The 56232-nt window shown below is 47.3% G+C and carries 56 protein-coding genes, 2 tRNA genes and 3 pseudogenes (1 of these 61 only partly in view); 30 read left to right on the forward strand and 31 right to left on the reverse strand.

What is annotated here, in order from left to right:
• Both NDI34_RS05065 and NDI34_RS05070 read left to right on the forward strand, forming a co-directional pair.
• Positions 1-96 (forward strand): annotated as a pseudogene (locus tag NDI34_RS05065) (IS5/IS1182 family transposase); the annotation flags it as partial.
• Between the two features lie 14 nt (positions 97-110).
• Positions 111-592: pseudogene (locus NDI34_RS05070) on the forward strand (amidohydrolase family protein); the annotation flags it as partial.
• Positions 593-683: 91 nt separating this feature from the next.
• On the opposite strand, the gene tsaE reads toward NDI34_RS05070, so the two are convergent.
• A complete protein-coding gene (tsaE, locus tag NDI34_RS05075) occupies positions 684-1136 on the reverse strand; it encodes a tRNA (adenosine(37)-N6)-threonylcarbamoyltransferase complex ATPase subunit type 1 TsaE (protein ID WP_190438177.1) in 453 nt (150 codons plus the stop codon).
• Positions 1137-1282: 146 nt separating this feature from the next.
• The gene (locus tag NDI34_RS05080) at positions 1283-2674 is read right to left on the reverse strand and encodes a gluconeogenesis factor YvcK family protein (RefSeq protein WP_190984906.1); all 1392 of its coding nucleotides are present in this window, start codon (positions 2672-2674) and stop codon (positions 1283-1285) included.
• Between the two features lie 378 nt (positions 2675-3052).
• Here NDI34_RS05080 and ruvC point away from each other — a divergent pair, with 378 nt between their 5' ends.
• Both ruvC and NDI34_RS05090 read left to right on the forward strand, forming a co-directional pair.
• Positions 3053-3583 carry a crossover junction endodeoxyribonuclease RuvC gene (gene ruvC / locus NDI34_RS05085; RefSeq protein ID WP_190414048.1) on the forward strand — a complete coding sequence of 177 codons (531 nt, stop codon included), beginning with the start codon at positions 3053-3055 and terminating at the stop codon, positions 3581-3583.
• Positions 3584-3874: 291 nt separating this feature from the next.
• Positions 3875-4579 (forward strand): SH3 domain-containing protein, encoded by a 705-nt coding sequence (locus NDI34_RS05090; RefSeq protein ID WP_190425888.1) that lies wholly within the window; start codon positions 3875-3877, stop codon positions 4577-4579.
• A 215-nt stretch (positions 4580-4794) separates the two neighbouring features.
• On the opposite strand, the gene NDI34_RS05095 is transcribed toward NDI34_RS05090, so the two are convergent.
• The 4 genes from NDI34_RS05095 to mgtE all read right to left on the reverse strand — a co-directional run bounded on the left by NDI34_RS05095 (position 4795) and on the right by mgtE (position 8366).
• On the reverse strand, positions 4795-5109 hold the full coding sequence (locus tag NDI34_RS05095; RefSeq protein ID WP_190414044.1) for a hypothetical protein: 315 nt from the start codon (positions 5107-5109) through the stop codon (positions 4795-4797).
• A 167-nt stretch (positions 5110-5276) separates the two neighbouring features.
• The gene (locus NDI34_RS05100; protein WP_190414042.1) at positions 5277-5771 is read right to left on the reverse strand and encodes a molybdenum cofactor biosynthesis protein MoaE; all 495 of its coding nucleotides are present in this window, start codon (positions 5769-5771) and stop codon (positions 5277-5279) included.
• 150 nt (positions 5772-5921) lie between these two features.
• The gene (locus tag NDI34_RS05105) at positions 5922-6968 is read right to left on the reverse strand and encodes an aspartate carbamoyltransferase catalytic subunit (RefSeq protein ID WP_348232053.1); all 1047 of its coding nucleotides are present in this window, start codon (positions 6966-6968) and stop codon (positions 5922-5924) included.
• Positions 6969-7016: 48 nt separating this feature from the next.
• A complete protein-coding gene (gene mgtE, locus NDI34_RS05110; protein ID WP_348232054.1) occupies positions 7017-8366 on the reverse strand; it encodes a magnesium transporter in 1350 nt (449 codons plus the stop codon).
• Positions 8367-8583: 217 nt separating this feature from the next.
• Between mgtE and NDI34_RS05115 the strand changes: the two genes are divergently transcribed.
• A complete protein-coding gene (locus tag NDI34_RS05115; protein WP_348232055.1) occupies positions 8584-9156 on the forward strand; it encodes a sporulation/spore germination protein in 573 nt (190 codons plus the stop codon).
• Positions 9157-9164: 8 nt separating this feature from the next.
• Here the strand turns inward: NDI34_RS05115 and NDI34_RS05120 are convergent, their stop codons facing one another.
• Positions 9165-9761, reverse strand: a complete 597-nt coding sequence (locus NDI34_RS05120; RefSeq protein ID WP_348232056.1) for a DNA-3-methyladenine glycosylase — start codon at positions 9759-9761, stop codon at positions 9165-9167.
• Between the two features lie 292 nt (positions 9762-10053).
• Between NDI34_RS05120 and NDI34_RS05125 the strand changes: the two genes are divergently transcribed.
• Complete coding sequence (locus NDI34_RS05125) at positions 10054-11712, forward strand: MBL fold metallo-hydrolase (protein ID WP_348232099.1); 1659 nt, start codon at positions 10054-10056, stop codon at positions 11710-11712.
• Between the two features lie 78 nt (positions 11713-11790).
• On the opposite strand, the gene NDI34_RS05130 is transcribed toward NDI34_RS05125, so the two are convergent.
• Positions 11791-12102 (reverse strand): DUF6679 family protein, encoded by a 312-nt coding sequence (locus NDI34_RS05130; RefSeq protein WP_190414032.1) that lies wholly within the window; start codon positions 12100-12102, stop codon positions 11791-11793.
• A 727-nt stretch (positions 12103-12829) separates the two neighbouring features.
• Positions 12830-13072: a hypothetical protein gene (locus NDI34_RS05135; protein WP_190414030.1), complete on the reverse strand. Its 243-nt coding sequence runs from the start codon at positions 13070-13072 to the stop codon at positions 12830-12832.
• A gap of 350 nt (positions 13073-13422) precedes the next feature.
• Between NDI34_RS05135 and NDI34_RS05140 the strand changes: the two genes are divergently transcribed.
• From NDI34_RS05140 to fba, 3 genes are all read left to right on the forward strand, one after another.
• The gene (locus NDI34_RS05140; protein WP_190438050.1) at positions 13423-14292 is read left to right on the forward strand and encodes an aldose epimerase; all 870 of its coding nucleotides are present in this window, start codon (positions 13423-13425) and stop codon (positions 14290-14292) included.
• Positions 14293-14375: 83 nt separating this feature from the next.
• A tRNA-Lys gene (locus NDI34_RS05145) sits at positions 14376-14447 on the forward strand.
• Positions 14448-14807: 360 nt separating this feature from the next.
• Positions 14808-15887, forward strand: a complete 1080-nt coding sequence (gene fba / locus NDI34_RS05150; protein WP_190414027.1) for a class II fructose-bisphosphate aldolase — start codon at positions 14808-14810, stop codon at positions 15885-15887.
• A 515-nt stretch (positions 15888-16402) separates the two neighbouring features.
• On the opposite strand, the gene NDI34_RS05155 is transcribed toward fba, so the two are convergent.
• Positions 16403-17215: a carbon-nitrogen hydrolase family protein gene (locus tag NDI34_RS05155; protein WP_190414025.1), complete on the reverse strand. Its 813-nt coding sequence runs from the start codon at positions 17213-17215 to the stop codon at positions 16403-16405.
• A 259-nt stretch (positions 17216-17474) separates the two neighbouring features.
• Here NDI34_RS05155 and NDI34_RS05160 point away from each other — a divergent pair, with 259 nt between their 5' ends.
• Entirely contained in the window at positions 17475-17687 is a 213-nt protein-coding gene (locus NDI34_RS05160; protein WP_190438182.1) for a hypothetical protein, read from the forward strand.
• Between the two features lie 361 nt (positions 17688-18048).
• Positions 18049-18642 (forward strand): MarC family protein, encoded by a 594-nt coding sequence (locus tag NDI34_RS05165; protein ID WP_190414150.1) that lies wholly within the window; start codon positions 18049-18051, stop codon positions 18640-18642.
• A 125-nt stretch (positions 18643-18767) separates the two neighbouring features.
• On the opposite strand, the gene NDI34_RS05170 is transcribed toward NDI34_RS05165, so the two are convergent.
• Together NDI34_RS05170 and NDI34_RS05175 are read right to left on the reverse strand one after the other, a co-directional pair.
• A complete protein-coding gene (locus NDI34_RS05170; RefSeq protein WP_348232057.1) occupies positions 18768-21737 on the reverse strand; it encodes a pentapeptide repeat-containing protein in 2970 nt (989 codons plus the stop codon).
• A 7-nt stretch (positions 21738-21744) separates the two neighbouring features.
• A complete protein-coding gene (locus tag NDI34_RS05175) occupies positions 21745-21936 on the reverse strand; it encodes a hypothetical protein (RefSeq protein ID WP_348232058.1) in 192 nt (63 codons plus the stop codon).
• A 107-nt stretch (positions 21937-22043) separates the two neighbouring features.
• Between NDI34_RS05175 and rplU the strand changes: the two genes are divergently transcribed.
• From rplU to NDI34_RS05195, 4 genes are all read left to right on the forward strand, one after another.
• Positions 22044-22487: a 50S ribosomal protein L21 gene (rplU, locus tag NDI34_RS05180; protein WP_190438053.1), complete on the forward strand. Its 444-nt coding sequence runs from the start codon at positions 22044-22046 to the stop codon at positions 22485-22487.
• Positions 22488-22538: 51 nt separating this feature from the next.
• Complete coding sequence (rpmA, locus tag NDI34_RS05185) at positions 22539-22844, forward strand: 50S ribosomal protein L27 (RefSeq protein WP_190414018.1); 306 nt, start codon at positions 22539-22541, stop codon at positions 22842-22844.
• 236 nt (positions 22845-23080) lie between these two features.
• The gene (gene hemB / locus NDI34_RS05190) at positions 23081-24058 is read left to right on the forward strand and encodes a porphobilinogen synthase (RefSeq protein ID WP_190414016.1); all 978 of its coding nucleotides are present in this window, start codon (positions 23081-23083) and stop codon (positions 24056-24058) included.
• Positions 24059-24328: 270 nt separating this feature from the next.
• Complete coding sequence (locus tag NDI34_RS05195) at positions 24329-24790, forward strand: GNAT family N-acetyltransferase (protein WP_348232100.1); 462 nt, start codon at positions 24329-24331, stop codon at positions 24788-24790.
• Here NDI34_RS05195 and NDI34_RS05200 read toward each other — a convergent pair.
• The 6 genes from NDI34_RS05200 to NDI34_RS05225 form a co-directional block, all read right to left on the reverse strand.
• Positions 24774-25616: a sensor histidine kinase gene (locus NDI34_RS05200; protein ID WP_348232059.1), complete on the reverse strand. Its 843-nt coding sequence runs from the start codon at positions 25614-25616 to the stop codon at positions 24774-24776. The genes NDI34_RS05195 and NDI34_RS05200 overlap by 17 nt on opposite strands.
• Positions 25617-25653: 37 nt before the next feature.
• Entirely contained in the window at positions 25654-26241 is a 588-nt protein-coding gene (locus NDI34_RS05205) for an L-threonylcarbamoyladenylate synthase (RefSeq protein ID WP_348232060.1), read from the reverse strand.
• A gap of 43 nt (positions 26242-26284) precedes the next feature.
• Positions 26285-27187 (reverse strand): peptide chain release factor N(5)-glutamine methyltransferase, encoded by a 903-nt coding sequence (gene prmC, locus NDI34_RS05210; RefSeq protein ID WP_348232061.1) that lies wholly within the window; start codon positions 27185-27187, stop codon positions 26285-26287.
• A gap of 106 nt (positions 27188-27293) precedes the next feature.
• The gene (locus NDI34_RS05215; protein WP_190414006.1) at positions 27294-28067 is read right to left on the reverse strand and encodes a Tic22 family protein; all 774 of its coding nucleotides are present in this window, start codon (positions 28065-28067) and stop codon (positions 27294-27296) included.
• A gap of 510 nt (positions 28068-28577) precedes the next feature.
• Positions 28578-28651: transfer RNA gene (locus NDI34_RS05220), tRNA-Pro, on the reverse strand.
• 125 nt (positions 28652-28776) lie between these two features.
• On the reverse strand, positions 28777-29304 hold the full coding sequence (locus tag NDI34_RS05225) for a GNAT family N-acetyltransferase (protein ID WP_190414148.1): 528 nt from the start codon (positions 29302-29304) through the stop codon (positions 28777-28779).
• A 931-nt stretch (positions 29305-30235) separates the two neighbouring features.
• On the opposite strand from NDI34_RS05225, the gene NDI34_RS05230 reads away from it, so the two are divergent.
• A complete protein-coding gene (locus tag NDI34_RS05230; protein WP_190414000.1) occupies positions 30236-30961 on the forward strand; it encodes a hypothetical protein in 726 nt (241 codons plus the stop codon).
• Between the two features lie 12 nt (positions 30962-30973).
• On the opposite strand, the gene NDI34_RS05235 is transcribed toward NDI34_RS05230, so the two are convergent.
• A complete protein-coding gene (locus tag NDI34_RS05235) occupies positions 30974-31132 on the reverse strand; it encodes a hypothetical protein (RefSeq protein ID WP_190676868.1) in 159 nt (52 codons plus the stop codon).
• On the opposite strand from NDI34_RS05235, the gene NDI34_RS05240 reads away from it, so the two are divergent.
• Together NDI34_RS05240 and NDI34_RS05245 are read left to right on the forward strand one after the other, a co-directional pair.
• On the forward strand, positions 31126-32094 hold the full coding sequence (locus NDI34_RS05240) for an alpha/beta hydrolase (RefSeq protein ID WP_348232062.1): 969 nt from the start codon (positions 31126-31128) through the stop codon (positions 32092-32094). The two genes, NDI34_RS05235 and NDI34_RS05240, sit on opposite strands and share 7 nt — an antisense overlap.
• A gap of 202 nt (positions 32095-32296) precedes the next feature.
• Positions 32297-32668, forward strand: a complete 372-nt coding sequence (locus NDI34_RS05245) for a hypothetical protein (RefSeq protein ID WP_190413995.1) — start codon at positions 32297-32299, stop codon at positions 32666-32668.
• 98 nt (positions 32669-32766) lie between these two features.
• On the opposite strand, the gene tsaD is transcribed toward NDI34_RS05245, so the two are convergent.
• Positions 32767-33819 (reverse strand): tRNA (adenosine(37)-N6)-threonylcarbamoyltransferase complex transferase subunit TsaD, encoded by a 1053-nt coding sequence (tsaD, locus tag NDI34_RS05250; RefSeq protein ID WP_348232063.1) that lies wholly within the window; start codon positions 33817-33819, stop codon positions 32767-32769.
• 102 nt (positions 33820-33921) lie between these two features.
• On the opposite strand from tsaD, the gene NDI34_RS05255 reads away from it, so the two are divergent.
• The 4 genes from NDI34_RS05255 (at position 33922) to purH (ending at position 37081) form a co-directional block, all read left to right on the forward strand.
• Positions 33922-34419: a Photosystem I reaction center subunit III gene (locus NDI34_RS05255; protein ID WP_190413990.1), complete on the forward strand. Its 498-nt coding sequence runs from the start codon at positions 33922-33924 to the stop codon at positions 34417-34419.
• A 36-nt stretch (positions 34420-34455) separates the two neighbouring features.
• On the forward strand, positions 34456-34584 hold the full coding sequence (locus NDI34_RS05260) for a photosystem I reaction center subunit IX (protein WP_190413988.1): 129 nt from the start codon (positions 34456-34458) through the stop codon (positions 34582-34584).
• A gap of 114 nt (positions 34585-34698) precedes the next feature.
• Positions 34699-35223, forward strand: a complete 525-nt coding sequence (locus NDI34_RS05265; RefSeq protein ID WP_190413986.1) for a photosystem I reaction center subunit XI — start codon at positions 34699-34701, stop codon at positions 35221-35223.
• Positions 35224-35521: 298 nt separating this feature from the next.
• On the forward strand, positions 35522-37081 hold the full coding sequence (gene purH / locus NDI34_RS05270) for a bifunctional phosphoribosylaminoimidazolecarboxamide formyltransferase/IMP cyclohydrolase (RefSeq protein WP_348232064.1): 1560 nt from the start codon (positions 35522-35524) through the stop codon (positions 37079-37081).
• Between the two features lie 77 nt (positions 37082-37158).
• On the opposite strand, the gene NDI34_RS05275 is transcribed toward purH, so the two are convergent.
• On the reverse strand, positions 37159-39114 hold the full coding sequence (locus NDI34_RS05275; RefSeq protein WP_348232065.1) for a sugar phosphate nucleotidyltransferase: 1956 nt from the start codon (positions 39112-39114) through the stop codon (positions 37159-37161).
• A 242-nt stretch (positions 39115-39356) separates the two neighbouring features.
• Between NDI34_RS05275 and NDI34_RS05280 the strand changes: the two genes are divergently transcribed.
• The gene (locus tag NDI34_RS05280) at positions 39357-40277 is read left to right on the forward strand and encodes a 2OG-Fe(II) oxygenase (protein WP_348232066.1); all 921 of its coding nucleotides are present in this window, start codon (positions 39357-39359) and stop codon (positions 40275-40277) included.
• A 219-nt stretch (positions 40278-40496) separates the two neighbouring features.
• On the opposite strand, the gene NDI34_RS05285 is transcribed toward NDI34_RS05280, so the two are convergent.
• Entirely contained in the window at positions 40497-42317 is a 1821-nt protein-coding gene (locus NDI34_RS05285) for an HTTM domain-containing protein (protein ID WP_348232067.1), read from the reverse strand.
• 197 nt (positions 42318-42514) lie between these two features.
• Positions 42515-43486 carry a PEP-CTERM sorting domain-containing protein gene (locus NDI34_RS05290; protein WP_348232068.1) on the reverse strand — a complete coding sequence of 324 codons (972 nt, stop codon included), beginning with the start codon at positions 43484-43486 and terminating at the stop codon, positions 42515-42517.
• 707 nt (positions 43487-44193) lie between these two features.
• On the opposite strand from NDI34_RS05290, the gene NDI34_RS05295 reads away from it, so the two are divergent.
• Complete coding sequence (locus tag NDI34_RS05295) at positions 44194-44364, forward strand: hypothetical protein (protein ID WP_348232069.1); 171 nt, start codon at positions 44194-44196, stop codon at positions 44362-44364.
• A 137-nt stretch (positions 44365-44501) separates the two neighbouring features.
• On the opposite strand, the gene NDI34_RS05300 is transcribed toward NDI34_RS05295, so the two are convergent.
• Together NDI34_RS05300 and NDI34_RS05305 are read right to left on the reverse strand one after the other, a co-directional pair.
• The gene (locus tag NDI34_RS05300) at positions 44502-45980 is read right to left on the reverse strand and encodes an ankyrin repeat domain-containing protein (RefSeq protein WP_190536589.1); all 1479 of its coding nucleotides are present in this window, start codon (positions 45978-45980) and stop codon (positions 44502-44504) included.
• Positions 45981-46052: 72 nt separating this feature from the next.
• Positions 46053-46812, reverse strand: a pseudogene (locus NDI34_RS05305) (ZIP family zinc transporter).
• 152 nt (positions 46813-46964) lie between these two features.
• Between NDI34_RS05305 and NDI34_RS05310 the strand changes: the two are divergent.
• A complete protein-coding gene (locus NDI34_RS05310; RefSeq protein ID WP_190438099.1) occupies positions 46965-47435 on the forward strand; it encodes a DUF4079 domain-containing protein in 471 nt (156 codons plus the stop codon).
• Between the two features lie 53 nt (positions 47436-47488).
• Here NDI34_RS05310 and NDI34_RS05315 read toward each other — a convergent pair whose 3' ends face one another.
• The gene (locus tag NDI34_RS05315; protein ID WP_348232070.1) at positions 47489-48196 is read right to left on the reverse strand and encodes a DUF1997 domain-containing protein; all 708 of its coding nucleotides are present in this window, start codon (positions 48194-48196) and stop codon (positions 47489-47491) included.
• Positions 48197-48417: 221 nt separating this feature from the next.
• Here NDI34_RS05315 and NDI34_RS05320 point away from each other — a divergent pair, with 221 nt between their 5' ends.
• Positions 48418-49080 (forward strand): NAD(P)H-binding protein, encoded by a 663-nt coding sequence (locus tag NDI34_RS05320; protein ID WP_190986780.1) that lies wholly within the window; start codon positions 48418-48420, stop codon positions 49078-49080.
• A gap of 2 nt (positions 49081-49082) precedes the next feature.
• The gene (locus NDI34_RS05325; RefSeq protein WP_242029157.1) at positions 49083-49787 is read left to right on the forward strand and encodes a glycoside hydrolase family protein; all 705 of its coding nucleotides are present in this window, start codon (positions 49083-49085) and stop codon (positions 49785-49787) included.
• 118 nt (positions 49788-49905) lie between these two features.
• Here NDI34_RS05325 and NDI34_RS05330 read toward each other — a convergent pair whose 3' ends face one another.
• From NDI34_RS05330 to menH, 3 genes are all read right to left on the reverse strand, one after another.
• Positions 49906-50112 (reverse strand): hypothetical protein, encoded by a 207-nt coding sequence (locus NDI34_RS05330; protein WP_190413967.1) that lies wholly within the window; start codon positions 50110-50112, stop codon positions 49906-49908.
• Positions 50113-50404: 292 nt separating this feature from the next.
• Positions 50405-50791, reverse strand: a complete 387-nt coding sequence (locus NDI34_RS05335; RefSeq protein WP_190413965.1) for a VOC family protein — start codon at positions 50789-50791, stop codon at positions 50405-50407.
• Between the two features lie 322 nt (positions 50792-51113).
• Positions 51114-51923, reverse strand: a complete 810-nt coding sequence (menH, locus tag NDI34_RS05340) for a 2-succinyl-6-hydroxy-2,4-cyclohexadiene-1-carboxylate synthase (RefSeq protein ID WP_190986779.1) — start codon at positions 51921-51923, stop codon at positions 51114-51116.
• Positions 51924-51964: 41 nt separating this feature from the next.
• On the opposite strand from menH, the gene NDI34_RS05345 reads away from it, so the two are divergent.
• Both NDI34_RS05345 and NDI34_RS05350 read left to right on the forward strand, forming a co-directional pair.
• Entirely contained in the window at positions 51965-52144 is a 180-nt protein-coding gene (locus NDI34_RS05345; RefSeq protein ID WP_190683392.1) for a hypothetical protein, read from the forward strand.
• A 1146-nt stretch (positions 52145-53290) separates the two neighbouring features.
• Entirely contained in the window at positions 53291-53533 is a 243-nt protein-coding gene (locus NDI34_RS05350) for a hypothetical protein (protein WP_190413959.1), read from the forward strand.
• 85 nt (positions 53534-53618) lie between these two features.
• Here NDI34_RS05350 and NDI34_RS05355 read toward each other — a convergent pair whose 3' ends face one another.
• Positions 53619-53984: a metal-sensitive transcriptional regulator gene (locus NDI34_RS05355; RefSeq protein ID WP_190413957.1), complete on the reverse strand. Its 366-nt coding sequence runs from the start codon at positions 53982-53984 to the stop codon at positions 53619-53621.
• 270 nt (positions 53985-54254) lie between these two features.
• Between NDI34_RS05355 and NDI34_RS05360 the strand changes: the two genes are divergently transcribed.
• On the forward strand, positions 54255-55478 hold the full coding sequence (locus NDI34_RS05360) for an HhoA/HhoB/HtrA family serine endopeptidase (protein ID WP_348232071.1): 1224 nt from the start codon (positions 54255-54257) through the stop codon (positions 55476-55478).
• Between the two features lie 244 nt (positions 55479-55722).
• Here the strand turns inward: NDI34_RS05360 and NDI34_RS05365 are convergent, their stop codons facing one another.
• Positions 55723-56232 carry the end of a DNA-directed RNA polymerase subunit beta' gene (locus NDI34_RS05365; RefSeq protein WP_190413953.1) on the reverse strand. 3564 nt of this gene lie beyond the right edge of the window, so 510 of the gene's 4074 nt are visible here — the last part of the coding sequence; the start codon falls outside the window, past its right edge — the gene reads right to left on this strand; it ends in the stop codon at positions 55723-55725.

A 56232-nucleotide genomic window follows, 5' to 3' on the forward strand; every position in this document is an offset into this window, starting at 1 on the left:
TTTTCAGGACGTTATCGCAATCGCAGGCAGAGATTTGGTTTGCGCTTAAACCTAATTGCTGGCTTGCTGAACTACGAACTGGCACATGCCTCCTGATTCATGCAGGAGGTCTATTACGTCAAGATAAACCGAGCTGAGTGAAAGCAGAAGTGACGCCGCAACACTTGCTGCTGAACACCAGTGCTTATGAGAAAATTGGCACTCTGGCGCAGATGAATCCGCCATTGCGATCGCCCCACGACAACGAAGTTCTTTGGCAAGCGCTACTCGATGCTGACTTCAGCCATGCAGGGACGCTGTAGTGTTTCCCAAGTTGCCAACTGGATGTCTGCGGCTGTCGCTAAGGCGTATCAGATTCCCAAAAAAAGTGCGATCGCTCCCGGTTATGATGCCGATTGAGTTCTGGTAGATTTGGACAATTATCGTCCAGTATTGCGCGAAGAATTGCTAACCAAATGCGGCTGGAGTCCCTTTGAAGGCTTGAATTTGACGGGATGGCCTGTTCATCACCATTGTTGGCGGTCAGGTTGTTTATGAGCGGGGGAAGCTGAATCTAGAAGTGCGGGGTGAAGCCTTGACATTTAACGAATAATTAAACGCTCTCGGTACGCCAAGGTAAGCGCAAAGGTACGCAAAGGAAAGACGCGATAAATCAGTGTCTAAACGAGAGCGAACCTTTGTGTTTAAAATTTTATTGACTTAAAATCAAACTCACCCGCTGGAATCAGGTTGGCTTGGCGACCATTATTCGCACAGTAGGTTAGATGGACGCTTAAAAAGCTGGGCGGCTGATATGGCAACCGTTCTGCCCACTCTATCGCCACAATTCCCAGGGGCACCTCGAATCCTTCCCAGTAGGTTTCTAAATTCAACGCTTCGACTTCTTCTGGCTGCAAGCGGTATAAATCCAGATGATACAGGGGGAGGCGTCCTTGTGCGTACTCGTTAATCAGAGTGAAGGTGGGACTCACAATCGGCTCGGTAATGCCCAAACCCTCGCCAATGCCTTGCACCAGCGTGGTTTTGCCAGCGCCCAAGTCGCCTTCTAATAAAAGTACATTACCGGCGGGGAGGGATTGACCGAGTGCAATCCCTAGCGATCGCGTCGCCGCCGCATCGGCAAGAGAAATGACAATTAACTCCAAATTACTCAAAACTCAAAATTTAAAACGCTTAAAAGTACACTACCAGCGCGGAGGGATTGACTGAGAGCAATCCTAAGCGATCGCGTCGCCCCGGCATCGGCAAGAAAAATGACAATTGACTCCAAATTACTCAAAACTCAAAACTCTACTGCCTGGGCGCGACTATACCACCTCAGCAACACCCGTGCCAGCCGCTCAGGATTGTGGCGTACATAACCCGTCTCTGGGTCTTCATCCATCACGTTGGTTAAAACAATGCGACGCCCCAGCAGCCCAATGGCTTCTCGATCTAGAAAAACCGGATGGGAACTTTCTTGAGCATAGCGAATCAGGGCATTCGCACTTGGAACTTTCCGCTGCACCAAGACGGCGTTAAATAGCGGTCGTCCGCAGGCGGCGTCAATGGCGCGAATGTGGTCTGCAACCGTGTAACCTTGGGTTTCTCCCGGTTGGGTCATGATGTTACAGACGTAGATGCGGGGAACCTGCTTTTGGGCGATCGCTTCGGCAATCTCTGGCACCAATAAATTGGGAATCACGCTTGTATAAAGGCTTCCAGGGCCGATGATAATGTAATCGGCTTCCTCAATTGCCTGTAAAGCTTTAGGCAAAGCGGGGGGGTTGCTAGGAATGCAACCAATTTTCTTAATCTGACCATTGGCTTCTGTAATGCTCGATTCCCCCTCAATGGTGCGTCCATCCTCTAACTCAGCCCAGAGGCGAACATCGCACAACGTTGCCGGTAGCACCCGCCCTCGCACAGCTAAAACTTGAGAACTGGCAGCGATCGCTTGCTCCAAATCTCCGGTAATATCGCTCATTGCCGTCAGGAATAGGTTGCCAAAACTATGACCGTTCAGACCATCCCCAGCCTTAAAGCGATATTGAAACAATTCGGTCAATAACTTTTCTTGGTCTGCCAATGCCGCGATACAGTTGCGAATGTCTCCCGGCGGTAGGACGCCTATTTCTCGCCGCAGACGACCAGAGGAGCCGCCATCATCTGCCACCGTTACAATCGCCGTAATGTGGGCGGTGTATTCCTTCAATCCTCTGAGCAAAGTAGAAAGCCCGGTGCCACCGCCGATTGCCACGATTTTTGGCCCCCGGTTAAGTTTGCGATGCGCCAACAGCACATCAATCAGTTCTTCATCCTGGGAAGGCTTCAGTACCTCGGTAATCGCTCCCATCGAGCGGGTTTGTCCTAAAAAAATAAAAAATAAACCCAAGCCAATCGCGATTGGACCGGACACATAATTGGGAATAATCGTGGTAATCGCTTCCAGAATGTTCCCAATGAACTGAATCAATAAGAAAATTGGGGTCAGTTTCACCCAAATCGCCAAACCTAGGCTGGTTAGCAGCACGCCTCCCACACTGATCAGCAACCAGCGTTTTACCAATAGTCCGGGCGCTAACCACTTAAACCAGCTATTGACTCGTTGGGGCGTCCTAGGCTTAAAACTCCAGACCATATGCGAATCTTGTTTGAGCGTGCGTAAGGCTTGTTTGAAAATAACGTTTGACATTGCGGATTCCTAGGGGACACAAAGGCAAGACTCGACTTTAACGTTGCTTGGCGAATCCACTCAAGTAGGCGCGATTGATGAATCGTCTCTACGGATTGATTGGACTAGCACGGGGAAGGCAGAAGTTGCTACCCACTGAGCAACACTAAGGCTGTGCCCATCAGAATACATTTTCACTAAGCCACTCAGATGTGACATACGAAACTAAGAAACAGAGGAGGGGATTTTTCAACTCAGCTTATGATAGGTTGCGATGGTTTGCTGCTTGGATCAGGAATCAAGATGTTACGACTCAGTGATTAGACCCGCTTGTTGCTTCTAAGCGTTCAATTAACCGATTGCAGTTCCCCCTTGAGTGAATCCCCAAAGCTAGGCTAGATGGAAAAGCGTATTTTAGGATTAGACCCCGGACTTGCCAGATTAGGATTTGGGACAATTGTCTGCCAAAAGGTAGATTATGCCGCAGCGGCAGGTGGCGATCGCGCGAAGCGCCAAGTAGAAACTGCGTCTGAGGTGGTAAGTTTACTAGATTTTGGCGTGATTCAGACCTCGGCAAAGACGGAGATGGGGGAGCGACTCCGCACGATTTACGACGATTTGCACACGCTGATGGAGCAGTGTCAACCCCATCTGGTGGCAATCGAGAAATTGTTTTTTTATCGGATGGGAAACACGATTGTGGTGGCTCAAGCACGGGGGGTGCTGATGTTGGTGTTGGCACAGCACGGGGTTCCGTTTGTTGAGTTTACGCCTGCCCAAATTAAACAAGCGCTGACTGGCATGGGAAATGCGGATAAGTCCGAAGTGCAGCAAGCCGTGGCGCGGGAGTTAAATTTGGGCTACATTCCCAAGCCGGATGATGCCGCCGATGCCCTTGCTGTAGCGTTAACGGCGTGGTTTCAGGAGTAAAGGCGATCGCTTTCTGGAGACTGAGTGCGGTGAAGCCCAAAGAGCGATCGCTCTTACTCTTGACATTTCTGCCTTCTTTCCGATGATTTGGATTAATCTTTACTTGTATGCTATTTGACGAGGAGACTTCTAAAAGATTGACGATCCTGATGTTCGGTAGCGTCAAAGCTGAATAAAGATGCTGGGCAACTGAAGCCGAGCCATCTTCAGAAACTTGGTTCTACCGTCAATCGGTTTTTCTTTGCTGAAGTCTCTAACAAAAACTTTTTGGTGAGATGAGGAGTTGACCGTATGAAAAAGATGAGTCGCTGGGGCAAGCCTATCGCTCTCTTTAGTTTAGGCTTGAGCGTCGTGGGAAGTCTGAATTTTCCCACTCCTGCCATTAGCACAACCACAACTGCTAACACGATTGCACAATCAGAACAGAACTCAGTTCAACCTGGGGGCAGCTTTGAAATAGCGCAAAGTCTGGTAGGACAATGCCGCGCTACGAAAGCGCGGATTTTTGTCTATACGCAGCGATCGCTCTCCAGCCAAACAATTAGAACGCTCGCTGCTGGCGAACAAGTTACCCTTGCAGACAATGGCAGCGCTGGTTTTATCGCCATCAGTGCCCCTGTAACCGGGTATGTCCAAGCAAGAGACCTTACAACCTGCTCTGGAGTCAATCCTACCCCTAGACCTACTCCCAGCCCTACCCCGACTCCCAACCCAACTCCCAGCCCGAATCCCAGACCGAATCCTACAACTAGCCTTTGCCGCGTCATTACCTACAAGGGCGCTGAAGGGATGGCTATTCGTACCGCACCCGGCAAAAACGGTACTAGAGTTGGCGGAGTTAAGTTTGGAGATAGAGTCACCCTCAGAACCAGTCCTCCAGCATTCACCTTCGACGCCGAACGCCGTGCCTGGGTTCAGATTACAGCCCCTGTTGCCGGATGGATTTCTTACGGGTTTCCCAGTTCAAACTCGACCAATCTCGGCACTTGTCGCTAGGCTTATCGTCTATTAAGCTAAAGCCATAAAAGCAAAATCACCCCATTTGAATTGCCAAAATTCGGAAATGGGGTGATTTTCTATTAAGCGTGAATTCAATTTTACGATTCAGTTTTAATGAGGGAATCAACCTCGATTAATTGAGCATTAAACAATTAGCTATTGGCTCACAGAGAAGTCTGATAGTAATTTTAGGGATTCAGACAAAATTTATACTACTCTACTTGCCGAACTGACATCCGGTGCAGCGGCAGAGTCAGGACAGAAGTAAAGGTCAACAAGTAAGAAAAAGCAGCCGTTAACTTTAAACTCATCAACAAAATCTCCCACTCAGGGTGGCTAAACTTCAGGATACCTACAACAACGCAGTAAACTATCCAGTAAGTAAAGCTCATTGTCAATAGCATTTCCTCCGTTTCTTCAAGCTCATCCACCTGAGTTTGTTTGTCAACGGATAGTAAGAAAAGTCCAGCAATACTACCCACAAAAGAAACAAAAAGTAAATATTCGTGCCAGTTCAGATTTGGCATTAGCCTATCCCCTTTATCCCCAAATTATGAATTGGGGATCAGTCTAAAGGATAATTTTCCTGGGATAAAGCAATAGTTACAAACTGCAATCTAAAGCCCTTGAAAGTCTAAAGTTTTGTAAAAAGTATCGGTCAAGGGCATTCTTTTCTGAACCAGCAGAAGGCGACTTAACACCCCTCTGGCTGGGTTTCACAGGCACCGATACTCACCCAACTGCTAGAACCATCTGCCCAATGTTCCTTTTTCCAGATGGGGGCATTGTGCTTTAGGGTATCAATTGCATATTGGCAGGCTTCAAAAGCTTCTGAGCGGTGAGGACACCCAACCGCAACCAACACGCTGATTTCGCCAATCTGCAAGCGTCCGATGCGATGGTGAATCACTACTCGATTGACATCCTGCCAGGTTTGGCGGATATTGGCAGCAATTTGACTAAATATGTGCAAAGCCATCGGTTCGTAGGCTTGATACTCCAAAGCAACCACCGGCTTCCCATCAGTTTGATTGCGTACCATTCCACTCATGACTACCACGGCTCCGTTGGCAGGATCGTCCGCTAGTGAGTAGACTTCCTCCATTGATAAGGGAGCGAAGCTAATCGTAAAACTATCTTTCGCGGAGGGTTGATTGGGAAGGTTTAGGAGAGTGGTGACGCCATTCATCACGTTGAAATCCTGAGAAAGGAACTGGATCTATTTTGATCGATCCAGCACCCGCATTACCCTAAGCGATCGCTCCTTGCACTTGTTGTTTCAGATTGTGTTGTTCCAGATTTTGTCGATCTACCCCAAGATTTTGCAGAACCCTGGCTGCTAAACCTTGCCACCGCCCATCAGATATAGAAGCGCCATACGGACAGCCACGCCGCTAGTCACTTGCTGAGAGATTAAGCTGAACTGGGGGTCGTCCATCAAGTCAGAGCTAATTTCTACGCCTCGGTTGACGGGTCCTGGGTGCAGTACCTTAACGTCAGGTTTGCAGAGTTTCAGGCGATCGCGTGTTATCCCATACCGCTGATGGTACTCTCGCAAACTCGGCAGCAAATGCTGCGTCATCCGTTCCTTTTGCAGCCGCAACGTCATCACAAAATCAGCATTTTGTAAAGCGGGTTCCAAATCCCAGTGGAGAAAAAGCTTGCGGTTGAAAATGGGAGATTGGTCATCAGTGATTGGTAACGGGTGATTGGCTCCCTGGCTCCCCTCTTGAGTGCCATAGGTGGCAAACCACTGAGGGAGAAGCGTGGGGGGACCCGCTAAGTGAACCTCTGCACCCGTTGCCGTTAAACTCCAAATATTCGACCGAGCGACCCGCGAGTGGAGAATGTCGCCGACAATGGCAATTTTTTTATCTTTGAGCAGTTCAAGTCGCGGGTGATCTGGGTCTAACAGGGTACAGATGGTGAAAAGATCCAGCAATGCTTGGGATGGGTGTTCGTGCTGACCATCCCCGGCATTGAGGACGCCCACCTTTGAACCTAAGCGATCCATTTCGGCAGCGATCGCTTGCGGCACCCCCGCCTCCCGATGACGAACCACCATCATGTCCGCACCCATCGCTAAATAGGTTTTCGCCGTATCTAAAATGGTCTCTCCTTTCGTTAGAGAAGATGTTGCCGCAGCAAAGTTCAGCGTATCGGCAGAGAGACGCTTTGCCGCTAGTTCAAAACTGCTGCGGGTGCGGGTAGAGGATTCAAAAAATAGATTTGCTACCACCTGACCTTGTAACGTTGGCACTTTCTTCGTGCGTCGCGACAGTACCTCTCGGAAACTGGCGGCAGTTTGCAACACAGTATTGTATTCAATTGGGGTGAAATCAGCTAAGGAAAGAACGTGGTGACGAGTCCAGGTAGTGGTAGCCATTAGGTGTGGTCAGTAGCAACGAACAACGAACAGAAGACAACTGACTGCTCATCTAGATACTACATTCAAAGCCGCTGAGATTAGCGTCAGGAAAGTCAAGAACCCCAATGCATCTAGCGTCGTAGTCAGCAGCGGACCGCTAATGAGTGCTGGATCTAAGTTCAACCGTTTGATACCCATTGGCAGCAAAGTCCCTAGGGTGGCAGCCATCAAGACATTGATAGCCATCACCAGTCCTGCAACCAACCCCACCCATCGCTCATTGGCAGGAGACCAAATCAAAGAAAGGGCACCCAAGGCAACCCCCAGTGACAAGGCTGTACCCAAGCCAGCGAGAATTTCCTTACGGAGAAGTTTCAGCGTATCCTGTGGTGTTATTTCACCTACACCTAGTCCGCGCACAGTCACCGATAAGACCTGAAAGCCGACATTGCCACTACTATTGGCTAAAATTGGCATGATGATTGCCAAAACGGGCACTGATGAAATCGTTCCCTGAAAAGGCGCGATCGCATTGGCGGCTCCGACATAGAGAATAATATTCCCTAACAGCCAAGGCAGACGCTTACGAAGCGTCACCAAAGGAGGCGACAAGGCGGCTTCATCACCGCCACTGACTCCCGCCAGTTTCTGAATGTCTTGTGTGGCTTCCTCTTCTAGAATGTCTACCACGTCATCAATGGTGACAATCCCCACTAACCTATCTTCGCGGTCAACCACAGGCACGGCGATCAAGTCATAGCGCTTCATTAGTTGCGCGACTTCTTCTTGGGGCGTTTCTGTGTAAGTTTTGACAACGCGATCGCTCGCAATATCCCCAATCAGGGCATTGGGAAGCGAAAACAACAGTTGCCGCAACGATACAACCCGAACGAGCTTGCGGTTGTCGTCGGTGACGTAGGCGTAGTAAATTGTTTCCTTATCTTCGTCACTGACACGGATTTTGCTCAAGGCTTCTCCGACCGTTAAGCCTTCGCGCAGCCGTACATATTCCGTCGTCATTACCCGACCCGCCGTGCCTTCGGGATAGCCCAAAATCCTGGCAGTTGCCTGCCGTTCTTCAAGGCTGAGTTGCTGCAACAGCCGCTTCACAATGCCTGCGGGTAGCTCGTCAAACAGTTCCGCCCGGTCATCCGGTCGCATCGCCTCTACAATCTGACACACCTGGTTATCGTGCAGCGAACCAATTAGTTCTTCTTGCACTTCCGGAGGCAGATATTCAAAGACATCAATGGCTTGAGCTTTATTAAGCAAGCGAAACGCGATCGCTCGCTTGGATGGGGGCAGTTCGGCAATGTAATCCCCTACATCAACCGCCGGTAAGCGATTTAGCTCAGACTTAAGCTGATTTAAGTCAGCAATATCCGACAGTGCAACACGTCCTTCCTGAGTGAGCATAGAAACCTCCTAGTCTCCCCCCGCGCTGGGAGAGACTGACCCGCCCAGGCGCTAGAGGAGCTTACTACTGTCACCTAATGGACTTCGGTCCATAAATTCCGCAGAAATCTACACTGATATTGCTCAGCAGTATCAGTAAAACTATGCTATCCCCTCAAGGTGCCATTTACCATTGGGGGCTATCAAAAAATCTATCTAAAGACAGATTTCAAAAGCGATGAGCCGTACAAAAAATTATTGGATTCCCTTATTAACTGGAGCGATTGTCGCTAGTCTAAGTAGTTGCGCTTCTTTACCGACAAACAGCGAAAGAGACAAAGCTGGCTTACCTCCCGCTCATGCTATTGAAGCCAGCAAAACTACGACGAAAGCGTCAGATGCCAGCCAATTGTTGACGGGTGCGATTAGCCAAGCAACAACAACCGCCCCCTCAAAAAACAATGTCACCGTCACCATCTATCAACCCGATACTCAGTGTGAAGCGCTAGTACCGGAAAAAGTAGACGTTTCAGCGGTTGAAAGCGTCCAAGCAGCGGTAGGCAAAGTTCTGGAGGAGCGGGACACAGCCGACTTTAATTTAGCTGGGTATCGTGTCAGCGTGAATCCCAGCAATCGAGTTGCCACGGTTGATTTGCGAATTGCACCCGGTTCCCAGCGGAAATTTGTCTCCCTTTCGAGCTGCGAACAATTTGCTCTGTTCGGTAGCCTCAGAAAAACCCTCACTGCAAATTCTCAATGGAAGATCAAAGATGTCCGCTTCACAGAGCAGGGCCAAGACATCTCCCTTTAAAGTTTCGATTAAAGTTTGGAGACAGCAGCACAACCGCGTAGATACCACCGCCACGGCAAATCGATTCCCTGTGATAAACCAATCCGAGTTGTTTGGACAAGTTCCGGCATAAATTGTGACTGACGATGCTCTAGCCACAGGGGTTGACCGGGTTGTAAAACTTGTGCATTTAATGTGCTGTCAATTTGTAAGGCGCGGCAGAGTTTACCTGGCCCCGCGGCGATTCGATGGGGTTTCGAGCGATCGCTCTCTTTGATCCAGGACGGTATAGACTCTAGTTGCACAGCCCGAATCAAAACAGCACTGGGAATGCTGTCCTGGTCTGTGACCACGTTCAGGCAGTAGTAAATTCCGTAAATTAAATAAACATAAGTTCTCCCGGCTGGCCCGAACATCACCCAGTTGCGCTCGGTTCGTCGCCGATAGGCATGGCAAGCCGGATCTTCAGGGCCATAGGCTTCCGTTTCCACGATTAGCCCTCGGATGATTTCTCCATCAGGCATCTGTCGCACCAACGTGCAGCCCACCAAATCAGGTGCAACTTCAGCGGATGGGCGATCTAGCCAAGAAACTTCTACAATTTGGGTATTTTTAATCAGATTCATCGTTAAATATACTTAAGATATACCAAACCACCCCGTTCAATTCATAAAAACTCATGGATGTCAAGCTAGTTTTAGCAGCCTTAACACTTGTTTTTACCGTATCGTGCCTATTTTTTGGCACTAAAAATGGATTTTACGATTCAGACAACTATCACGGAAACGGTTCTGCTCACTAAGATCGCTGTTAGCCAGTCAATTTTGGATTTTAGAGTTTGCGGAGGTCGGAGTTTCTAAGCCTCCGATGATTTTGGATTGAATCTAAAATCCAAAATCTAAAATTGAAAATCGAATGATGAGTCAACCCCCCCCGGTATCCTCTCACGGCTATGACGATCTAGCCTATTTTCCCTATGGCGTCGGTCATGGTGACGAAGGCGTCTGCTTGCTGGTACGGATGGGGCCACACCGCATTCTCCTAGACTGTGGTTTGGCGGACATTTCCTCGCTCAAAGGTGAGGGAATTCCTCCAGCAGATTTAGTGCTGTGCAGCCATGCCCATCCGGATCACGCTAGGGGATTGCTGGCGCTGCATGAAAGCTTCCCCCAGTTGCCAGTCTATGCAAGTGAATTGACAACCCAGCTGCTGCCACTGAATTGGCCTGAGATAGCTCCGCAGAATCTCCCGCAATTGTGTCAGGCATTGCCGATGCGATCGCCTGTCGAATTCAAAGAGGGATTGAGTGCGGAATTATTCCCAGCCGGACATTTACCAGGCGCATCTGCAATCTTGCTGACCTACACGAGTCGCCACCGCTCTTACACCCTACTTTACACAGGTGATTTTTTCCTTTCAAACTCGCGCCTGGTAGAGGGGTTGCCGCTAGAAGCATTGCGAGGCTTAGAGCCAGATGTGCTAATCGTGGAAGGCAGTTACGGCACAGCGCGTCATCCCCACCGGCGGAACCAAGAGAATCAGCTGGCAGAGCGAATTAATCAAGCGATCGCTCAAGCGAATTCTGTCTTGATGCCCGTGCCGACTTTGGGACTAGGGCAAGAACTCTTGATGCTCTTGCGGAGTCACCACTTATTCACGGGTCGCAACCTCGATATCTGGGTAGATGGTAACGTGGCGGCTGGCTGCGATGCCTATTTGGATATTCTCACCAACCTCCCAGCCTCTGTGCAAAATTTTGCCCGTCATCAATCCCTATTTTGGGATGAACGGGTGCGTCCCAGAGTGCGTCGGTTGCTTCCAGAACAACGTCCCTCTGTCGGTCAGTCTCCATGCATTATCCTGACTGAGGAAAACCACGATCTTAGAGAATACTGTCAACCAGGCACCGGGCCGTGGGTGTTATTACTGCCCCAGCAACCCAGGTTCTCCCAAGAGCCTAGTTACTCATCGTTGACGATACAAAACTATTTGCTTGCCCAGCATTCTGATGGGCTGGGAACCACCCAGCTGATTCACAATATCCGTCCTCAGCACGTAATTTTTGTTCATGCCTCTCCCACCTACCTGGCTGATTTAACCGGGTTGGAGGAGTTGCACAACCGTTACCACTTGCATTCTCCACCGGCTGGGACGCTGGTAGAACTCCCGATTGGCGAGACGTTTGTGCAACCGGCGGCACCCGAAACCAGTTACGAAGGGGAGCTGACGGAACTGGGAACAGTCGTTACCATCACCCTACCGGAGGCGATCGCTGCCGATCCCCGTTGGCAACACTTTGCTGATACTGGTTTAGTGGAAGCCCGGTGGCAGGGTGAGGAACTGGTATTGCGCGGATTATCCCAACGAGAACTTTTAAGCCAAAGCAGCGACGCCAGAGTCCCCATGAATGTTGAGTGCTGCGGCAACTGCCTACACCAACGGGGGCAGCGCTGTTGGAATCAGGACTCGCCCCTGTATGGATTTAAGGTGACACCTGAAGGATACTGTCCAGTTTTTGAACCGGCGCATCCGCCTCCAACCCCTTCAGATGACGACCTAGAAAGCCTCGAAGATTGAAAAAGATAAGAAATCAAATCAAAAATTAAAAATGAAGCATCCCCCATTTCTAATTTTTGATTTTGCATTTTTAATTCCTCAGTCTGGATTCGAGTCGGGGAAACGCGGACGAATTTGTTCGGCTTCCGGACAATCGTCAGAGACAAGTGGTTCAGCATTGCCTCTGGGCACTGAAGCCAGCTTTTGTGTCACAGCACCAATGCTTTCGAGGCGAACCATTTCTTCCCAAGAACAAGCTTCATCTTCTTCTTCGGTTTCATAGCGGAGCGTGACTAAATCTCCTTCAATGTCAACGATGCGAGCGCGTTCGATCCAGCGTTGTTGGTCCCGCAAGAAAATACAGACCTCACGACCATCGCAACAGAGTTGATAAATCTTGCGGTGTAGCATGGGTTGCTTCTCCTGAGCAGATAAGTTGTGCAATTCTTCATGGAGCCTGCATACCTTTTTTTAGGTATCCAGCCTCTCTCAAACGTAATCGGGGTTGAATCCTGCCATTCTCCCAGGCTCCTGTCCTTATCTTTACCTATTTTTCCCAAAAGCCTGGAATGTGGGATTTGGGTTGGGTTTCTTAGGGGCGCAAGGCTTTGCATCCCTAAAGCCTGGGAATGCCGATTTTGGATAGGCAAGGAAGCCTCTTGGTCAGCCCCATGCCAATTTTTGGAAAGATGTGGAAATCGAGGGTAGGGACAAGGGTTCAAAGTGAGCGTTCTAGATGATATTGCCGATTTAATTTCAAAGTTTAGCTTGAATCCTGCGGCATTTAAGATAGGGATTGTAGGATACTCCCTCTGGTAGAATGCGCGCACTCCAATCCTCATTCAGGGTTTTTACCACTAAGGGAAACTTGAATCAAGGCAGCTACGAGTATCAATGAGTCTTTTGAGATGAGTAATGGAAAGGCAACTGGTGACAAAAAGCCTTGACTGGCAACCAGTCCAACCTTGTAGCAGTCAATTCAGTCATCCTAACTCTCGCTTTGTTTAGGAAGCGCACCTAGCTGAGATTGGTAGTTCTTATTAATCATTCTAATAATTCTTGGCCCAGGTCGGCAGCGAATAAATAAAAATTCTACTGATATCAAAGTTTTTCTATCGTTTTGGCAGCCGTGCCGCGATCACGATGCCTTGTAGTTATCAAAGAACGGTTTCAGGGCTTGTATCCGAGGCGATATCAGCGCTACGCTCTGCCGTGCTTCTCTTTGAATCTTACCGGCATTCAATGCCTGGTGTAAGGTGTCAAGAGCTTCTAAATCCGCCGATTGGTAGCCTTTCATCACTAACACTTGGCGAATCAGACCTTCAGAAGCGACGCTGAGGCAACCTGTTTGGAAAGCTGACTTTACAAGTGTGCGAATCATGGCGACCTGTTTATCCTTGATTTGCTGAGATATCTATCTTTGAGTATGAAATACTTTCCAAGATTAGGAATTGATGGTAATCCGCCATTTTTTGTGATTTTAGACCGTATTTTTAGGTGATCGAGGTCACAAATGGCAAAACCAAGCGGATGCTTGACAAAAGAAGAGTTTACTGCGGTTGCTTCTCTACTGAGCAAGCTGTCGATTTAATCCTATAGATAGATTGACCGTATAAAACAGCTTAGTGCAGCGACTGTTAAGGATGTGTAAAGTAGATATGGGAATTTCAAGAAATGTTTGTTAAAGTTTGAGACAATCAGCAAATCCTCAATAGAAACGGAAAAAGACGGGTGTACGCGATCGCCACTAAGCAGCAGCTCTACAAAACCTACATCCTCTCAGACCAAGCCGCTCAGTCCCATCTAGAGGTCGTTCCAGAGCGAGGCGGTATCGTTACTAGCCTACGCATCCAAGGACAAGAAATCCTCTACCTAGATGCAGAGCGGTTTGCCAATCCAGACTTGAGCGTTAGAGGTGGGATTCCGATTCTGTTTCCCATCTGCGGCAACTTACCCGAAAGTCAATACACCTATCAAGGTCAGCCCTACACCCTCAAGCAACACGGCTTTGCCCGCGATATGCCTTGGGAAGTCACCGACCAAGTGACTCAAGACCTAGTGAGCCTTACCCTTGTCCTTAACAGCAACGACCAGACACGTGCCGTTTACCCGTTTGACTTTCAACTCGCCTTCACTTACCGTCTGTTGGGTAACACGTTAGAGATTCGGCAGCGCTACACCAATCACTCAGCCGAGCCGATGCCCTTCTCCACGGGTCTGCATCCTTACTTCTGGACACCCGAAAAAACCGGAATCAAGTTTGGAATTCCCGCCGCCGAATACCAAGATCAGCGCACCCGCCAAACCCATCCCTTCACGGGTGCCTTTGACTTTAACCAAGATGAAATTGATGTCGCCTTTAAGCAGTTGAGCGGTCAAGAAGCCACTGCCTCCGACGCCAGCCGACAGTTGCAGCTCACCCTTAGTTGGGACAACCCTTATTCCACCTTTGTCTTCTGGACGGTCAAAGGCAAAGACTTTTACTGCATGGAGCCTTGGAGTGCCCCTCGCAATGCTCTGAATACCGGAGAGCAGCTACTGCGTCTAGAACCGGGAGGCAGTTTGGAGACATCAGTTCGTTTGACCGTAACTTTTTTATAAAAAAGTTTTTTTTCAAAACCCCTTTCCTAATTCCAGTAATCTGTGTTACCGTTGTAAACGTTGTCTAAACAACTGAAGTTTTCGGGTCGCTAACTCAACGGTAGAGTACTCGGCTTTTAACCGAATAGTTCCGGGTTCGAATCCCGGGCGACCCATAAAAAAATACTCAAAAAAATACCTAAAGAAAATTAAGGCGAGAAGCGCTCTGGCAAACGATTAGTTTTCTCATTTCCTAGCTGGAACCAGGAGAATCTACGTTATTGAGAGTACAGCCTTCTAGAGAAAGCATTCCCAGACATAAATTGGAAACGAGAGCAAAACCAAAACCCTGTTAGAAAGCCTAATGCTCTTGCTAAACCTCCACCATCAGGCAATCTTATAAATGCAGTATTGGCTGCTTATCTCGGAATTATCAAGATAATTCCCTAGAGACTGGTAAACTATCTTAAGATTATTGTAATAATTTCGCTGTCCAGAACAAAGTAACTGACGACGAGTCAATAGGAGGACTATTTATGGCGCTCGTACCCATGCGGCTGATGTTGGATCACGCAGCTGAGAATGATTATGGAATCCCAGCTTATAACGTTAACAACATGGAGCAGATCCAGGCCATCATGCAGGCTGCTCATGAGGCAAATAGCCCCGTGATTCTGCAAGCTTCTCGTGGCGCTCGGAACTATGCAGGAGAATATTTCCTACGCCATCTGATTCTGGCGGCAGTTGAAACTTACCCTCATCTCCCAATTGCCATGCACCAGGATCATGGTAATGCCCCAAGCACTTGCTACTCTGCCATGCGCCACGGTTTCACCAGCGTCATGATGGATGGCTCGTTAGAGGCAGATGCTAAGACTCCAGCCAGCTTCGAGTACAACGTGGAAGTCACCCGCAAGGTGGTGGAAGTCGCTCACTCAATTGGCGTCAGCGTAGAAGGCGAACTGGGTTGCTTGGGTTCTCTAGAAACAGGCATGGGTGATAAGGAAGACGGTCACGGTGCCGAAGGAGTTCTCTCTCACGACCAGCTGTTGACCGACCCAGACGAAGCAGTTGCCTTCGTAGAACAAACCGGCGTGGATGCTTTGGCAGTTGCGATTGGCACCAGCCACGGCGCTTACAAGTTCACCCGCAAGCCGACTGGCGAAATTCTGGCTATCAGCCGGATTGAAGAAATTCACAGCCGTCTGCCGAACACCCACCTCGTGATGCACGGTTCCTCCTCTGTGCCCGAAGATTTACTTGCCCTGATTAACCAATACGGCGGTACAATCCCGGAAACCTACGGCGTACCCGTTGAAGAAATTCAAAAAGGCATTAAGAGCGGTGTCCGTAAGGTGAATATTGACACGGATAACCGTCTGGCGATTACCGCTGCGGTGCGCGAAGCCTTGGCTAGCAATACTAAGGAATTTGACCCCCGCCACTTCCTCAAGCCTTCCATCAAGTATATGCAGAAGGTTTGTAGCGATCGCTATCACCAGTTCGGTGCTGCTGGTCAAGGTACCAAGATTAAGCAGATGACTTTGGATGAGTTTGCTGCTAAGTATGCCAAAGGCGAGTTGAATGCTGTTACCAAGAAGACTGTAACTGTCTAAGAAAAGTTTAGGTTTTGGATAAATCTAGTATCTAAAATTTGAAATTTTTCTTGTCGGGTGGCTTCCAAGCCACCCGTTTTTTTGTGTGTAAGAAGAGTTTTTTGGCAAACTTTCAGGAACAGGGAATAGCTGCTTTGTATAAATGCATAGCGTTGCTTTTTAAGAGTTTGTCAATCTTATGGCTAACAATAAATTTAAACCTTCTCCCGATTTAGGTAAGCCCGCCAGACGGGATGGTAGCGCCCCGAAAGTCACTGGCAATCCAAAGAGTACTCCTCCCAAGCGCAAGAATACTGGTAAGTAAGGTGCCCGATGCGGCTTCTTTGCCGTTCGGTAATACCGGCGGTTGGCGCAATGTCTAACAAGAGGGCTTCTTTTATACATTTCTGGATTTTAGATTTGGAATTTTTGATTAGAAAACCAAAGCTAAAACAAGATTGAAAGATTCTAAATCTTTCAATCTGAAAAATGGTATTAGTTTGCGCCATCGCCGGTCTATTTTTTTCCCAAAAGGCTCAGATAAAAACCCGATGTTGCAGGGAGGGCATTTGGCGGCGGATTTGTTCTAGGCGAGAGGGGTTGATTTCTGCGATCGCTACTCCCGGCGTATCTCCGGCATCCGCTAAAATAACGCCCCAAGGGTCAATAATCATCGCGTGTCCGTGAGTGTGACGCAGGGCGTAATGCTGCCCAGTCTGAGCCGGTGCTATCACATAGCAGGTGTTTTCGATCGCTCTGGCTTGTAGTAAGATTTGCCAGTGATCTTTGCCAGTGTAGGCGGTGAAAGCAGCGGGGACAAATAAAATGTCGGCTCCCATCTGCGCTAAGTGCCGATACAGTTCCGGGAATCGGACATCGTAGCACACCGAGAGTCCTAAACTGCCCAAGTGCTTGGAGGGATAAACGGGTGGTAGCCGCATCCCAGCCATGACAGTGCTAGATTCTCGATAGGTATTGCCGTCGGGCAAATTGACATCAAATAAATGTACTTTTTGGTAGCAGGCGAGTTCTTCCCCTGAAGGATCGATGAGCAAAGCGGTGTTGTAGACTTTGTTGGTGTCAACGGGAACTGGAAACCCGCCACCCAAGATGGTGACTTGGAAGCGCTGAGCCATTGTTCTGAGGAATTTTTCGCTCTGGGTAGCGATCGCCTCCGATTGGGCTATCTTCTGCTTTTCTTCTCCTAAAAATGAGAAGTTTTCTGGCAAGCCTACTAACTCAGCACCCTGACGCACAGCAAGCTCGATGAGTTCTTCTGCCTGAACCAGATTTTTTTCCACATCTGGCAGGCTTGTCATTTGTATGGCGGCGGCGAGATAGGGCTTCATTATCACTCTCGTAATTTCATCTAAATCAGTCTAAATGCTGGTGAAGCTGAGAACATCAGAATATATATTATTCCTTTGTTGTGTGTCTAGGCATTGATGAAGGGTTGGTTCGAGCAATCCTGTGGATTATACCGAAGGTACTTATTTAGAGAGATATTTACTCAGCTAAGTAGGAATGCGGACACAAATCATCCGGATGCGCGTCTTCAGTGACAAAGATGCTGTTTTGAAATCATCGTGTGTTCTGGTAGCAATGGCAATGAGTCTGATTAGTAAAATTGTGCAACAAGCTTTGGTAACGGGCTATCTAACGGTTGAAGCCGAAGAGCAGCTACGTCAGCTTTTAAAAACCAAGTATGACTTTGATGACTTTATGGCTTTCATTACCTTACAAAAAGAGGCGATGGAAGGTCGGGTTCGTCAAGAGTCTCGTGAATTGCTGCATTCTAGCCGTGTTTCTGCCTTAGTTTAAACGGGGGCGATCGCTTATTTTGCATTAGCACAGCGCCACGCGGACGCGCTATCGCAACACTTGCGCGTTTGTCACCGCAGCTTAAAGAAAGTATTCACTGGATCTAGGCACTTCAGGAAGAGGGAAAAACCGGGCGATCGCTTTCTCAGATGAGGTTGAGCGATCGCTCTCTCACTGTATTGAGGTTTAAATTATAACAATGAATATTATTGGTTGACACTACGACAACTCTATGAATGAGTTGGAGTCCTTGGCTGGCACGGGGCAGCTGACTGGTTTGAGATCAACCTTCGGAATGGCGAAACGGCAAGGCATCCACGTTACGGTTAGAGGAAATATTTTCTAAGGGTCAACTGTGGAGCTGGATATCTCTGTTCTGGTTAAAACTTTTGTAGCTGTGTTTGTCTTGGCAGATGCGTTGGGCAATGCACCGATCTTTTTAGTCCTGACGAAGGGCATGGAACCGGAGCAAAGAGACAATGTGGTGAATCGGGCAAGTATTGTAGCGACAGGGGTGCTGCTGATATTCGCTTTTGGGGGTAAAGCAGTTCTAAATTACTTAGAAATCAGTATGGGATCTTTGCGGGTTGCTGGGGGACTGCTTTTACTCTTAGTTGCCCTACAAATGCTACGTGGAGAACTAGATACACCGATTGTCGAGCAGCAGCGCGATATCGCGATTACTCCGATGGCATTGCCTCTGTTAGCTGGGCCAGGAACGCTAACGACGGTGATGCTGTTGATGTCTGAATCTCCAAATGCTCATCTCAGCGTGGTGGTCGGGATTGTCTCTGCGATGCTGGTGACATGGTTGATTGTGCGTCTGGCAAACCGGATCGACCACTTACTCGGTGCAGAAGGTGCGGTGATTATTACTCAACTTTTAGGCTTTCTGTTAGCAGCGCTGGCAATCGAAATCGGCAGTGCTGGGATTCGGGAACTGTTTCTAACTTAAAATGCGATCGCGTTTTTTACGAACCGCCAAGACGCAAAGAACGCGAAGGAAGAGGGGAAGAGAAGGCGATCGCGTTTGTAAGATGAGGCGAGGCGATCGCTCACCGCCTTTCACAACTGGTCAATTTAGTCGAACCCTAGCTGTTGCTTCAATGCTTCTGGCACATTCTTAGTTGTTTTCAAACCTATTACATTTCCCCAATTTATATACTTATCCCAAGAAATGTTTTCGAGGTTTGCGTCGCTGAGGTCTGCGTCGCTGAGGTCTGCGCTGCTGAGGTCTGCGCTGCTGAGGTCTGCGCTGCTGAGGTCTGCACTGCTGAGATTTCCAGCGCTGAGGTCTACGCTGATGAGATTTGCGCCCCGGAGGTTTGCGTAGCAGAGGTGTGCGCCGTTAAGGTCTGCTTCGTTGAGGTCTGCGCCGCTAAGGTCTGCTTCGTCGAGGTGTGCGCCGCTAAGGTCTGCGCCCCGGAGGTTTGCGCCACTGAGGTTTGCGCCGATGATATCTGTGCAGCCGAGGTTTGCGCCACTGAGGTTTGCATCCCTGAGGTCTACTTCGTTGAGGTCTGCGCCCCGGAGGTTTGCGCCACTGAGGTTTGCATCCCTGAGGTCTACTTCGTTGAGGTCTGCGCCGCTGAGGTCTGCGCCGCTGAGGTCTGCACCAAAGAGGAATTGCCCAACTGTTTCTAAAAAGCCCCTAATACCGATACATTCGCTGTAAGCGATGCTGCGAAGCAATCGATATTCATTAAAACTATCAGTATCTTGTTTACCGCAGGGAAAGAAAGCAATTTGGTCTTTTAAGTCATCTTTTAACTGAGCATAGCGGTGTAACTCTAAGAGCAATATCGTGACATTTAACCCTGCATAAATATCCACCTGTCGCAGTCCAATCCACTTGACTTCTGGCGTTTGCTCCTTCATTTGCCGCATCTTTTTCTGAGGCAGATTCTCTGGCGGTGCATCGATAAACTCACCATCGCACCAACGCAGATAAAAATTTTCTAATCGGTTAAATAATTTTACTGGCTGAAACTCTGTACTGGCAGCTAATAAAGCCATCAAGTATTCCACAATTTCTGGTGTTAGTCCGCCGTAACCAAATAAATCGTAGATTTCCCGATCCATTTGGTCGGTGGAGATATAAAACTCCTGGCGTTTTCTTCCCGGTTGCGTCCAATCTTCTATACTTTCTTTAAGTCGTTCCGCACACAAAAACTCCCCAAAACTCTTGTGGGCAAACTCCACCGAACCGCCTTTGTCACCCGCTGCCGCCTGTAGATAAAAAGCCGCCAAGGCATTTTTCAGCGCATCCTCGCCGTGTGTCTCTCTAGCTTGTTGAATCAACTCAATCGCACTGTCATCGCCCTTCAACCGTGACTCGATTGTTTTTACTGCGGCACATTCCCCGCCCGACTGCACGACGCACAACCCCGCCTCTGCCAAAATCCGTCGCAGTCCGGCGGTTTCCTGTCCAGTTAGTTCTCGATTCAGCCATTCTGGACGTTGTTCCGTCAGTACCCACTCTAAAGATTGCTCGTAAATCAGAATTTTTGCCCCGACACCGCTAGCACCCTCAAACATTTCCACCGTCAATTTGCCATCCCGGTGCATCGCAGCCAATAGATAAAGCAATAGCGGCTCTTTGGCTAATTCCCGCACTCTATCTGGACAGCGTTTGTCTTGCAAAAATTGCTGAAATGCGAAATTTTTATCACCTCCAACTTGAGTTTCCCATTTGCTAAACCACTGCTGTTGGAGTTCGTCATCCATCGGCAACAGTTCCACCCGTTCCATGTTGGGAGGCATTCTTCCTTGGATACCTTGTAGCGCCAAAGGTCTGCCTGTAATTAGAACCCGATGTCCTTTTTCAGAATTCCGCTGGCAGCTACCTTGAAAATCCTCTACTTGCCAGAGGAAATCCTTTAATTCTTGGCTAGTTCCTCTTTCCATCACTAACTCATCAAATCCATCCAGCAAAAACAAAAATCGGGTATTTCTATCGGTTAACCAGCCATCATCGTTGGTAGCAAAATCACAACCGACTGCTGCTTGCAAAGTTTTTTCAAAACTCTTTTCAAATGTCCTGATATCCCGCAATCGAATCAAGATTGGTGTCCAAACTGGATGTAAATGCTGTCGCACCCAGTCAGCAAACATCCGGCAAAAAACACTTTTCCCTCTTCCCGGCCCCCCTTGGATAAACATCACCTTGTCTTGTTTCTGTGCATCTGCTAGTATCTCCTTTGCCCAGATTTCGATCTCAATTGGTTCTGCATCCTTATCAATTTCTCCCTTCTTCGGATTCACTGGTTGTACTTTCAACGGCACGTAAATATCTTTGAAAGTGAAGGTTTCATAAAATACTGGCTCTAGGGGCTTAGTAGCAATCTGCTCATCTAAATAAGTATTGATACTATAGTATTTGTCCGATTCTTGTCGCCAGCCAGCTAAATACAATTCCGCCCGTTGTTTAACAGAACTGTCAGCATCTTCTAAGGCTTTTTTCAGATGTTGATGAGTCTTCCAAGCTACCCAAGCTGTTAAAATCTCAGCGTCGTACTTATTTATTCCTGCTTGTTGCAGTTGGTTAGACAAAACCTGATTTAAAACTTGGGCTAATTCCGATTCGTGGAAGCAGGTGAGGACGTTTCTAGCGAGATGCTCATCTAGTTGAAATTCCCCCAGTTTTACGCTTTGCTGTTGGGCGACATTTGCGTGAGGCGTTGCGCTTGCTGGCTGTAGATTGGCTGGCTGTAAATTGACTTGCTGTAATAAGTCATTACTTTGCACCAATTCATTGAAGCTTTCTAGATACGCCAGGGGAGATGCGATCGCTACCCATTCTTCTAGGGATAGCTCTTGACGCTTCTTTTTGCGGTACAGCCTCACGCCTTGGATCGCTAGTTTCGCCCCTGATAACCCCGCTATAGCAATTCCAGCAGGGCTTGCAGTTGCAGAGAATAAACCTAAAGCCAGTGCGAATTCCAGCGCAAATTTAGTAATCTCTGTCCCCGTCTCAGCGACATCTCCGGGTTTCGCCAATTCCCGGAAATCAGTGTTCAAAAACTGCCAAATCTGTTTGAAGTTCGTCATGCGATCGCTACTCTCCGTGCTGATGAATCGAAGATAACTCAACGATTAAGCATCTGCCCTCAGTTGGATATCTCCCATATTTTCTGGAGAAAGAGCGATCGCTCACTTGACACAGTTGCAGGTAATCATGGATGATGAAAGATTGTCTGTCTATTCCTGCTCGGATCAGGTTGAGACATTCCAAAAGCTGATTGGTCATTGGTCAAAAGGTCATTAGTCATGGGTCAATAGCAGCGAATCTAAAGACAAAAGACACCTGACAATCTCCTATTCAGCTACCTGTACGGCAACCCCTAGGACTATCCCATGAGTTACGCAATTATTGAAACTGGCGGCAAACAGCTGAGAGTCGAACCAGGTCGCTTTTACGACATCGAACTGCTTCCCTCGGAACCAGACACGCAAGTTACCATTGATAAGGTTTTGTTCGTTCAGAACGACGGCGATGTAACCATCGGTCAACCTTTCATCGAAGGGGCGACGGTAGAATGCACGGTGATGAGACACCGGCGCGGTAAGAAGGTCATCGTCTACAAGATGAAGCCCAAAAAGAAAACCCGCCGCAAGAAAGGACATCGCCAGGAAATCACCCAGCTGATGATCAACTCCATCAGCATCAATGGCTCAGTGGTGGCTTCCGAACAACAGGCTTCCCAAACCCCCAGCGCTGATGAGTCAGCAGAAGCTCAAGAAGCTGTGGCAACGGTGGTTGTTGACGAGACAGATACCGAGACGGCTGCGACCGAGTAAATCGCTGAGACTACAGCAGAATAGTAAGTAGTAAGGACAAGTGAGGAAATTATGGCTCATAAGAAAGGTACAGGTAGTACTCGCAACGGTCGTGATTCTAATGCTCAACGCTTAGGCGTCAAGCGTTTCGGCGGTCAGACCGTGAGAGCAGGCAGTATTTTGGTGCGTCAGCGGGGAACTTCGTTTCACCCTGGCAATAATGTCGGTGTGGGCAAAGACTATACCTTGTTTGCCCTCATTGATGGCATCGTGACCTTTGAACGGAAGGACAGAAGCCGCAAGAAGGTAAGCGTTTACGCTGTGCCAGCAGCGGCGGAAGCATCCCCTGAGAATGCACCCGTTCCGGCTCAGGTATAAGTATCCAGACCTAGTAGTTGGATAGATTAAGAAAGGAGGGGCAATTTATAAATTGCCCCTCCTTTTATTCGGCATTTTTTTATCAGCGATCGCGCTGGTTGGTCAAAATAAACGTAATATGTGATTCTGAGTCCCAGCGAAAAATTTCATCTCAATATTTTGCTTGGCTCAATGTGACAAATTGTTACTTTTTTAGACTGCTTTAGTTACTAACAACTATTCACTATACAGACGCCATGTTTCCCATTCATCGCCCTCGCCGCCTTCGTACCTCAACCCAGCTGCGCCGGATGGTGCGTGAAACGGTTCTTGCCACGAGTGACTTAATCTACCCTCTGTTTGCTGTACCGGGAGAGGGCATTGCTAAGGAAGTGAAATCGATGCCAGGGGTCTACCAGCTGTCGGTAGACAAAATTGTGGAAGAGGCAAAAGAAGTCTATGACCTCGGCATTCCCGCGATCATTCTTTTTGGGATTCCCGCAGATAAGGATGTAGATGCTACGGGTGCGTGGCACGATTGCGGAATTGTCCAAAAAGCTGCTACCGCAGTGAAAGAAGCGGTGCCGGATTTAGTGGTCATTGCCGATACTTGCTTGTGCGAATATACCAGTCACGGTCACTGTGGTTATTTGGAAGTGGGCGACTTGACGGGGCGGGTATTGAACGACCCAACGCTGGAATTGCTCAAGAAAACAGCAGTTTCTCAAGCCAAGGCTGGCGCTGATATTATCGCTCCGTCTGGGATGATGGACGGTTTTGTGCAGGCGATTCGGGAAGGATTGGATGCAGCAGGATTCCAAGATACACCGATTCTTTCTTACGCTGCCAAATATGCTTCGGCTTATTATGGCCCTTTCCGCGATGCGGCTGATTCAACACCGCAGTTTGGCGATCGCAGAACTTACCAGATGGACCCCGGTAACGCCCGCGAAGCCCTCAAAGAAATCGAACTCGATATTGCAGAAGGGGCAGATATGCTGATGGTGAAACCGGCACTTGCCTATATGGATATCATTTGGCGGGTGAAAGAAGCCAGCAACTTGCCGGTAGCCGCCTACAATGTCTCTGGCGAATACGCGATGGTGAAAGCCGCTGCCCTCAATGGCTGGATTGACGAACAGCGAGTCGTGATGGAAACTTTAACCAGCTTCAAGCGGGCTGGAGCTGATTTGATTCTCACCTACCACGCCAAAGATGCCGCCCGTTGGTTGTAGGAAGTCAGGGTGAAGGATGAAAAAAACAACAGATTCGCCGAGAACTAGGCATTTTCATCCTTCGCATTTCATCCAGCATTCTTAGTTAGCTACTTATGTTCAAAAGGAATCCGTCTGGCGGTACAGATTTAGGGTTGGATATGAGTAAGCTAAACGGTAGATTTCGCTAAAAAAGCGGCAAATTACAGAAATTCGGTGCAATTGAACACCAATCCCCAGTGTGTTGATGAGTAGAATGAGCCAGTACGAGACTCTAAATTATTGATGACGATGGATTGCAGTCATATTCAATTTTGTGACCGTAAATCACAAATCGACTTTCAACAACTGCAAGAGCTGTTTCACTTGGCTGCCTTCTGGGCACAGAACCGGCAAATTGAAGATTTAAAAGTTGCGATCGCCAATAGCGAACCTGTGATTAGCGTCTGGGATGAAAACAAGCTGATTGGATTTGCCAGAGCGACTTCCGATGGCGTTTACCGTGCCACTATCTGGGATGTGGTCGTACATCCGGCATACCAAGGCGCAGGACTCGGACGCAAGTTGGTGGAAACAGTCTTGAGCCATCCTCGTGTCAGTCGGGTAGAGCGGGTCTACCTGATGACGACTTATCAACAGGGCTTTTACACGCGCATCGGTTTTGAATGTAGCAACCCCAGTACGACGATGGTGCTGTATAACAACCAGCCCCTAACCGAGCCTCTGCCTGCTGAAGTTATGTCGTCTCAATAGGTACTAGGGGAAGAGAAAACTGAAGCCGGGTGAGATTCTGGGCGGCTGAAGTATTAGAGGCATCTGCTGGTTGCGCTGCCACTACTTCCAGGCGTCCCTGCATCACTTCGATGAGGGTTTGAGCAATCAGTAAGTTCATACCCTCGGATAGCTGTGGCATTTGTCGGGGCACTCCTTTGCTGGGTGCCCCTCCCAATTCCGACGTCTTTTGCTCTTTGAGCAAATCAACTGGCTCGCTCCAGACGCTGACGGGGCACTCGGCATCAATCCAGATGTGGATGTACCCAGATACTGGTGAGGGGGGAACCCAAACCCGAATGTTGCCTTCATTCATGCGAGCGATCGCAGTATCGACCAGATTTAGCAGTACCTGCTGCAATCGTCGCGGATCTGCCAGAACGTAAATCTCTTGAGCCGGTGGCGATACCTCAAGGCGGATACTCCGATTCGCTGCTTGCAGGTGAGTCAAGTTGTAGACTTCCTCTAGAACCTTGGCAAGCTCGACGGGTTGAATCTCTATCCGACTGGTGCCGTGTTGAGTTTTGGCAACGGCGATAATTTCGTCTATGAGCTGCATCAGCTTCAGCGCGGAGGCGTGAGCCTGAGCAATAAACTCTCGTTCTTCTTCTGGGTTGTCACACAAATCGGACAAAATCAACTGATGCAAGCCAATCAAACTGTTGAGGGGCGATCGCAATTCATGGGAAGTCCTCGCCAAAAACCCAGCTTTAAACTGGCTCATTTCTGTTGCCATGTGGTACGCCATCTGGGTTTGCTTGAGTTCCTCCAGGATGGCTGTCACGTCCGGATTCGCGTCTTGGGACATAAATATAATTACCAGTTTTGCTGATTAGCTGAGTCGATTAAACTACCAATTTAACCGCTCCTTGCCTCAAGATTTCCCAGCCGCTGCCCGTCCATTTGGCGACGGTGGAAGGAACGCCAGCCGTCGGTGTTGTTTCCTCCTCCGAAGAGAATAGCGTCAGGACATCGGGAAACTGCGCTGCGATTTCTGCCATCGTTTCCAAAGGTGGCTCCCCCGAACGGTTGGCGCTAGTAGTTGCTAAGGGGCCAGTTTGCGACAGAATTGAGAGCGCGACGCCAGAATTCGGCACTCGCAACCCAATCGTAGTCGGGTCAGATGGATTCATCGATTTGGGAACGGACGCTGAGGCTGGTAATACTAAAGTCAAAGCACCAGGCCAATATTGGTCAGCAACTTGTTGCCAAATCTGCCATTCAGCCGGACTTCCCTTGACAAAATCCCACAAATCCGAAGCGTTTGCTCCCATTAAAATCAGTGGTTTATCTTGCCGCCGCTGCTTTGCTGCAAAAATTAACTCCGACCGATCCGGCTGCACTGCCAGTGCTGGTACAGTATCGGTGGGAAAGCTAACCAAACTCCCAGAACGAGCGCCTTCTATCAAGGCTGCCATTGAAACTTGTGTCATTTTTTTAGAGTTTTGAGTTTTGAATAAATTCCCCTCAAATTCATCACTCATCGGGTTTCCGATAGGCTAAGGCAAAGCGTTCGATCCCAGCTAAATCGGCGTGAATTTGAATTTGGCAGTAACTGCCTCGATCTTCTAATAGTTGAACAACTGTATCGGCTTGCCCCGCCATCATCTCAATCAGCCAAATGCCGCCTGGTCGCAGATAGTCTGGCGCTGTTTCTACCAAATGGCGGATGCAATCTAAGCCATCTGTACCACCGTCAAGGGCGAGGTGGGGTTCGTGTTTCGCCACTTCCGGTTGCAGGGAAGGCAGCAAATGACTGGGAATATAAGGTGGGTTTGATACCATGCCGCTGAGCTGACCTTTTAGGGCGGACAATGGCTGCCACCAAGAACCTTGGTAAAACTGAATGCGAGCCGCTAAACCCAGTCGCTGGGCATTCTGTTGGGCGATCGCTAGAGCAGCCGGACTATAATCAACCGCGTGGAGAGTGGCAGATGGAAAGGCATCTGCGAGTCCGAGAGCGATCGCGCCACTGCCAGTTCCTAAATCTGCCCAATGTCCTTGCTGTAAAGGCGGCGAGGCTCCGCCCGGAGCCGCAGCGGCAACCGCCAAATCAATCAAATATTCTGTTTCCGGTCGCGGAATCAATACTGCTGGTGAAACAAACAGAGAAAAATGACGCCAGGGAGCAATACCAGCCAGGTACTGAACTGGCAACCGCTCATCCAGACGCCGTTGCCACATCTGGGTTAACTCCGGCAACGGCATCGGTAATTTTATCTGGGTTTTGTCTTTGAAAGACTCCAACCGCAGCGCCAACCGATCTAGAGCGGCGACTTCTCGCAGCAACCAGTCTACTTCTGTTGGGTCAACGTCCGCGGATTTGGCAGCATCCCGCGCCCAGTTGCGCCACTTCCAAAGTTCTATACCTGAAACCATACCCAAGGAAAACGCCAGAATCAAGGAAAAAAGATAAAAGATAAAGTATGAAGTTTATCCTTCATACTTTATCTTTTATCTTTGATTCTTTTGTCTATTTACCGCTTTAGCGACGTTGTTGCTGAGAATTCGCGGGGGCAGGACCACGCGATCGCACAAAGTCCACTGACGCTTTGGGTGGAACCAGTACAATGTTGTTCAGCTGCTGATTATTGCTGGTGCGTAAAGTTTCAATTACACCCTCCAGATTCACCACCTGAATTTCCACTGTAGATGCCAGAGCTGGCTGTTGCTGTTTGAATCGATCCAGCATACTCTGTAATTCTTCTTTGCTAAAGAAGAAAGGAATGATGGGTTTATTGTCTCGTTGTAAGGTCAAATACCCCTTATCCTTTCCGCCTCTTGCCACAAACAAAGGAACCCCATCAAAATTTTGCACGGGTTTGCCGCTTTGACTCAGGATGGCTTTTGCTGAATCTACCTGCTGCTGGGTGGGTACGAAAGCAAAATCCAGACCATCTGGCTTGGCTGCATTCGCTTGATCCAGTTTGTAAACGTCTCCCAGCGATACGGGTACCACCTTCACCGTACTTGCTAGTTGAGCATTTTGTTTCTTCAACCGTTCGATAAATGTTTGGGCATCTTGCTGGCTGATAAAAACACCTGCCACTGCGGTCTTCTTTTGCCCCTCATTCACTGAAGCAACTAATGGAGAACCTTGAGGATCGGTGATCGTAAACACGGGCACAGCTTGCAACTTTTCTAGAACCTGTTGTTCTGGCAATGCCAGTGCCCGCAGCGTTTCCAAACCGGGCAGCGCTCCCAGTACAACACTTCCCACTAAACCCAGTGTTGCGCTCAATCGAACTAATGATCTCATTACAATTCCCTCAAAATTTTTCGTTGAATACCCCGCCTTACCAATAATAGAGTCGAGACAAGGCGATAATGTTTCTTCGCTCTAGCAGTACCCGAATGAATGGGTCTAAGTTTATTTCCAACTAAACTTTATCGATTCTACTGTTTTGTTGCGACTGTCATTTTTGAACTGTTTAACTCCCCATGTCCTAATTCCTGGCACCAAAGGTCAATTTGATGCCTGAACTCGCTATTTATTCATTCTCAATGCTGCATACTCGGAAATGGAATTCCCAAATTACTGAGGGAATGAATCGCGAATTGTAACCCTCTATGACTATGTAAGATTAGGATGAGTTCCAGGTAATCGTCAGCCAACTTATCTCCCAATTTACTAGGGAAAAATCTGTATGAATCACCTCCCGAAGTCCTCAAGGGAATTTCAGCAGGGTGTCAGACATCACACCCGAAAATTATTGAGATTCCCTCTAACCTTGGCAGGTTTGGGGCTAACTCTTTTTACTACTAAAAATCGGGATGACAGGATTTGAACCTGCGGCATCCTGCTCCCAAAGCAGGCGCGCTACCAAGCTGCGCTACATCCCGGTGAAATTCAGCGATTGGCTATCAGCCGATCGGGTCTTGGGTGTTTAATTCCCCTGACACGCCTGCCAGTGACCTCTGGTTATTATAGCTTATTTAGCCGATATTTGGAGTAAAGAATTTACAAACTAATCTGGATACCAAAACATCCCTTTAATTCCTTCCGGGTCGGCAATAAAATTCAGTCCCCGGTAAAAATCCACCACCTGGGGGTCAGCGAACAGAGTAATGTTGCTAATGTCTTCACTGCGTAGCTTCTTGATCGCGTACTTCATCAACGCCTTCCCCAATCCTTTGCCTTGGAAATCCGGGTGAACTACCACATCCCAAATGGTGGCATTGAAGGCATGATCGGAAGTTGCGCGGGAAAAGCCTACCAGCCGTCGCTGGGTTCCTCGCACTTCCCACATCGAAACTACCAAAAAACTATGTTCGATTGCTTTCTTGACCTTGCGTAGCGGACGCCGGGACCACCCGACCGCATCGCAGAGTTCTTCGAGTTCATAAAGGTCAATGTCGCGTTCGGTGCTGAAAAATATCCGAGAGCCGCTGCCCGTGCGATCGCCTGTACCTTCTACAACATCCCCCTCCCCCAGCGTCGGCTTCGACGCAGTGCTACCATCAGAACCGCTAAACAAGCTTTTCCAAAAACCCATGCAGGTGTGGTTAAGGTATTTACATTCTCCAGTTCCCAGCAGTCTGGGGAATTCCCAACCGTGCTTCGCACCGCGTGTGCTAACACGCGATCTGAGACTTCCTGATCGAAGAAACCAGATACAACACTTTCAGGTTTCCCTGCAAGTACCAAATATCTAATCTCTACAGGATTTACTTCCGGTGTCCGGTTGCGAGAAACGAAGCAATCTGAGGAACGAATCAATCTCGTGCAATCAATTGACGCGGGGGAGTCACGTACACTCTTGGAGAGTGATACAGTCTCAGTATCTCCATCCCTCTTATTTCAACGAATCTAGCCCAAACATCACGAAAAAAATGATAACACAATTGCGCTACCTTTTAAACCATTACACGCACTCCCCGATCTGGAGCGGGTGCGGCATTGTGTGGTTTGGGGCGCATTCGGCAATACTGGCAATACATTAGTTAGACTGAATTCTACGGGTTAATACTCCGCAGCTCCACAGCAATCCCGATTTCCTTGAATTGTCGGTCGGGAGAAGCTACCGTCTCGCCAAGCCATCGTGCAGCTAGGCACAAGTTTTTGGCTGATGACTGGAGACAAGAGCAACAGAAGAACTGAGAAACAGAGGCAGCTTTTGACTGGTTACTTCCTGGATGCCACATCGCGTTGGCACAGGTGAGCAAAAACAAAGAAAATCATGTACGGGCAGCTAGTCATGATACGACGAATGTTGAGTTATTTCACTAAGGGGCAAGGGAGAACTTGCACCAGTTATCTTTATTTGCACCAATCTACTCAACTCCACCGGGAGTTGGTATCGAGTGGATAATTTTTTTAGGAAAATTTGTGAGAGATTAACCATAAGAGAAGGTTCTTTGGCGAAGGGCACTTGGCTCTATCTCCCAAAATGCTTTTAACCTGGCAAGCGAGTCTTAGCCCTATATATGGCCACGGGTTTGAAATCATCCACACTAGAACTTCTGAAGCGCTTTAATCGGGCGTTTCCTCAGTTCTACGAGCAGTTTGTCAGCAGTGAGATTCAGCTACAAAACTTGAGGCTTGCCTATCGGCTCTATAAAACCACCAGAGCGGTTATTGAGCTGAAACCCGAAGGCAATAAAAGTGCCCTACATTTTGCTTACCGCAACCAATCTTTTCTGCTAAGTGATATTTTTGGGGTTCTGGCTGCATACGGGCTGACCATTCACAGTCTCAGTCTATATGGTCAAATCGCTCCTCCGATGCTAGTTTTCATCAAACTGGTGGTGTCTCGTGGCAGCAAAGCACTGACAGACAAAACCTCGGAAAATGTCTGTCGCGCCATTCGGGAAGCTTTGGCTGGGCGCTTTGAAGTAGAAGAGATGCTGGCAGTGGAATTTAATCTGGATGCCGGTTTGGAGCAGGTAGAAACGGAATTTTATGTAGACCCTGTTTTCCATCTTCCGGCGCTGTTAATTGAGGCGGATAACCAACCGGGTCTGTTTTATAAGGTGATGTACGCTATCTGGCAAGAGGATTTGCTGGTGGTCAATGCCAATTTGCTAGTCTGGCGAGGACGCACCCGCTTGATTCTTTACTTATTGGGACCGAACGAAAGTGTGATTCCGGAATATTTAGGTCAAAAAATTGCTGAAAGCGTGCGTCAGCGATTGCTAGGGCGCAGATTTTAATGTTTAGAATGTTTAGCCATTAGTCTTTTGTCCAATAGTCCTAACTTTACGCTTCTCGAAGCGATCGCGCCTACAAGCAGACGTTTCGTAAGGCAGGGGTAGCCCATGACCAATAACAATGACTTCTTCACCAATCTGGTAGAACTTCGGGATAGGATCAAAATATGGCAACTATTGAAATCCTGGGAGTTCGGCACACCTACGATTTGACGCCTCCCATTGCATCATCTACTCCTGTTTTAGTCTTTATCCACGGCTGGCTCCTCAGCCGTCGGTACTGGAAACCCCTGATTGAGCAGATAGCACCAGATTATCAGTGTTTGTCTTACGACTTGCGGGGGTTTGGTGATTCTCAGCCTCGGGATAATTATGGGTTCACCCGTCAAGAAATGTCGGTGCAGAGTCGGCAAGTCGTCGGCGAGAGTCAGCAAGAGGAGAACTTTCTTCGCTCTTCAGAGCCTCTTACGTTGAGCCTCTCGAATTACACTCCAGCTGCTTATGCCAAAGAAGTCGGTATTTTGTTGCAGAAGCTGAATATTTCTAGTGCTTGGCTGATTGGTCATTCGTTGGGTGGCAGCATTGCCCTTTGGGCGGCAGACCAGCAACCTGATTCTGTTAAGGGGGTCGTCTGCATTAATGCTGGAGGTGGCATTTATCTGAAGGAGGCCTTCGAGCGATTTCGGGCTGCGGGTCAGCAGCTTCTGAAACGGCGTCCCCATTGGCTGTGCTATGTACCGGGGATTGATTTGCCTTTTACACGGGCGCAAGTGGCGCGCCCAATTGCTCGGTGCTGGGGACGACAGCGACTGATTGATTTTATTACGGCTCATCCGGAAGCGGCGCTGGGGACTTTACTGGATTCGACGACGGAAGCGGAGGTCAATCGCTTACCGCAAGTGGTGTCACGGCTAAAACAGCCGGTTTATTTTATTGCTGGTGCTAAAGATAGGGTAATGGAACCGAAGTATGTGCGGCACTTAGCAAGCTTTCACCCGTTATTTCAGGGTTGTGGTGAGAACGTGATGGAAATTCCGGACTGCGGACATCTATCGATGGTGGAGCAGCCAGAGGCAGTTGCTACCGAAATTCGCAAGATTATAGCTAATTGTCCGGATTCTAGCAACTTCGCTTAAGGTAGATGTTTTGTTGGCACCATAAATCTTTAAATTTTATTAAGATTAAAGGGGTGCCTGCTAAAAAACGATATTGATTTTCGCTTCTTAGATTTTGACTGCGATCGCGATGAGCGCTCCCAGAAGAGTAGTAATTAGTCTGAGTGGCAAGGGAACAATCAACTGATGAATCTAAGGCTTTCCTGATACTTGTGCTGAAATTATGATCGATCCAAAACAGACTATTCAAATTTCTTCGGAGTTGACTGACGAACATCTGCTGGCTATCTGCGAGGCAGCCGATGTAATTGCTTGCGAGTGTCCTAGTTATTTGGTTCGGCTTTTAAATGATGTCAGAGAGTTTCGCCGTTACACAAATGAGTGTATTGAGCGCTTTCCCTCGGATGCAGAGACTCATCATTGGCTCAGCAGTCGGGCGAATCAGGTAGAAATGCTGCTGTCTTTAACAATTTATGAGCTTTTGCAGAAAGAAAATCTTTTAGATGAGAATAATCAGCTGAATTTGCAGCAGCTTTCAGACAGAAACCGGGCGATCGCGCTATCCAAAGTATTGCATCCTTACTCATCAAAATGATCGAGAGAATCGACTGATTTAAGGTCTGTTTAGAAATTGCGCGATCGCTTTGTCCGAAAAATATTGCATCCTCGCGCCTCAAAACTGGATGCAAACTTCTACTGTGAAGTTTGGTAAAGCTGCATAACATCAGTAATTGGCAGCCGGGACTGAACGCCCAAAGTCAATCGGGAAGTATGACCCCGATTCAAATGATCGGCGGCAGCACAGGCAATCATGGCGGCGTTGTCAGTGCAGAATTTTAGCGGGGGGAATAGCACCCGCAGGTTTCGCTGTGCAGTAGCGACTTGTAGGTGTTTTCTCAGCCCACTGTTGGCGGCGACACCGCCACCGATGGCAATGGTATCAAGACCGTAGTCGAGGGCGCAGGCGATCGCCCTTCGCGTCAGACTTCGCGCTACGCTTTCTTGGAAACTTGCCGCAATGTCATTCACCGGCAGCGACGGAGACGCTTCCTGCTGCAACTTTTGCACCAGTCTCAGCACAGCTGTTTTTAAGCCACTAAAACTAGAGTCATAGGGATGATAGCCGCCCCCTGGCACCCCGACATTCCCTTCCGGCAAAGGATAGGCTTGCGGATTCCCCACTTGGGCGAGTTGGTCAATCACTGGCCCACCTGGATAACCCAGATTTAACAACCGCGCCACCTTATCGAAGGCTTCACCAGCGGCATCATCGCGAGTTTCTCCTAGTGTCTCGTACACACCACAATCTTTTACATAAATTAAGCTGGTGTGTCCGCCCGAAACCAGCAGACATAAAAAAGGCGGCTGTAAAGAAGGTTCGGTCAAATAAGTAGCGTATATGTGGCCTTCCAGATGATGGACTCCGACAAACGGTTTCCGATGGACAATCGCAAGAGTTTTGGCAGCCGTCAGCCCCACCAACAATGCCCCCACCAAACCAGGGGCGCAGGTTGCCGCAATACCATCAATTGACGCCCACTCCATCTGCGCTTCTTCGAGTGCTTTGTCTAAACAATTGTTAATTATTTCGACGTGTTGACGGGAAGCAATTTCTGGCACAACCCCGCCATACTGCCGATGAACAGGGATTTGTGAGGCGACGATGCTACTGCAAATTTGACGATTCTTTACGATCGCTACCGCCGTTTCGTCACAACTTGTTTCAATCGCTAATACTGTTGACATTCACTGGTACTTTAATATATCGATACATGATTGCTTCCGTACAAACAATGACCTTGTTTTGTACATAAAAGTTTTCGTTTTGTAACAAAAGGAAACAATCCCATGAAACGATTGTTGGCTTTGATTTTTGCCCTTTGTATTTGGTTTAGCGTTGCCCCAACGGCATCGGCTGATAACGTATCAGGTCTGGTGCCATGCAGCCAGTCCAAGGCTTTTCAGCAACGTGCTGCAACCGCCCGCAATACCAACTTCGACCCCGATTCAGGGCGCAAGCGTTTTGAACGTTATTCTCAGGCAATGTGTGGCCCAGAGGGTTTACCCCACTTGGTTGTAGATGGTCGCCTGGATCGTGCCGGTGACTTTATCATTCCCAGCATTCTGTTCCTGTATATTGCGGGTTGGATTGGTTGGGTTGGTCGTGCCTATATTCAATCGGTGAAAAAAGAGGCAAACCCAGAGTATAAAGAAATCCAACTGGATGTTCCCCGGGCTGTTGGTTTTATGCTAAGTGGCTTCACTTGGCCTTTGGCAGCAGTCAAAGAATTGCTCACGGGTGAATTGACTGCAAAAGAAGATGAGATTCCTGTCTCAATTCGCTAGTTACGTTGAATTATTGACTGTTTTGGAGAATGATTCATGCAGTATTTCCTCAAGTATCTTTCCCTAGCTCCGGTTCTGGCTATTGTGTGGCTATCCCTTCAGGCTAGTCTCTTGGCTGTCTTTATCTACATTTTCCCCGACCTGCTTTTCCATCCAATGCCGTAAAGATCGCAGGATTTTCAAGACTGGTTAAAAAATGCTGTATCAAACGATAGAAGCATCTCCAGTTTTAACCCAACGATAATTAGTGGCACTAGCTCATCAAAAGGTGAAGAAATTATGCAAGTGCAAGCAATAAGCGACTCGAAAGATCGTCGTAACGACCCCAGAAATCGGGAAGTTGTCCATGAAGCTGGCGATCCGCAAATTGGCAATTTAGCAACGCCGATTAATTCTTCCGGTTTCACAGAGGCTTACATCAATAACTTGCCAGCCTATCGCAAAGGGCTGTCACCCGGACGCCGAGCATTAGAAATTGGTATGGCTCATGGTTATTGGTTGATTGGTCCCTTCGCCAAACTGGGTCCTCTGCGCGATACAGATGTCGCGAACCTGGCAGGTTTGCTGTCAACGGTTGGCTTGATTATCATTTTGACGATTGGGCTATCCCTCTACGCTTCTAGCAATCCCCCCAACCCCACTAAAACGATTACCACGCCCCGTCCTCCAGACGCCCTCAATAGTCAGGAAGGCTGGAACGAGTTTGCGAGTAATTTTCTGATTGGTGGAGTTGGTGGTGCGGGAATCGCCTACCTGCTGATTTCCAATTTGGAACTGCTTCAAGGTCTGTTCAAAATTGGGTAGTAGCAGTAGCGATCGCTAGCTTGGAAACACCTGTTATACAAGTCTTCTAGCGTTCGTTACGACTGGCTTACCACTGCGCGTCCACCCATCTGTTTAACCAGAAATGCGTGGCGTCGTGGCTGAGGCAAACCACTGACCAACCGTTTTCTTGCCGCCAGGCAAGCGGTTATCTTAAACTCCTCACTTTGTTTTGAATCAAGAACCCTGCCCATGCCGTGAGGGCAGGGTTCTCTGTTTGTGCATGAGGGCGATCGCATTTATCCTGAGTAAGGTTGGAAAAAGAGGGACTTTAGAAGTTATGGCGCGTCTAGCACTGCTGAGTGTATCTGATAAAACTGGGCTAATCGACTTTGCCCGTCAGTTGGTTGAAAAATTTGAGTTTGATTTAATCAGCAGTGGTGGAACGGCTAAAGCCCTTAAAGATGCTGGGCTACCCGTGACAAAAGTTTCGGATTACACGGGTTCTCCGGAGATTTTGGGGGGGCGAGTCAAAACACTGCATCCCCGAATTCATGGCGGGATTTTGGCGCGTCGGGATGTGCCCCAAGATTTGGCAGATTTGGAGGCGAACCAAATTCGCCCGATTGATTTGGTGGTAGTGAATCTTTATCCTTTTGAGCAGACGATTGCGAAAGAGGGAGTAACGTTGCCGGAAGCGATTGAGCAGATTGACATTGGTGGCCCGGCGATGATAAGGGCTTCTGCAAAAAACTTCCAACATCTAACAGTTTTGTCTAACCCAGCCCAGTACGATGCCTACTTGCAGAAATTGCAGCAACAGGGCGGGGAGGTGTCCTTTGAGTTCCGTCTGGCTAGGGCACGAGAGGCTTTTGAGCATACGGCGGGGTATGACAGGGCGATCGCGACCTATCTCACCCATCAATCCCCTGTAGAGGCAGAGGCGCATACATCGCCCCTACCCACCCAATTTGACCTTTCTGGACAACAGTTGCAATCTCTACGATATGGGGAAAATCCCCATCAACCTGCCGCATGGTATCAAACTGGGGCAGGTGCCTCTGGATGGGCAGCGGCGACTAAACTCCAGGGAAAGGAACTGAGTTATAACAACTTAGTGGATTTGGAAGCAGCGCGGCGGATTATTGCCGAGTTTCCCGATACCCCAGCCGCGACGATTATCAAACACAATAATCCCTGCGGCGTAGGTTTGGGCAATAGCTTGTCTGAGGCTTATGAAAAAGCTTTTAATGCTGATTCGGTTTCGGCTTTCGGTGGGATTGTGGCGCTAAATCAGCCGATTGACGCCTCCACAGCGACAGCACTGACCAAAACATTTTTAGAATGCGTCGTGGCACCGGGATGCGAACCAGAGGCACAGGAAATTCTGGCGGCTAAGTCTAAAGTGCGGGTTTTGACTTTGCCAGACTTGGCGGCTGGACCAGAAAATACAGTTAAAGTTATTGCCGGTGGTTTCCTCGTCCAAGCTTCTGATGACGTGGTGGAAAACGCCAGCCAGTGGCAAGTCGTCACGGACAAGCAACCGACGCCAGAACAACTTGAAGAATTATTATTTGCCTGGAAGGTGTGTAAGCACGTCAAGTCTAACGCGATTGTTGTAACGCGCGATCGCACTACTTTAGGTGTCGGTGCCGGACAAATGAATCGCGTCGGTTCAGTCAAAATTGCCTTAGAACAAGCTGGAGAAAAATCCTCAGGTGCCACGCTTGCCAGCGATGGTTTCTTCCCCTTCGATGACTCGGTGCGGACAGCAGCAGCGGCGGGGATTGTAGCGATTGTTCAGCCGGGAGGCAGTCTGCGCGATCAAGATTCGATTAAGGCTGCCAATGAGCTTGGTTTAGTGATGGTGTTGACAGGTATCCGTCACTTCTTGCATTAAGTACTTACAGAAAGAGTCAGAGGGAGGTAGCGATCGCCGGGGTTCAGATGCTTTATCGCGATCGCTCACCCTTTTAACTACTTCCCTGCATTTCTAAAATCAATCATTGTCTGGCGATAGGGATCTGGCAATCCGGTGTCATAACACTTACCGTTGACAATATATCCGGTCATTCCCTCTTCCTGTTGCAATTGATCGAGACAGGATGTTAACTGAAATTCGCCTTTTTCGTCCCGGAAGTTGTTTTGAATATTATTTTCGAGCAATTCAAATATTTTCGGTGTGAGTACATATAAACCGAATATACATAAGAATTGATCTTCTGCCATTCCCTCTACACGAAGATGCTGGCGTGCATACTCAACCGTAGGCTTTTCTGCAAGTTGTGTTACTGAAAGGATTGAGTTTGATTCCTGCCAAATTCCGGTAACACAGCCAGATTTATGAAGGCTTTCTGCTGGAAGTGTCGTTAAACTAACAACACTTTGATTAACTTGTTTGTAAGCATCTAAAAGTTGACCTGCACATGAAGTTTCAGTGTCCGATGAGTAAACATGATCGCCCAGCATCAGCAGAAATGGCTCATCTTTCACCCATTCTTTGGCACAGAATACAGCATAACCATAGCCTTCTGGTTTGTCTTGATTCAAAAATTTAATTTTGCTGCCTAAATCTTGTAGATACTGGCTATATTCCTGATTTTGCGGCGATAATTTCTTGAAAAGTTCGCCTGGAGGTGGAGCTTTAAAGAACTCCTCAAAAAGTGCGCGATCGCCTGGTTGCACTACAATCCCGATTTCTTCTATACCAGCGCTGATGGCTTCTTCCACAATTGCTAGAATTACCGGCTTGGCACGACCCTCTCGATCGATAATCGGGAAAAATTCCTTTTTCACCGCCTTGGTAGCTGGAAATAAACGAGTTCCGAAACCTCCGGCTGGAATGATAGCTTTGCGAACTTTGCGTGCATGAAGTGTTAGCTTTAAACCTTGCATTTTAGGAAAATCCCGTTCAATAATTTCAATGACTTTTTGCTGGCTTTCTTCGTCTTTAACGATAAATTGTGCTGTACCATCCCCTTGCGAACCAACACCTTTCCCTCCCCAAATGTAGGGCTGAATGGGTTCATAATCAAGGATTTTATGCAGGATGGGAGCTGTTAATTGCTCAGGACAGACGGGAATTAGATGCTTATCAAATTCGGTTTGTGCCTTTTTCATCAAAATACCAATTTGTTCAGCATCTCCTTTTTGCAAGGCGTCTACTGCTTCTTGAGTAATTTGAGAACTGATGGAGCCAAGATATTTCTGGACATTCTCTTGGACTTCGTTACTGGCGAAAGGATAACACTGATTCAAGTTACTGAGTATTTCTTGGGTATTTTTCCCAGCACCGAGATCCACGATTACAAAGAATAGGTTTTTGGGCACTTTTAGTTCAATAATATCCAAGCGTGAAGCGAAGCTATCGCCGCTAGGCGAATCGCCATCAAAAACCATCAGGATCGGGCGATCGCCATAAGCACACGCTTGATCCATCCGTCCGCAGCGAGAAGGCGTTGTAATCTCCCCCAGATAAGCCAACTCCATTTCGTCTCGGAGGGTCATCTTTAAGTCATACACGCGATTGAAAGCACGAGCTACGAGGACGCACAACGCAGCACTGGAGGACAGACCTTTCTTAACTGGCAAATCTGTCAGATAATTGTCGATTTCCAGTCCGCGCACTCGGTAGCGAGCCACAAATTGGTAGGCAACGCCAGCGGCATAACTAAAGAAATCACCTTTTTCAGCTTCGGCAAGCAAAACCTCGGCGTCCATTGGCAGAGTCAGCGTTTTCCGGGTGCCGTCACTCAGGGAAGCGTGAAAAATCAGATGAGTTGGATGAGGCTTAACCTCGGCATAAAGCCCCTGATTAGTCCCGACGATCAGCGTATAGCCTTTTTCTAAATTCGGATTGATGCGGCGATAGTCTCCCGCCCAATCGCTGTGTTCGCCAAACAGACACAGGCGACCTGGAACAAAAATTTTCATAAATTTCATGCTGCTATCTTCGCACCCTCTAGTAATAAACTACTCTGGGTGGTGAGCAAGCGTTGAAGCGATCGCTCTTTTTATCTACGCGATTTATCTATCGCGATGATTCGGCTTTTTGCACCCCGTTGGGTATCGGTACCAGTCAATACATCGCACCGACTGGTTAAAATTGCTCTGAAGCTAGGGAGAAAGCCCAAAGATAGTTTCTTCAATTTTTCAACATCGAAGAGGAAACGTTTATGCAATCGGCTCCACAGCAGCCTAACGTCCAGGATGTAAAAGTTCAGCTTCTCCTAACGGGAGGACATGAGTACACCATTTATCTCAAGTCAGATTCACCCGTACTCCACAGTCTGCTGAAAACAATTGTGGCTCAATCCCAAAAACAGGAAGCGGTATTTTCTTGTTTATTTCAGATTCCCATCAATGAGGGTCATGCGGCTCTGTCTTTTCCGAGCGATCGCTTGGTTGGCATCGTTACGGAACCGCCCCTGTACGTGCAACAAAACTTGCCGCCAATAGAAGAGCCACCACCTCAATCTGTAGATTTTTTACCAAATATTTTACCTTCTGAATATGTGCAAATTGATAATTTCTTAACTTTAGAGGAAAAGAACCGCTTACTTAATTACGTTTGGGAACAAGAGTCAAACTTTGTTTCTACTAGCACTTCAACAAACGAGGCTGACTATCGTCGCTCAATGGTTCTCTATTACTTCCCTGAATTTTCTGAATTGGTAGTCAATCGAATTAAAGCGATTCTCCCAAATGTCTTCAGAAAGCTAGGGATACCTTCTTTTAAAGTTTCCGATATTGAAAGTCAGTTAACTTCCCATAATGACGGGAATTATTTCAAAATTCATAACGATAATGGCAGCCCTGAAACTATCACTAGAGAATTAACTTATGTTTATTACTTTTATCGCGAGCCAAGACCCTTTTCTGGTGGAGAGTTACTGATTTACCACAGTAAGGTGGAAAACAATTTTTACGTACAATCAGACTCGTTTAAAACAGTTGAACCGAAAAACAACAGCATTGTGTTTTTCCTGAGCCGCTATTTACACGAAGTGTTGCCTGTGGTTTGTCCTTCTAAAGCTTTCGCAGACAGTCGATTCACCATTAATGGCTGGGTGCGTCGTCAAGTAAATAATGTCTAACGGCTATCTTGGTTACACAAACTTAGACCGCAAAGGCGGTCTAATATCAAGTCCGGCTCATTGACCGTCAAATAATTAGCTTGTTTGCGTCAGGCTATATTTGTGTAGCTTTACCCTGAAGGAAGGGTGTAGCTACACAAATGTAGAGTGCTTCCAGTGTATACGCAACGAAAAAACGCATATTATAAAGCTGATGTGCATTTCAAAATGCAGATTTGTTTAGTTATCTTCTGAAGATGGATTAAAGCAGGAATGCTTCCAAATGCGAACCTTTTTTACCGTTGGAGTTTGATAATTTGGTAGGGTGTTTTCACGCATAAAGTAAATAGAAAAGGTATCAAGCTGCTGTGACCCTTGGTGCTGAGAATTCCAATTTCGGCAAAGATATCGCCCATAGTAAAGACGATATTTGGAATTGTCCTTGCTCCAAAGATTCATCATGTATTTGCGCCAACGCTCGTTTGGATAAGTCGCAGACACAAGACGCGGCTTTTCCAAAGTTACAGGTGTGCCATTTTTAAAAACATCTATTTCAGTGCCGTCTTTAAGCTGACCTGGAATGACATACCAGCCATCATCTTTAAGTGGATAGGGAGCAAACATACTCCATTTTTGGTCTAATCTCAACACAAGCGTCACCCAGTTAACCACGCTTGGCAGCTTAAAGATAGAGGGAGCAATCGTCCTGAGATTCCACAAAGAGACGCAAAGCAATAAGAGGAAGGCGATAATATCTGTTAACAACGAAGAACGCACTTCCAGAGGACGAAACTTTAAAGGAGTCGTGACTTTAGAGGCGGCGCGGCGATTGTTGGCAATGATTTCGTAGGCTTTTGTACCCACAGACAAGACAGGGCGCCATTCCAACAAGGGAGTTAGAGGTCGAAGTAAGGGTGATAGGTGACAGACGTAGGCGATCGCTTTAAATTTGAAATGTTTGTATCCTTCCCAATCGACCACTACCCAGGAATTGTGCGTTTTCATGTCCGCGAAAATTTCCGGGTCATCCTGAGCTAAAAGCAGTGGCGTTCCTGGCAATACTAAGAAGGTGCGGAGCAGGTATACCGTCTTTTTACAGAAACCACACTCTCCGTCATAGTAGATTTTTAGTCCCTGACGTTGCGGAGTTTGCAGGCGCTGGGAGATCCCATTCCAAAACTCGCTAGGGATGAAAACCAGCCAAGCGATCGCACTGATAAAGGGAAAAAGACCAAGGGTTAGTCCTAGTCCAAAACCGAGATGTAACAGGATAAATGTCGCCACCGCACACAAGCGGAAAAAGCTAGTACGGATGGGGATGAACAGTAAAAATGGCCCTAATAACTCAATCCCCAGCGTCGTGTAGGTTAAAAAGACGAGCAGTGGCGGCGGAAATCCTAAGAAAAATTGACCGATAGGAGTCGCAAACTGATCGATGCTCAAGGCATAATAAACGGCGCTGCCCTCTTTCCACCAGATCGGATCGGACTTCAGCGCCCATGTAAACCAGTAGACAAAGCAGATTTGTAGTGTCAAGGCGACCGTTGCACCGGACAAAATGCGCTCCGGCAAAGCTTTTGAGGATGAATTGAGGGCGCTATCCACCGAATAACACGCCCCTAACGGCAAAAACATTGCCCAAAATAGCAACAAGCGAAATTCGATGTCTCCAGCACTGAGTACCATCGGGTTTCGACTATGAAGGGAAACTAAGAGTGCCCAGGATACGATAGTGACAAATCTTGTCCGATAACCGATTAACAGTGCAAAGGCAATAAATCCAGCAAATAAGAATAGAAAACTTTGAAATAAAGCTTGTCCGCTGAATAAATGTACTGACCAGAACCAAGGATTTAAGAATTGTTCAACCAGTGGGGCGCGGGGAAGGATGCCAAAATCAGTGTAGTGAGCTTTGAGATCCTTAGAACGATTAATCAGATCGGTAACGACGAGCAACGCTAGACCGATGCGAAACAACGCGAGCGATCGCAAGTCCAAGCCAAACAGTTCCTCTAGCTTCCTCTCAAAGCCACTTTTAAATTTTTTCTCCTTGGAGAACATAGAACGTTAGCCCCTTAATTGACAATTCGGTTATAACTAAAATCTCTATAAAAGTCGCCAAAATCGCCATTCATTATCCAAATTACAGTGCCACCGATACAGAAGCACCTTGTTAGCAAAAATTAGGGTTGGAAGTTCAACTAAACTTCCAACCCCCATCGCTTACCGAAACAATGACTATTCAATCAATGAATGGTTTAGTTAGATTTCCGACGGCGCACTACTCTCAGTCCTCCAACCATTAAGGCTAGAGCTGCCACAGTGCCTGGTTCTGGTACCTTTGTTGAACCACCATTATCGCCGCCAGTGGTATCGCCGCCAGTGGTATCGCCGCCAGTGGTATCGCCGCCAGTGGTATCGCCGCCAGTGGTATCGCCGCCAGTGGTATCGCCGCCACCATTATCGCCGCCAGTGGTATCGCCGCCGGTGGTATCGCCGCCAGTGGTATCGCCGCCAGTGGTATCGCCGCCGGTGGTATCGCCGCCAGTGGTATCGCCGCCAGTGGTATCGCCGCCGGTGGTGCCGCCGCCGGTGGTGCCGCCGACAATAGTACCACCTAGCAATTTGTCACTCCCAGCGCCAGCATTTACCTGCTGGAAGCGAACTGCCGCCTGAAGGGTGTTATTTTGAAATCCAGCCAGGAATTGGCTTTCAAGTGTGGCAGCAACAAGGTTTGTACCACTTAATAAAAAGCTGACAAACGTATTGCCGCCCTGAGGAAGGGCACCATTAGCATTGCCACCTTCAAAGTTACCGTTATCAGCAACACCAACGCTAAAGTCACCGACTTGATTACTAAAAGGGGTAAAATTAACGTTTTGTAACAGTGTAGGGAAGAAACTGCTGCCTATGTAGGAGTTGCTAACTACGGACAAACCTTCCAGGAGATCGAACGCAACACCTGTCAGTTTAGACTGAGTGGCTCCAGCGCCGAAAATACTTTGACCAGTAGTGTTGGTGATATCCAGCCCAAGCCGAACGTTGTTTCCTTCCTGAATAAAACTGAAGTCTACAAAAGCTGATGCGCCAGTGGCAGGGTTATTAGAAGATTGACTGGTGGAACCAAAAGATATGCCGAAGGCTTGTGCCGAGCTTGGTACTAGAAAAGAGGATGTAATAGCAATGCCAGCTGCTGCTAAAACGGAAGGTAAAAATGAAGTTACTTTCATCGATGAAATCTCCTTGGTTAAGACACAAGATTAAATTGGCGTTTGTAGATAATGCTTTTTCTTTAGCCCTGCATATTTCACGCTCAGCTAATGTACGCAATATATCAGTGGCTCCTCTAAGCCACAATAGATTCTCAGTAGTTTCTCGATATCTTTAAATAAAATGGCAACGCTCTTTATCGCTACTTCATGATTCTACTGATGAAGATTTTACTTAGTTTATTTACCTAGTTAAAACGAAGCAGTTTGTTAGCTTCTAATTTAAAGCAAGGTGTTTATACTGAGGCTTTATAATAAATTTATATAAAAATAGATTAAGTTTATAGTTTATTAAAATCAAATATCAGGGTTTATACGTAACTTATTGATAGCTTTAAATAAATAGGCATTTTTCTTTATCGTTACTTTACAATCTATGAGGATTCCACGTAAATGATTGATGCTTTTTAAGAAGGCGATCGCTGTTTTTCACTGCGAGATTTAAAGCGTTTTCATCGCTTACGCCATCCTCAAACAGATAGAACACCGCAGACTCGTTTGAGTTCCCACTCATGTTGTGTATTTAAGCCCAGATGATTCTTGCGTAGCCAGTTCTGGCTACTTACAATCGGTTGCCGAGGCAGTTTCTAATACGGTTCACGAAGAAGCTAAAAATTCAAAGCAAAGGTAGGTTGAATTAAGGAGCGAAGCTTAACAAATGCTTCTATGTGTTGGGTTTCGTTCCTCAACCCAACCTACAACTACACGAAGATCGCGCGATCGCTCACACCGATCCGGGTGCTAAAACGATCCCTCAGCTTGCTACAGGGAGTGTCGTCTTGATTCAGCGGCATTGCAGGGGAAGCCGTTATGGAAAAGTAGCATTCCACACTAATTGATTAGCGATTTACCGCTTAATATTGATTCGCAGAGATTTCTACAACAAATGCTGTAAGAGTGCTGGGCACGCGATCGCGTGTCGCCGCCTTGCACTCTACTTCCTTACTCCTTGGCACCATCTACAGGCTTTTAAGCGTTAATCTACAGCCCCAGATGCTTTGAGCGATCGCGCGATCTCCCGGTTTCGATTCATTTGGGCGATCGCCAAAGCCGTGTAGCCACCCCGGTTTTTCAAATTCACATCCGCACCAGCTTTCAGCAATACCTGCACGGCATTCGCATGACCCCGCTGGACCGCCCACATTAAAGCAGTCGCACCAGCATCATCCTGAAGATTGATATCCGCTCCCAACGAGAGTAGCCCTTGCATCACCCCCGCGTGCCCCTGCTCAGCTGCCTTGATTAGCGCACATTTCCCGTCGTTGGTTCGTGTATTGGGCTTAGACCCACCCTCCAGCAGCACTTTCACCGTGTCAGCGTGCCCCTGCAATGCTGCCACAGTTAACGCTGTCTCACCCAGATTCCCCGCGTTAGAATTCGCGCCCTTTCTTAACAGAGCTTCCACAATCGCCGTCTGACCATGCAATGCTGCCACCATCAAAGCGGTATCGCCCAGCTTATTTCGCGACTGGACATCCGCCCCTCGGTTGAGGAGAATTTCTACAACATCAGCATGACCTTCGACAACGGCAAAGTTTAAAGCGGTCTCATCATCTTTATCTTTGGCATTGATATCCGCGCCGCGATCGAGTAGCGCCGTCACAATATCCGTGTTAGCGATCGCTGCCGCAGCCATCAACGGGCTTCCGCCATCCGAGTTTTGAGCATTCACATCGGCACCGCCCTCCAGCAATGCTCTCACTACCTCCGGATGAACTCGATCGATTGCTAGAGTTAAAGCCGTTTCACCTTCTTTGTCTTTCGCATTCACATCAGCGCCTTTCGCTAACAACTGCTGAGTCACTTCTAAACGACCAAACTCCGCAGCTTGTCTCAGCGGGCTTCTACCATCCTTGGTTTCGGCATTCGCATCTGCCCCTGCGTCTAACAAAACCTGCACTGTGTCAGCGTGTCCGAGTCCAGCAGCAAGAAATAAGGGAGAGACGCCATCATTCTCTCTCCTCCCATTCACCTCAGCACCGGCATCTAACAAGGCTTGCACCACCCTAGTTTTGCCCTCCTGCGCCGCCAACATCAAAGCCGTATCCTCAACGTTGTCTTTGACATTGACTTGGGCACCCGCATCCAGCAAGATTTGCACCACGTCAGCATGACCTTTCAGCGCCGCCACCATCAGCGCTGTGCTGCCATCCTCGTTGGCGGCATTCACATCAGCTCCAATGGAAGCTAACATTTTAACCACGTCAATCTGATTCGCTGCCGCCGCTATCATCAAAGCCGTCAGGCGATATCGTTGTCTAAGTTGATTGACGTTTGCACCAGCGTCCAGTAAAAGTCTGACAATCTCGGTGTAGCCGTTCTGGGCGGCAAACATCAAAGCAGTAGTGCCCTCCCGGTCTGTCGCACTGACATTAGCGCCAGCGGTGATTAGCGCTTTTACCCGCTGAATTTCTCCCCGCTTCGCCGCCCTAATTAAGTCTTGATTTGCACTCACCGCTGTTGCCCGATCCCCTCCGCAGCATTGCCAACTTCACCTCAAATTATACTTTTGAGAGGAGGGTGTCGCTTAACCCCCAAGCTTGGAGAGGACAAAGGCAACGAGGAAGCCAACAACGGTGATTAGTCCAGCAAAATCATGGGCTTGCTCGAAAGCTTCTGGAATCATGGTGTCTGATATCATTGCCAGAATTGCGCCTGCTGCCACGGCGGTAGTTGCGGCGATAATTTCTTCAGAGAAGTGACTGAAGATGACATCGCCCAAAAGCGCTGCGATACCAGAAAGAATCGCGATCGCTGCCCACACGCCAAAGATATAGCAAGCTGAACGACCTGCTTTCTTCATGCTAGCGGCGCTGGAGAGTCCTTCGGGAAGATTCGAGAGAAAAACGGCTGCTACCGTCACCCAGCTAACAACTCCTCCTTGAATCATGCTGACGCCAATCGCAATTGATTCCGGAATGCCATCAAGCAGGGCACCGATAGCGATCGCTAAACCGCTCCCACTCGCCTCCTATAAGAGATTTTTGTTGGTTGCCAGAGCGCTTGCGATGCTTGGCACCCTGATAATTCAGATACCAGTTTGCTCCTGTGTAGACAGCAGCACCGCTTACGAAACCAATTGCTGTTGAATCGAAGCCACCCCGCTGATAAGCCTCATCCATTAGCTCAAAAGATAGCGTCGAAATTAGCACCCCGGCACCGAAAGCCATCACGGCTGCGATCGCTTTCGGGGAAATTCGCACAAAATATCCCAACCCGGCTCCGAATAGCAACGCCGATCCACCCACCAATCCCCAGAAACCTGCCTGTAACCAGACTGGCAACATCAGCTGCCCTCCTTCAGAAATTCCTGCCCTGCAATGTTTAACAGATTTTTGACTACTCAATCATCTGAGGTTATGGCGCGGTAATGACGACTACCCAAAGGTAGACAGCCATTATGATAAGTTTTATAAAGTTCCTTAATGAGCCGAATCTTATGAGCTTGGAAATCCCCGTATCGATTAAACCCTGGCTTAATTTTATTCACCCCGCCTTGATGTGGGTGCTACTGGGCACATCCCTCTATGCCCTATATCTGGGCATTCTCGTCCGACGCACTCGCAGTGCTGAAGGGGACGCCAAAAAAGAGCTAATCAAAGGCAGGTTTAACGTCCGGCATTACCAAGTTGGTTCATTGCTGTTGGCGTTGATGGTGATAGGCACGCTTATCGGCATGGGCGTTACCTATATCAATAATGGAAAACTCTTTTTCGGGCCTCACCTGCTGGCAGGTTTAGGCATGACGGGGATGATTGCAGTTTCTGCTGCACTCTCTCCGTATATGCAAAAGGGGCACGATTGGGCACGTTACAGCCACATTTTTTTAAATATTGTTCTTCTGGGGCTGTTTGGCTGGCAAGCTGTCAGCGGTGTAGAAATTTTGCAGAGAATCATCAGCAAGATGTAGCCTTTGGGAGGATGCTAATGGCTAATTGCTATTAGCCATTAGCCATTAGGGATTTAGCCATTAGCCCTTTTCTTGGCTTTTTTAGGCACGGGCAAGCCCAGACTGGTATGAAAGTCTTCCTGGACTTTGGGGGTGAGAGACTTAGAAACTTGTCGCACAATTTGCGCTAATAGGCGATCGCCTGTATTTTGAATCACAGACTTAGGCAACTTGTGAATAAACTTGGGAAACTGAATATAAACGGACAAGTCCAGATGCCACTCAACATAGGTGATCGCAGATACCTGATGTGGGGCGAATCTATCTGCCGGTACTTCCACTAATGTCATCGCCGACTCATAGTCAACGTCATAGCCTGGAGTCACGTAATTCGGAACGGGTACTGTCCGAACTCGATAAACACCTTGATCCCGTGGCAAAAGTTCTAAGCCAATTTTTGGCTCCACCTCATAACCAAACGCACCGAAACGCCCGATTACCAAAGCGTAACCATTCTCTCCTAGGGGTTCTACTTGCATGGGGTGAGCGCAGCGGCAGAACCAACCGTGGTGAGTATCTAAATACTTAGCAACCGTTTCGGCATCGGCATACATCTCCATGCAGCTCTCAAAGTGAGTATGAAATCGAGTCGTTTCATGTATACTCGCGGCTTCTATGGCTGCGTTGTCGGCATCCATGAGACTGGATACTGGATTCAACATTCCTGAGTTAACCTCAAACGGTACCTCAAACGGTTGACGATCGTAGAATTGCGACTGCATCACCTGCTCTCCTGCGCTGGTTGCCGTTTTTCTATATACAGGATTCCCACAATGGGCTGAATTGTTTCCATAAATTCTAATTCTTCAACAAAAGACGACAACGCCTTTGAGTTTCTACAATTAAAAAGTTAGAGTTTACTGCCAACCAAAAAAAATTCTCTGTCCACTCAGCATAGCTTGCGATTCTAAAGACTGGACACGGGTAATTTACGGAGAAATGAATGAAAGCATTTGTAGCAGGGGCAACGGGGGAGACAGGTCGTCGGATTGTACAAGAGCTGGTGCAGCGGAATATACCTGTTCGAGCGTTAGTTCGAGACATCGAAAAAGCTAGGCAGATTCTACCAGATGCCGCTGAATTGGTAGTTGGCGATGTTTTACAGCCAGAAAGCCTCTCTTCTGCCCTAGGTGATAGTACGGTTTTACTGTGCGCCACAGGTTCTAGCCCCGGCTTTGACCCGACTGGACCCTACAAGGTGGACTACGAAGGCACTAAAAATCTAGTGGATGCCTCTAAGGCAAAGGGAATCGAGCATTTTGTGCTGGTTTCTTCAATTGGTGCTTCTCAATTTTTGCATCCGCTGAATCTGTTCTGGCTGATTCTGGTGTGGAAGAAGCAAGCAGAGGAATATATTCAGAAAAGCGGGTTGACCTACACAATTGTGCGGCCTGGAGGTCTTAAAAACGAAGAGAACTCAGAGCCAATCGCTATGTACAAGGCTGACACTCTGTCTTTAAGTGGCAGCATTCCCCGTACTAAGGTCGCGAAGGTGTGTGTTGAAGCGCTATTTCAACCATCGGCTCGCAATAAAATTGTTGAAATCATTACCAAGGCAGAGGCTCCTGAAAAAAGCTGGGAGCAGATGTTTGCCAGTGTGGCCTAATTATGTTCTCAGCCATCGGGCGTTTTCTCGCCGGGATGTTTTCAGCGATCGGGAGTTTTCTCATCGGGATGCTGAGCATGACGGCGGTGCTGTGCTTGTTGCTTTATCTTAAAGACTGGGAGCAGCTGCGCGATCGCGGCTTCTCCTACGGAAACTCGTCGGTGGCTCCACTGAACGGAAACGGTACCGCTCCCTTGGCAATGCAAGGGGGCGATCCTTATATCCGTGCCTTGATGCGGACAATTTCTGCTAGTGAAGCAAATGTTGCCCAGCCTTATCGGGTCATCTATGGCGGTCAGTATGTCCAAGACCTCAGCCAGCATCCCCAGATGTGCATCCCGATTGGTGTTGGCCCTAATACGGGAAAATGTTCTACTGCTGCTGGTCGCTATCAGATGCTCAACACGACGTGGCTTGAGAAGGCTCAGCGCTATCACCCGCAGCCTTCAGAATTTATGTTTTGGCACTCTTATAGCTTTGAGCCACAATTTCAGGACGCTGTAGTTTATGCGTGGCTGAGTGACCGGAAAGCCTGGAAAGTAGACATTTCCAAGTTGCTGCGTCAAGGGAAACTAAAAAAGGTGTTGCGGCTGCTATCTGGCACTTGGACAAGTCTGGGCTATGGGATAGAAACCAACTCTATGAGTGGGAAGTTGCCAGAAATTTATGAGCAAATGCTAAAAGAAGAGCTACAAACTTATGGATAAAAAACCGACGCGAGTGCGGGTTTCCAAATTTAATCTAGTTCAGTGAACTTTAGTATCCATCACACTCTTCAGCTTGCCCTAAAATATCTTTCCCCTCATTGTTTGTAACGTAGACTTACTAGAAATTCATCCGAATCAGCAACGTTTTGCGGTTAGAAGAGGCAACACCTCCTTCTGGAGCTGACGTGTTGAAAAAAATCGGCATAGCCATTACCACCAGCCCAATTAGAAAAATATGAGCGATTAAGTCAAAGGTTGTGAAACCTTTGCTTGTACTTTTTTTGAAACCGGGTAGTAAGCACAAAGCTGGGCGGTGGAGATTCATGGCGGACTCCAAAGGAGGTGAGGTCGAACAATCTATTACTATAGATAGTTGAATTAATAGACTGTTCCCACCGTTTTTTTAAGGGACTTTTGATGAATGCGATCGCCTTTCTCCGTAGAAACCCTTGCTTTTGCTCCTTTTTTTCCGGACGTTGTTAAGTTTTTAAGAAAAAAACTTAACAACGTTTGCCAAAGCAGTGATAATTTTCTTAAGCTTAAAAGCTCCTTGAGAGCTTGATGTCAGAGAAAAACCAAGTATTGATTAGCCAACATAAGTTTAAGCACCTATAAAGCTATTTTTCATAGATTTCTAAAGGTAATCCGTCTGGATCGCTAAAGAATGTAAACCGCTTGCCAGTCATCTCATCAAGTCTAATATCTTCTACCTGCACTCCTTGGTTTTTTAAATAGTAAACAGCTTCATCTATATTTTTGACAGCAAACGCTAAATGCCTCAATCCGCAAGCTTCAGGGTGACTTAATCTTTGAGGAGGATTAGGAAATGAAAAAAGCTCAATTTGATCGCCGCGACCAACTCTCAAATCTAATTTGTAAGAATTTCTTTCTTCTCTAAAGGTTTCTTGGATAATTGAGAATCCTAAAACCTCTACATAAAACTTTTTAGATTTTTCATAGTTAGAGCAAATAATCGCGGCATGATGAATTCCTATTGTTTCCATAAAATGAAATTCCGCACAACGGCAACCAATAAACTACATTTCTGATAGTAACTTGACTTTTTCAAAGTCAAGTTACTAACTTAAATTAATTACAACTGTAATCAGTCGGGTTTTTTACAATATCAAATTAGTTTAATAGCTATTATTTAGAATGTTGTTCCAGCATCCCACCCAAAAGCGGAGACACGTATTTAGCATTTGGTTTTTTGTTCGCAACATATACACTTCTTAGCTTCCCTTTTTAAGCCCGATTGGGAGAGCGTTAAGGTCGCGTCTCAAAACCCAAACTGCTTTAGTGTAAGCATTACTTTAACAAATATAATTAACTTGGTACAGACTTAGCTAAAAACCGCCTAACTTTTTCAAAAAATACCTTTGGACTTTCCACATGAATATTGTGCCCACAATTACTAATTAGATTAACCTCGGCTGCTTTACACAATTTCGCCATTTCCGAGTTAATGACTCTAAACTTATTATCATATTCACCTACTAGCAAAAGCATAGGGTTTTGGTTTTGTTTGAGCGCTTCCCATAAAGAAGGTTGGCATCCAGTACTTAAATTACTTAGGGACTTAGCCAATTCAAAGGGATTATTTTGTAGCCGAGACTCTATTATCTGCTCAAATTTCAGATGTTTTTTGAGAGAGACAAAAAGCGGCTGGTCGTACCAATTTGTTAAAAATTCTAAAAAATCAATGGTTACTAATTCCTGCGATAATTCTAGATCCCGCTGAAGTCGCTTCCATCGTTCCTCTTCGGTCTTCAACCCAGGCGATGCCGATTCCAAGACAACTTTAGGAAAACGTTCGGGGAAATGAAGGGTCAAATATAAAGCCAATCGTCCACCCATCGAATAACCAACCAAAAAACATTTTTCAATGCTTAACTGTTCTAGCAGGTTGAGCAACGCCTGGGCAGTATTTGCCATTTTATAGCACTCATCTTCACCCATAACCTTAGTTTGTCCATGACCTGGAAGATCAACAGCAAGACAACAAAATTGGTCAGACAAAAATGAGATAACTTGATTAAATTCGTTGCAGTCACCCATAAAGCCATGTAAAAACAGGATTATCGGTTTATCTGCGCTACCGCTCAAAGAATAGTGAAATTGATAATCAAACGTCATCCTCTACAACTGTTTGCTCAAATCTGATTTGCTTAATCGTAATGCACGTCAGGATAGCGATCGCATCCTCTGTCACCAACACTACCAGTTGCGATCGCTATCCTGACTGGAGCTGCAAGCAATGCAGTAGAATTTATGCTGCTCTATTCGTTGGCAATTCCGACTCCGGAATTAGGAAGGTTTTGCTATCCCTGTGTACAGAGGCAATCGAACCGGGTTAACCGTGCGATCGCTTCCTCCAACTTCCCCAACATAGTGCCATCACTAAAAACATTAATATATTTTATTGTTTTTTACTTAAACATTAAATTCTTTTATTAGTTTTATTGGGAATTATGCTACGTTTCTAAAGTAAATATTAGGCTAATAAAAGTCAATACTATGACAAAAAATACTAACTATTCCTATCTCAGTGAATTCACATAATCAAGATATTTTGGTACATATTTAAATGTTATTGTTTGATTCACTGATTATTGTTATTTTTAAGGTTGATTCTTTGCTAAATTTTTTAAGCAAAAAACAAAGTAATTATTCTATTTTTTAATTTTATCAAAATATATTCATATAAAAATATATTTTATTTTTAGTCGTTACTAATACCAATCGTTGGTTCTATTAATTTAAACAAATTAAAAAAGCAGTCTATGTTAACTAATGTCGATAGTTTATAATCATGCTTAATTCATTTTAAATCGATCCCCGTAGACTCGACAACCTGTAAAAGCTGATTTAAGCACAGTTTTATACAATATTGTGATAAATAAAGGTTTACGTTTAAAGCCAATTGCCAATCTATCGCATAGCTAAACATTTTCCATGTGTAAGCAACTTAGGAGGTGAATCAAAACGCAGACAATGTTTAGAATTGTATGGCTTTTATTATCAAAAAAATTCAAACTCGCTTTTTTACATTTAGTAAAATAAACAATAAAAATATATTATCTAAAGGCTCTTCATTAAAATAGCTTTAACAAAATTAAAAGTCGTAAAAATGTGAAGATTGTACTTCTATATGTGCTAAAAAATACCTCCAAAAACATTGAATTCTGAAAATTTGAGACATCAGCATTTACAAGCACTTGAGAGAAGAAAAATTGAAGGATCGCTAGTCCTTTTCCAAAGGGATGAGACAGCAGCTAGCTTCTTACTTGTGGTACTCTCACAAATAGTTGAGCTGAAAGAATTTGCGAACTTTTCATAGTAGTTGCCTTTGTGTCTTCGCGTCTCTTGAGCAAAAATCTCAAATCAGCTCTTCCCGACGTGTCGTAGATGTTCGCTTCTTCATTTCAGCCACAACTGCCACCCCGTCATGATTGTCGCTGTGGTTTCAGATATCAATTTCATAAACTACCGAGGGAATAATCATGCCAAAGATAGAATTGACAATTAGGCAGGTAATTGACTTAGTTAAACAACTGCCACAGGAGGATAAATCCATACTCTTGGACACCCTCGCCTCGGAAAGAAAGATGAATGGCACAGATAGGTTAACAGAGAAAGAGCAGCAGATGCGCGTCTTGAGTGCTGAACGGGGGCTGGATTGGGACAGCTTGAGTGAAGACGACCAAGAGGTGCTTGTTGATAAGTTGCTGCATAAGCATAAGTAAATCCCTAGCTATATCGTTGTCTTCGATACCAATGTTTTTTTCTGGCTTCCACGCAAAGGGAAGCCAGTTTTGTAATCTAACTAAACTAAGGCAAAAATCGATCCAAAGCTTCTTTTAGCTTTTCAATTTCAACTTCAATATTGCCTTCTTCAGCTGCGCGGGCAATACACTCAGTTAAATGTTCATCCAAAATTATCCGCGCCACCCGATCTAGGGCACCCCGCACAGCAGCAATCTGCACGAGAACTTTGGGGCAGGATTCGCTTTCCTGCACCATATTTTTGATGCCTCGGACGTGTCCTTCAATCCGAGACAAGCGATTAACAACCCGCCGCAGTGATTCTTCGCTGTGGACATGATGATGGGGAGACTCTTCATCCCCATGCTCGTGGGTATGTGAACGACCGTGGACGGGCAAGGTTTCGTCAGTTAGCGGATTCGATCCAATCATGGAGAGTCAATAAGGCAGCATTTGTATTCCACATCGTAGCCTATTTAAGTATCTGCTCTTCTAGAGATGAAAAATTGTACTACACTCCACTTCGTGTCCCTACGCTAATGTGTCGCCTCAAAGAATGCGTCTTTATGTTTATAGAAATTTGAGATGTAGGGAAAACCGCATCAGTGCTTGAGCCTAAGTTCAGTCGTTTCACCTGTAAAAATAACTATAGGGATATTTTTGTTACCAGATAGATCATCACAAAGCTAGAAAATTGATGCTATGCAATTTCCAAAGTTTTTTCGGTTTCTGCGTCAAGTCAGTACCTATGTAATTGCCACCTTTCTAGGAGGCATTTTGGCGTTTGGCGCTTATCGTGTCTTGCCGTCTCAGGCTGGCCCTGCTCCCAAAGAAGTTGCACTTACTCCAGGGGCATCAGAGCTGGTAGCGCAAAGCAGTATTTCTAGAATTCCCAATACTGCTGCAACTGGCAGTTTTGTCACCGCAGCGGTGAATCGGGTAGGAGCGGCAGTCGTCAGAATTGATACCGAGCGCACAGTCAACCGTAACATCGATCCGTTGTTTGACGACCCCTTCTTCCGGCGTTTTTTTGGTGAAGAGTTGCCCAGAGGGCCGATGCAAGAGCGCCTACGCGGTCAAGGCTCTGGTTTCATTATTGACAAGAGTGGGATTATTTTGACAAATTCCCATGTGGTCAATCAGGCGGATAAGGTGACTGTCACCCTTAAGGATGGACGCACAATAGAGGGGAAGGTACAAGGTGCCGATCCGGTAACGGATTTGGCGGTGGTCAAAATCGATGGAGGTAGCGACTTACCCGTGGCACCTCTTGGAGATTCTAACGAAGTGCAAGTGGGTGACTGGGCGATCGCAGTCGGCAATCCACTAGGATTGGATAACACCGTCACCTTGGGAATTATCAGTACCCTTAAACGCTCCAGTGCCGCTGTGGGGATTCCTGACAAGCGATTGGATTTCATTCAAACCGATGCAGCCATTAATCCAGGTAACTCCGGTGGGCCACTCTTAAATCAACAGGGTGAAGTAATTGGAATCAACACGGCGATTCGTGCTGACGCAATGGGGATAGGCTTTGCAATTCCGATTAATCAAGCCAAAACAATTTCTGTTCAGCTGGCGCGTGGAGAAAGAGTCGCTCATCCCTATCTCGGCGTTCAAATGGCAACTCTAACGCCCCAAGTAGCGGCTGAAAACAACAGCGACCCCAATGCTCCCCTACAGGTGCCAGAAATCAACGGCGTCCTAGTCGTGCGAGTGTTGCCAAATACCCCAGCTGCCAAAAGTGGAATGCGCCGGGGGGATGTGATTTTGGAGATTGATGGGCAACCCGTGAAGACTGCCGCCGAGTTGCAGAGAATTGTCGAGAATAGCCGTGTCGGTCAGGTTATACAGATGAAGGTGCAGCGCGCCAGCCAAGCGACATCCATTAGCGTCCGCGCTGGTGAATTGCAAGAACAGTCTTAATTAGTGCTGAGGGCTGAGAGGTGAGGACTGAGTGCTTGAGACCTGAGGATTGAGTGAATTAAAAGTAAAAAGGAATAGAGAAGAGAATATTCTCTTCTCTATTCCTTTTCTAACGTCTGCAACTTTTTCTTAACTTTCTTAACCCCCTTTTTAAGGGGGAGAAATACAGAAAGTTGCACACCGCGTTTACTACTTTTTATCTCCTCTTTCTACTCTCTCTTCAGTTCTCGGTACTCATTACTCTCTAGTCGTCGTCCTCAAAGTCGTCGTCATCCTCAACATCGTCAATGAGGTCGTCGTCATCATCAAGAACTGGAGAGATAGCGCCGCCCATTCCATAAGTAGGCCGTTCTTCAAATCCAAGACCTGGGCTGTAAGCACGAGCTGTTCGGTCATCCAGCACCACGTCCAGCGCGTCCTCCTCAACATCCAGTCCGGAACCGAAGCCAGATGCTGACATATCAACATCTGAGCTGATGCTGTCCTCATAGGCATTGAACCCGGTTCCTGCCGGAATCAGTCGCCCAATGATCACATTCTCCTTCAGACCGCGCAGCCAGTCAGATTTGCCTTCAATTGCTGCTTCGGTGAGAACCCGCGTCGTTTCCTGGAAAGATGCCGCAGAAATAAAGCTATCTGTATTCAGCGATGCCTTGGTAATCCCCAGCAACATCGGCGTATATTGCGCCGGTGCCCCGCCAGTAATTGCCATCGCTTCATTCACTTGCTCAATCTGCCGCAGTTCCACCAACTC

Source organism: Trichocoleus sp. DQ-U1 (assembly GCF_039961925.1).
In the GTDB taxonomy this organism is placed as follows: domain Bacteria; phylum Cyanobacteriota; class Cyanobacteriia; order Cyanobacteriales; family FACHB-T130; genus FACHB-T130.

Excerpts from the sequence above, each read along its gene's own strand:
- NDI34_RS05080 (WP_190984906.1), bottom strand. The coding sequence starts at position 2,674 with ATGTCAAACGTTATTTTCAAACAAGCCTTACGCACGCTCAAACAAGAT.
- ruvC (WP_190414048.1), top strand. The coding sequence starts at position 3,053 with ATGGAAAAGCGTATTTTAGGATTAGACCCCGGACTTGCCAGATTAGGA.
- NDI34_RS05090 (WP_190425888.1), top strand. The coding sequence starts at position 3,875 with ATGAAAAAGATGAGTCGCTGGGGCAAGCCTATCGCTCTCTTTAGTTTA.
- NDI34_RS05095 (WP_190414044.1), bottom strand. The coding sequence starts at position 5,109 with ATGCCAAATCTGAACTGGCACGAATATTTACTTTTTGTTTCTTTTGTG.
- NDI34_RS05100 (WP_190414042.1), bottom strand. The coding sequence starts at position 5,771 with ATGAATGGCGTCACCACTCTCCTAAACCTTCCCAATCAACCCTCCGCG.
- NDI34_RS05105 (WP_348232053.1), bottom strand. The coding sequence starts at position 6,968 with ATGGCTACCACTACCTGGACTCGTCACCACGTTCTTTCCTTAGCTGAT.
- mgtE (WP_348232054.1), bottom strand. The coding sequence starts at position 8,366 with ATGCTCACTCAGGAAGGACGTGTTGCACTGTCGGATATTGCTGACTTA.
- NDI34_RS05115 (WP_348232055.1), top strand. The coding sequence starts at position 8,584 with ATGAGCCGTACAAAAAATTATTGGATTCCCTTATTAACTGGAGCGATT.
- NDI34_RS05120 (WP_348232056.1), bottom strand. The coding sequence starts at position 9,761 with ATGAATCTGATTAAAAATACCCAAATTGTAGAAGTTTCTTGGCTAGAT.
- NDI34_RS05125 (WP_348232099.1), top strand. The coding sequence starts at position 10,054 with ATGAGTCAACCCCCCCCGGTATCCTCTCACGGCTATGACGATCTAGCC.
- NDI34_RS05130 (WP_190414032.1), bottom strand. The coding sequence starts at position 12,102 with ATGCTACACCGCAAGATTTATCAACTCTGTTGCGATGGTCGTGAGGTC.
- NDI34_RS05135 (WP_190414030.1), bottom strand. The coding sequence starts at position 13,072 with ATGATTCGCACACTTGTAAAGTCAGCTTTCCAAACAGGTTGCCTCAGC.
- fba (WP_190414027.1), top strand. The coding sequence starts at position 14,808 with ATGGCGCTCGTACCCATGCGGCTGATGTTGGATCACGCAGCTGAGAAT.
- NDI34_RS05155 (WP_190414025.1), bottom strand. The coding sequence starts at position 17,215 with ATGAAGCCCTATCTCGCCGCCGCCATACAAATGACAAGCCTGCCAGAT.
- NDI34_RS05160 (WP_190438182.1), top strand. The coding sequence starts at position 17,475 with ATGAGTCTGATTAGTAAAATTGTGCAACAAGCTTTGGTAACGGGCTAT.
- NDI34_RS05170 (WP_348232057.1), bottom strand. The coding sequence starts at position 21,737 with ATGACGAACTTCAAACAGATTTGGCAGTTTTTGAACACTGATTTCCGG.
- NDI34_RS05175 (WP_348232058.1), bottom strand. The coding sequence starts at position 21,936 with ATGACCAATCAGCTTTTGGAATGTCTCAACCTGATCCGAGCAGGAATA.
- rplU (WP_190438053.1), top strand. The coding sequence starts at position 22,044 with ATGAGTTACGCAATTATTGAAACTGGCGGCAAACAGCTGAGAGTCGAA.
- rpmA (WP_190414018.1), top strand. The coding sequence starts at position 22,539 with ATGGCTCATAAGAAAGGTACAGGTAGTACTCGCAACGGTCGTGATTCT.
- hemB (WP_190414016.1), top strand. The coding sequence starts at position 23,081 with ATGTTTCCCATTCATCGCCCTCGCCGCCTTCGTACCTCAACCCAGCTG.
- NDI34_RS05195 (WP_348232100.1), top strand. The coding sequence starts at position 24,329 with ATGGATTGCAGTCATATTCAATTTTGTGACCGTAAATCACAAATCGAC.
- NDI34_RS05200 (WP_348232059.1), bottom strand. The coding sequence starts at position 25,616 with ATGTCCCAAGACGCGAATCCGGACGTGACAGCCATCCTGGAGGAACTC.
- NDI34_RS05205 (WP_348232060.1), bottom strand. The coding sequence starts at position 26,241 with ATGACACAAGTTTCAATGGCAGCCTTGATAGAAGGCGCTCGTTCTGGG.
- prmC (WP_348232061.1), bottom strand. The coding sequence starts at position 27,187 with ATGGTTTCAGGTATAGAACTTTGGAAGTGGCGCAACTGGGCGCGGGAT.
- NDI34_RS05215 (WP_190414006.1), bottom strand. The coding sequence starts at position 28,067 with ATGAGATCATTAGTTCGATTGAGCGCAACACTGGGTTTAGTGGGAAGT.
- NDI34_RS05225 (WP_190414148.1), bottom strand. The coding sequence starts at position 29,304 with ATGGGTTTTTGGAAAAGCTTGTTTAGCGGTTCTGATGGTAGCACTGCG.
- NDI34_RS05230 (WP_190414000.1), top strand. The coding sequence starts at position 30,236 with ATGGCCACGGGTTTGAAATCATCCACACTAGAACTTCTGAAGCGCTTT.
- NDI34_RS05240 (WP_348232062.1), top strand. The coding sequence starts at position 31,126 with ATGGCAACTATTGAAATCCTGGGAGTTCGGCACACCTACGATTTGACG.
- NDI34_RS05245 (WP_190413995.1), top strand. The coding sequence starts at position 32,297 with ATGATCGATCCAAAACAGACTATTCAAATTTCTTCGGAGTTGACTGAC.
- tsaD (WP_348232063.1), bottom strand. The coding sequence starts at position 33,819 with ATGTCAACAGTATTAGCGATTGAAACAAGTTGTGACGAAACGGCGGTA.
- NDI34_RS05255 (WP_190413990.1), top strand. The coding sequence starts at position 33,922 with ATGAAACGATTGTTGGCTTTGATTTTTGCCCTTTGTATTTGGTTTAGC.
- NDI34_RS05260 (WP_190413988.1), top strand. The coding sequence starts at position 34,456 with ATGCAGTATTTCCTCAAGTATCTTTCCCTAGCTCCGGTTCTGGCTATT.
- NDI34_RS05265 (WP_190413986.1), top strand. The coding sequence starts at position 34,699 with ATGCAAGTGCAAGCAATAAGCGACTCGAAAGATCGTCGTAACGACCCC.
- purH (WP_348232064.1), top strand. The coding sequence starts at position 35,522 with ATGGCGCGTCTAGCACTGCTGAGTGTATCTGATAAAACTGGGCTAATC.
- NDI34_RS05275 (WP_348232065.1), bottom strand. The coding sequence starts at position 39,114 with ATGAAAATTTTTGTTCCAGGTCGCCTGTGTCTGTTTGGCGAACACAGC.
- NDI34_RS05280 (WP_348232066.1), top strand. The coding sequence starts at position 39,357 with ATGCAATCGGCTCCACAGCAGCCTAACGTCCAGGATGTAAAAGTTCAG.
- NDI34_RS05285 (WP_348232067.1), bottom strand. The coding sequence starts at position 42,317 with ATGTTCTCCAAGGAGAAAAAATTTAAAAGTGGCTTTGAGAGGAAGCTA.
- NDI34_RS05290 (WP_348232068.1), bottom strand. The coding sequence starts at position 43,486 with ATGAAAGTAACTTCATTTTTACCTTCCGTTTTAGCAGCAGCTGGCATT.
- NDI34_RS05310 (WP_190438099.1), top strand. The coding sequence starts at position 46,965 with ATGAGCTTGGAAATCCCCGTATCGATTAAACCCTGGCTTAATTTTATT.
- NDI34_RS05315 (WP_348232070.1), bottom strand. The coding sequence starts at position 48,196 with ATGCAGTCGCAATTCTACGATCGTCAACCGTTTGAGGTACCGTTTGAG.
- NDI34_RS05320 (WP_190986780.1), top strand. The coding sequence starts at position 48,418 with ATGAAAGCATTTGTAGCAGGGGCAACGGGGGAGACAGGTCGTCGGATT.
- NDI34_RS05325 (WP_242029157.1), top strand. The coding sequence starts at position 49,083 with ATGTTCTCAGCCATCGGGCGTTTTCTCGCCGGGATGTTTTCAGCGATC.
- NDI34_RS05330 (WP_190413967.1), bottom strand. The coding sequence starts at position 50,112 with ATGAATCTCCACCGCCCAGCTTTGTGCTTACTACCCGGTTTCAAAAAA.
- NDI34_RS05335 (WP_190413965.1), bottom strand. The coding sequence starts at position 50,791 with ATGGAAACAATAGGAATTCATCATGCCGCGATTATTTGCTCTAACTAT.
- menH (WP_190986779.1), bottom strand. The coding sequence starts at position 51,923 with ATGACGTTTGATTATCAATTTCACTATTCTTTGAGCGGTAGCGCAGAT.
- NDI34_RS05345 (WP_190683392.1), top strand. The coding sequence starts at position 51,965 with ATGCACGTCAGGATAGCGATCGCATCCTCTGTCACCAACACTACCAGT.
- NDI34_RS05350 (WP_190413959.1), top strand. The coding sequence starts at position 53,291 with ATGCCAAAGATAGAATTGACAATTAGGCAGGTAATTGACTTAGTTAAA.
- NDI34_RS05355 (WP_190413957.1), bottom strand. The coding sequence starts at position 53,984 with ATGATTGGATCGAATCCGCTAACTGACGAAACCTTGCCCGTCCACGGT.
- NDI34_RS05360 (WP_348232071.1), top strand. The coding sequence starts at position 54,255 with ATGCAATTTCCAAAGTTTTTTCGGTTTCTGCGTCAAGTCAGTACCTAT.